General features: G+C 69.9%; 45 protein-coding genes, 1 pseudogene and 1 riboswitch (1 of these 47 running past the window's edge). Of the genes and pseudogenes, 21 read left to right on the top strand and 25 right to left on the bottom strand.

The window, feature by feature from the left end; all coding sequences use genetic code 11:
- The 7 genes from ABZ671_RS23910 to ABZ671_RS23880 all read right to left on the bottom strand — a co-directional run.
- Positions 1-1,391 carry the 5' portion of an FGGY family carbohydrate kinase gene (locus tag ABZ671_RS23910; protein WP_357861953.1) on the bottom strand. 112 nt of this gene lie to the left of the window's left edge, so 1,391 of the gene's 1,503 nt are visible here — the first part of the coding sequence; it begins with the start codon at positions 1,389-1,391; the stop codon falls past the left edge of the window.
- Positions 1,388-2,392 (bottom strand): LacI family DNA-binding transcriptional regulator, encoded by a 1,005-nt coding sequence (locus ABZ671_RS23905; protein ID WP_357861951.1) that lies wholly within the window; start codon positions 2,390-2,392, stop codon positions 1,388-1,390. The genes ABZ671_RS23910 and ABZ671_RS23905 overlap by 4 nt, the downstream gene beginning before the upstream one ends.
- 97 nt (positions 2,393-2,489) lie before the next feature.
- The gene (locus ABZ671_RS23900; RefSeq protein WP_357861949.1) at positions 2,490-3,410 is read right to left on the bottom strand and encodes a dihydrodipicolinate synthase family protein; all 921 of its coding nucleotides are present in this window, start codon (positions 3,408-3,410) and stop codon (positions 2,490-2,492) included.
- On the bottom strand, positions 3,404-4,237 hold the full coding sequence (locus tag ABZ671_RS23895; RefSeq protein WP_357861947.1) for an SDR family oxidoreductase: 834 nt from the start codon (positions 4,235-4,237) through the stop codon (positions 3,404-3,406). Before ABZ671_RS23895 ends, ABZ671_RS23900 begins: the two co-directional genes overlap by 7 nt.
- A gap of 27 nt (positions 4,238-4,264) precedes the next feature.
- Positions 4,265-5,137, bottom strand: coding sequence for a carbohydrate ABC transporter permease (locus ABZ671_RS23890; protein WP_357861945.1), 873 nt, complete (start codon positions 5,135-5,137; stop codon positions 4,265-4,267).
- A complete protein-coding gene (locus tag ABZ671_RS23885; protein ID WP_357861943.1) occupies positions 5,134-6,102 on the bottom strand; it encodes a sugar ABC transporter permease in 969 nt (322 codons plus the stop codon). The genes ABZ671_RS23890 and ABZ671_RS23885 overlap by 4 nt, the downstream gene beginning before the upstream one ends.
- A gap of 56 nt (positions 6,103-6,158) precedes the next feature.
- Positions 6,159-7,466 (bottom strand): extracellular solute-binding protein, encoded by a 1,308-nt coding sequence (locus tag ABZ671_RS23880; RefSeq protein WP_357861941.1) that lies wholly within the window; start codon positions 7,464-7,466, stop codon positions 6,159-6,161.
- 378 nt (positions 7,467-7,844) lie between these two features.
- On the opposite strand from ABZ671_RS23880, the gene ABZ671_RS23875 reads away from it, so the two are divergent.
- Positions 7,845-8,078, top strand: coding sequence for a hypothetical protein (locus tag ABZ671_RS23875; protein WP_357861939.1), 234 nt, complete (start codon positions 7,845-7,847; stop codon positions 8,076-8,078).
- A gap of 42 nt (positions 8,079-8,120) precedes the next feature.
- Here ABZ671_RS23875 and ABZ671_RS23870 read toward each other — a convergent pair whose 3' ends face one another.
- Positions 8,121-8,354: a transposase gene (locus tag ABZ671_RS23870; RefSeq protein ID WP_357861959.1), complete on the bottom strand. Its 234-nt coding sequence runs from the start codon at positions 8,352-8,354 to the stop codon at positions 8,121-8,123.
- 937 nt (positions 8,355-9,291) lie between these two features.
- Here ABZ671_RS23870 and tnpA point away from each other — a divergent pair.
- Entirely contained in the window at positions 9,292-9,723 is a 432-nt protein-coding gene (gene tnpA, locus ABZ671_RS23865) for an IS200/IS605 family transposase (RefSeq protein WP_357861937.1), read from the top strand.
- Between the two features lie 38 nt (positions 9,724-9,761).
- Here tnpA and ABZ671_RS23860 read toward each other — a convergent pair whose 3' ends face one another.
- The 4 genes from ABZ671_RS23860 to aceA all read right to left on the bottom strand — a co-directional run bounded on the left by ABZ671_RS23860 (position 9,762) and on the right by aceA (position 14,405).
- Positions 9,762-10,553, bottom strand: a complete 792-nt coding sequence (locus ABZ671_RS23860) for a cobalt transporter (protein WP_357861935.1) — start codon at positions 10,551-10,553, stop codon at positions 9,762-9,764.
- On the bottom strand, positions 10,550-11,257 hold the full coding sequence (locus tag ABZ671_RS23855; protein ID WP_357861933.1) for a hypothetical protein: 708 nt from the start codon (positions 11,255-11,257) through the stop codon (positions 10,550-10,552). Before ABZ671_RS23855 ends, ABZ671_RS23860 begins: the two co-directional genes overlap by 4 nt.
- Before the next feature lie 269 nt (positions 11,258-11,526).
- The gene (gene aceB / locus ABZ671_RS23850; RefSeq protein ID WP_357861930.1) at positions 11,527-13,137 is read right to left on the bottom strand and encodes a malate synthase A; all 1,611 of its coding nucleotides are present in this window, start codon (positions 13,135-13,137) and stop codon (positions 11,527-11,529) included.
- Positions 13,134-14,405, bottom strand: coding sequence for an isocitrate lyase (aceA, locus tag ABZ671_RS23845; protein ID WP_357861928.1), 1,272 nt, complete (start codon positions 14,403-14,405; stop codon positions 13,134-13,136). The genes aceB and aceA overlap by 4 nt, the downstream gene beginning before the upstream one ends.
- 226 nt (positions 14,406-14,631) lie before the next feature.
- On the opposite strand from aceA, the gene ABZ671_RS23840 reads away from it, so the two are divergent.
- Positions 14,632-16,026: a short-chain fatty acyl-CoA regulator family protein gene (locus ABZ671_RS23840; protein WP_357861926.1), complete on the top strand. Its 1,395-nt coding sequence runs from the start codon at positions 14,632-14,634 to the stop codon at positions 16,024-16,026.
- Positions 16,027-16,132: 106 nt separating this feature from the next.
- On the opposite strand, the gene ABZ671_RS23835 is transcribed toward ABZ671_RS23840, so the two are convergent.
- From ABZ671_RS23835 to ABZ671_RS23825, 3 genes are all read right to left on the bottom strand, one after another.
- Positions 16,133-17,110: a ribonucleotide-diphosphate reductase subunit beta gene (locus tag ABZ671_RS23835; protein WP_357861957.1), complete on the bottom strand. Its 978-nt coding sequence runs from the start codon at positions 17,108-17,110 to the stop codon at positions 16,133-16,135.
- A gap of 62 nt (positions 17,111-17,172) precedes the next feature.
- A complete protein-coding gene (locus ABZ671_RS23830) occupies positions 17,173-19,563 on the bottom strand; it encodes a ribonucleoside-diphosphate reductase subunit alpha (RefSeq protein WP_357861924.1) in 2,391 nt (796 codons plus the stop codon).
- 133 nt (positions 19,564-19,696) lie between these two features.
- A riboswitch (cobalamin riboswitch) is annotated at positions 19,697-19,908 on the bottom strand.
- Between the two features lie 104 nt (positions 19,909-20,012).
- Positions 20,013-20,498 carry a hypothetical protein gene (locus tag ABZ671_RS23825; RefSeq protein ID WP_357861922.1) on the bottom strand — a complete coding sequence of 162 codons (486 nt, stop codon included), beginning with the start codon at positions 20,496-20,498 and terminating at the stop codon, positions 20,013-20,015.
- A gap of 168 nt (positions 20,499-20,666) precedes the next feature.
- Here ABZ671_RS23825 and ABZ671_RS23820 point away from each other — a divergent pair, with 168 nt between their 5' ends.
- The 5 genes from ABZ671_RS23820 (at position 20,667) to ABZ671_RS23800 (ending at position 25,621) form a co-directional block, all read left to right on the top strand.
- A complete protein-coding gene (locus tag ABZ671_RS23820; protein ID WP_357861920.1) occupies positions 20,667-21,992 on the top strand; it encodes an IS4 family transposase in 1,326 nt (441 codons plus the stop codon).
- Positions 21,993-22,188: 196 nt separating this feature from the next.
- A complete protein-coding gene (locus ABZ671_RS23815; RefSeq protein ID WP_357861918.1) occupies positions 22,189-22,971 on the top strand; it encodes a glycosyltransferase family A protein in 783 nt (260 codons plus the stop codon).
- Entirely contained in the window at positions 22,968-23,681 is a 714-nt protein-coding gene (locus tag ABZ671_RS23810; protein ID WP_357861916.1) for a polysaccharide deacetylase family protein, read from the top strand. Before ABZ671_RS23815 ends, ABZ671_RS23810 begins: the two co-directional genes overlap by 4 nt.
- A gap of 151 nt (positions 23,682-23,832) precedes the next feature.
- A complete protein-coding gene (locus ABZ671_RS23805) occupies positions 23,833-24,354 on the top strand; it encodes a SigE family RNA polymerase sigma factor (RefSeq protein WP_357861914.1) in 522 nt (173 codons plus the stop codon).
- Complete coding sequence (locus ABZ671_RS23800) at positions 24,347-25,621, top strand: rod shape-determining protein MreC (protein WP_357861912.1); 1,275 nt, start codon at positions 24,347-24,349, stop codon at positions 25,619-25,621. Before ABZ671_RS23805 ends, ABZ671_RS23800 begins: the two co-directional genes overlap by 8 nt.
- A 69-nt stretch (positions 25,622-25,690) precedes the next feature.
- Here ABZ671_RS23800 and ABZ671_RS23795 read toward each other — a convergent pair whose 3' ends face one another.
- Together ABZ671_RS23795 and ABZ671_RS23790 are read right to left on the bottom strand one after the other, a co-directional pair.
- Entirely contained in the window at positions 25,691-26,251 is a 561-nt protein-coding gene (locus ABZ671_RS23795) for a hypothetical protein (protein WP_357861910.1), read from the bottom strand.
- Between the two features lie 267 nt (positions 26,252-26,518).
- Positions 26,519-26,635: pseudogene (locus ABZ671_RS23790) on the bottom strand (NAD(P)-dependent alcohol dehydrogenase); the annotation flags it as partial.
- A 298-nt stretch (positions 26,636-26,933) separates the two neighbouring features.
- Here ABZ671_RS23790 and ABZ671_RS23785 point away from each other — a divergent pair.
- The 8 genes from ABZ671_RS23785 (at position 26,934) to fxsT (ending at position 37,568) form a co-directional block, all read left to right on the top strand.
- A complete protein-coding gene (locus ABZ671_RS23785) occupies positions 26,934-27,431 on the top strand; it encodes a YcxB family protein (protein ID WP_357861908.1) in 498 nt (165 codons plus the stop codon).
- 60 nt (positions 27,432-27,491) lie between these two features.
- Positions 27,492-28,394 carry a DUF4231 domain-containing protein gene (locus tag ABZ671_RS23780; protein ID WP_357861906.1) on the top strand — a complete coding sequence of 301 codons (903 nt, stop codon included), beginning with the start codon at positions 27,492-27,494 and terminating at the stop codon, positions 28,392-28,394.
- A gap of 90 nt (positions 28,395-28,484) precedes the next feature.
- The gene (locus tag ABZ671_RS23775) at positions 28,485-28,658 is read left to right on the top strand and encodes an FXSXX-COOH protein (RefSeq protein WP_357861904.1); all 174 of its coding nucleotides are present in this window, start codon (positions 28,485-28,487) and stop codon (positions 28,656-28,658) included.
- Positions 28,630-30,963 (top strand): FxsB family cyclophane-forming radical SAM/SPASM peptide maturase, encoded by a 2,334-nt coding sequence (locus tag ABZ671_RS23770; protein ID WP_357861902.1) that lies wholly within the window; start codon positions 28,630-28,632, stop codon positions 30,961-30,963. The genes ABZ671_RS23775 and ABZ671_RS23770 overlap by 29 nt, the downstream gene beginning before the upstream one ends.
- Positions 30,960-31,754 carry an AAC(3) family N-acetyltransferase gene (locus tag ABZ671_RS23765; RefSeq protein ID WP_357861900.1) on the top strand — a complete coding sequence of 265 codons (795 nt, stop codon included), beginning with the start codon at positions 30,960-30,962 and terminating at the stop codon, positions 31,752-31,754. Before ABZ671_RS23770 ends, ABZ671_RS23765 begins: the two co-directional genes overlap by 4 nt.
- A gap of 75 nt (positions 31,755-31,829) precedes the next feature.
- Entirely contained in the window at positions 31,830-32,510 is a 681-nt protein-coding gene (locus tag ABZ671_RS23760) for a TIR-like protein FxsC (RefSeq protein ID WP_357861898.1), read from the top strand.
- Positions 32,497-33,663 (top strand): TIR-like protein FxsC, encoded by a 1,167-nt coding sequence (locus tag ABZ671_RS23755; RefSeq protein WP_357861896.1) that lies wholly within the window; start codon positions 32,497-32,499, stop codon positions 33,661-33,663. The genes ABZ671_RS23760 and ABZ671_RS23755 overlap by 14 nt, the downstream gene beginning before the upstream one ends.
- Entirely contained in the window at positions 33,660-37,568 is a 3,909-nt protein-coding gene (fxsT, locus tag ABZ671_RS23750) for an FxSxx-COOH system tetratricopeptide repeat protein (RefSeq protein WP_357861894.1), read from the top strand. The genes ABZ671_RS23755 and fxsT overlap by 4 nt, the downstream gene beginning before the upstream one ends.
- Here the strand turns inward: fxsT and ABZ671_RS23745 are convergent.
- Together ABZ671_RS23745 and ABZ671_RS23740 are read right to left on the bottom strand one after the other, a co-directional pair.
- Positions 37,562-38,512 (bottom strand): alpha/beta hydrolase, encoded by a 951-nt coding sequence (locus ABZ671_RS23745; RefSeq protein WP_357861892.1) that lies wholly within the window; start codon positions 38,510-38,512, stop codon positions 37,562-37,564. The genes fxsT and ABZ671_RS23745 overlap by 7 nt on opposite strands.
- A gap of 410 nt (positions 38,513-38,922) precedes the next feature.
- Positions 38,923-40,152, bottom strand: coding sequence for a cysteine desulfurase-like protein (locus ABZ671_RS23740; RefSeq protein WP_357861890.1), 1,230 nt, complete (start codon positions 40,150-40,152; stop codon positions 38,923-38,925).
- A 210-nt stretch (positions 40,153-40,362) separates the two neighbouring features.
- Between ABZ671_RS23740 and ABZ671_RS23735 the strand changes: the two genes are divergently transcribed.
- Complete coding sequence (locus ABZ671_RS23735) at positions 40,363-40,947, top strand: XRE family transcriptional regulator (protein WP_357861887.1); 585 nt, start codon at positions 40,363-40,365, stop codon at positions 40,945-40,947.
- Positions 40,948-41,203: 256 nt separating this feature from the next.
- Positions 41,204-44,182 carry an MXAN_6230/SCO0854 family RING domain-containing protein gene (locus ABZ671_RS23730; protein ID WP_357861885.1) on the top strand — a complete coding sequence of 993 codons (2,979 nt, stop codon included), beginning with the start codon at positions 41,204-41,206 and terminating at the stop codon, positions 44,180-44,182.
- A 314-nt stretch (positions 44,183-44,496) separates the two neighbouring features.
- On the opposite strand, the gene ABZ671_RS23725 is transcribed toward ABZ671_RS23730, so the two are convergent.
- The 4 genes from ABZ671_RS23725 to ABZ671_RS23710 all read right to left on the bottom strand — a co-directional run bounded on the left by ABZ671_RS23725 (position 44,497) and on the right by ABZ671_RS23710 (position 47,984).
- Positions 44,497-45,885 carry a DEAD/DEAH box helicase gene (locus tag ABZ671_RS23725; protein WP_357861883.1) on the bottom strand — a complete coding sequence of 463 codons (1,389 nt, stop codon included), beginning with the start codon at positions 45,883-45,885 and terminating at the stop codon, positions 44,497-44,499.
- Between the two features lie 204 nt (positions 45,886-46,089).
- A complete protein-coding gene (locus ABZ671_RS23720) occupies positions 46,090-46,308 on the bottom strand; it encodes a hypothetical protein (protein WP_357861881.1) in 219 nt (72 codons plus the stop codon).
- A 126-nt stretch (positions 46,309-46,434) separates the two neighbouring features.
- A complete protein-coding gene (locus tag ABZ671_RS23715) occupies positions 46,435-47,655 on the bottom strand; it encodes a DUF6596 domain-containing protein (protein ID WP_357861879.1) in 1,221 nt (406 codons plus the stop codon).
- On the bottom strand, positions 47,652-47,984 hold the full coding sequence (locus ABZ671_RS23710) for a YciI family protein (RefSeq protein ID WP_357861877.1): 333 nt from the start codon (positions 47,982-47,984) through the stop codon (positions 47,652-47,654). Before ABZ671_RS23710 ends, ABZ671_RS23715 begins: the two co-directional genes overlap by 4 nt.
- Positions 47,985-48,175: 191 nt before the next feature.
- Between ABZ671_RS23710 and ABZ671_RS23705 the strand changes: the two genes are divergently transcribed.
- Positions 48,176-48,943, top strand: a complete 768-nt coding sequence (locus ABZ671_RS23705; RefSeq protein WP_357861875.1) for a class I SAM-dependent methyltransferase — start codon at positions 48,176-48,178, stop codon at positions 48,941-48,943.
- A gap of 154 nt (positions 48,944-49,097) precedes the next feature.
- Here the strand turns inward: ABZ671_RS23705 and ABZ671_RS23700 are convergent, their stop codons facing one another.
- The gene (locus tag ABZ671_RS23700; RefSeq protein WP_357861873.1) at positions 49,098-49,922 is read right to left on the bottom strand and encodes a serine protease; all 825 of its coding nucleotides are present in this window, start codon (positions 49,920-49,922) and stop codon (positions 49,098-49,100) included.
- Positions 49,923-50,224: 302 nt separating this feature from the next.
- Here ABZ671_RS23700 and ABZ671_RS23695 point away from each other — a divergent pair, with 302 nt between their 5' ends.
- Positions 50,225-50,911 carry a hemerythrin domain-containing protein gene (locus tag ABZ671_RS23695; RefSeq protein ID WP_357861872.1) on the top strand — a complete coding sequence of 229 codons (687 nt, stop codon included), beginning with the start codon at positions 50,225-50,227 and terminating at the stop codon, positions 50,909-50,911.
- Between the two features lie 43 nt (positions 50,912-50,954).
- On the opposite strand, the gene ABZ671_RS23690 is transcribed toward ABZ671_RS23695, so the two are convergent.
- Positions 50,955-54,296, bottom strand: a complete 3,342-nt coding sequence (locus ABZ671_RS23690; RefSeq protein ID WP_357861870.1) for a BTAD domain-containing putative transcriptional regulator — start codon at positions 54,294-54,296, stop codon at positions 50,955-50,957.
- Positions 54,297-54,469: 173 nt separating this feature from the next.
- Here ABZ671_RS23690 and ABZ671_RS23685 point away from each other — a divergent pair, with 173 nt between their 5' ends.
- Positions 54,470-57,604 carry a hypothetical protein gene (locus tag ABZ671_RS23685; protein WP_357861868.1) on the top strand — a complete coding sequence of 1,045 codons (3,135 nt, stop codon included), beginning with the start codon at positions 54,470-54,472 and terminating at the stop codon, positions 57,602-57,604.
- The last annotated feature ends 67 nt before the right edge of the window (positions 57,605-57,671 follow it).

The following is a 57,671-nucleotide window of genomic DNA, read 5'->3' as shown; positions in this document are numbered from 1 at the left end:
GCGTCCGGCTCGACGACGGTTTCGACGGGATTCCAGTCTTCGATGCGGGGAGGCGTACCGTCCGCCGCGACCGCTCCTGCGGCGAGGAACGCGGCACCGTAGCTGGCGCCGATCGTGATGCGGGGCACCTCCTGGACGAGGCCCGTCACATCCGACACCACCCGCAGCCACAGCGAGCCCTGGGTTCCGCCGCCCACCGCGACGATGCGACGGATGTCGGCGCCGGCGGCTCGCATCGTCTCCACGTTGTGACGCACACCCAGCGCGGTCGCCTCGAGCGCGGCCCGGTACAGGTCGCCACGACCGTGCGTGACGGTCAATCCCGCGATGACGCCTCGCGCCTCCGGGTCAAGGATCGGCGTGCGTTCACCCGCGAAATACGGGAGCATCAACAGGCCGCGGGCGCCCGGGCCCGATTCCTCGGCCTCGGCGAGGAGCGTCGGGTAGTCGGCATCCGACAGCTGCTTCAGCCAGGCCGTCAACGCACCCGACGTCGCAAGGCCTCCGGCGAGGTTGCGCGTACCCGGGAACGCGCCGACGGTCGTCCACATCGAGGGCGTACGCAAGGTCGCGGTGCCGGTGGCAACGAGGAACATCGTCGTGCCGTACATCAGCATGAGGTCGCCCGGTCGGTGCGCCCCGACGCTCACCGCCTCGGTCCAGGCGTCGATCGTGCCGGTGATCACGGGTGTGCCCTCGGGGATGCCCGTGGCGCTGGCCGCGTCGGCGGTCACCGTCCCGGCGACCTCGTTGGCCCACCTCAGCGGCGGGGCCTCGATTCCCGGCGCGTACCGCTGCCACCACGGTTCGTGCCAACGCTCGGACTCGACGTCGTACAGCGGAGAGACCTGGCTCGCCGACTGGTGGTCGAGCAGGTACGACCCGGTGAGCTGAAAGGCGAGCCAGCTCGCGGGCATGAACAGCCGCCGAGCGCGGCGGTATGTCTCGGGCTCCTCGTCGGCGATCCACGCGATCTTCGGCCCGCCGGCCTGGGTGGTCAGCGCGGATCCTCCGATGCGGGTGATCTCGTCGGCACCGAGCTCGCGGGTGATCCGTGCGATCTGGGCCGTCGCACGGGTGTCGACGCCGTAGAGGATGGCCGGTCGTACCGGCTCGCCCTGCTCGTCGACGAGCAGCACACACGGACCCATGCCGCTCACACCCACGCCCACCACGGAGACGTCGTGCGCAGACGCCTCTGCGAGGAGCCGGCGGCTGAGCTCGACGAACTCCGCCCACCAGACATGCGCGTCCATCTCGACCCATCCGCTGCGTGGACGTTCGACGTCGTGCGCGACGGTGGCCGACGCGATGATCCGCCCACGCTCGTCGACGAGGACGCCCTTGCTGCTCGATGTGCCGATGTCGACGCCGATGGTGCATCGAGTCACGAGGCCACCTCCGTCGCGTCGCGCCCGAGCCGCGCGGGCTGCAGCTCGCCGCGCAGCACCACCGTACGGGCGGGATCGGTGTTCCCCTCGATGCGTTCCAGGAGCATGCGCGCCGCCGTGACGCCCATCTGCCGCGCCGGCAGCCGAACGACGGTGACGACCTCGGGAGTGAGCGTGGTGAACGGTAGCGAACCGACGACGGCGACGCCGACGTCGGGAGGCGTCAGGCCGCGTTCGGTGAGTACCTGCAGCGCTCCGACACCGAGGAGGTTGTTCGCCGCGACGACGGCGTCGGGCCGCAGCTGCGGGCCGTCGAGCAGCTCAGCGGCAGCCTCTCGCCCACCCTCGACTCGAAAGCTGGAATGACGCAGCAGCCCGGTGAGATCGACATCGACGCGAGCGGTCATGGCGTCACGCCACCCTTTCGCGCGCTCGACTGCGGTCTCGACGTTGTCGGGACCGGTCATGCAGGCGATGCGGCGGTAGCCGGCATCGAGAAGCGCCTCCGTCGCGATGCGGCCCGCTGCCCGGTTGTCCATCACCACGCTGTCCACGTCGTAGCCCGAGCGACGGTCGACCGCAACGACCGGTCGACCATCGGCGAGAACGTCGTCGAGATCGGTGTGGTCCGATGCGGCCGCGATGATGACCCCGGCCATGCTTCCGGCTATCGCGATGCGCAGGTAGGAATTCTCCTTCTCCTGACGGGCGTCGGAGTTGCACAGCACGACCGAGTACCCGACCTCCTGCGCGACGTCCTCCACTCCGCGTGCCATCTCCGTGAAGTAGGGGTTCTCGATGTCCGGGATGATCAGCGCGATCACCTCCGTGCTCTGCTTACGCAGGGTGCGCGCGGCCCGGTTGGGTGTGAACCGAAGCTTGCGAGCCGCCTCGCGAACCGCCTGCGCCTTCTCTTCCGAGACGGCGGCTCCGTTGAAGACACGTGAGACGGTCGCCGGCGAGACGCCGGCAAGACTCGCGACCTCATAGATGGTGGCCATTGATGCCTCTCTGCCCGAAGTGCACCGGGACGGATGGTGAACGTGCACAGCTGTGTGCCGCGCTCGAGGTTCTGCTCTCGCACCCCCCGTCGAGCGATCAGATCGACGTATCCTCCGTCGACGTGCTGTGCACGTTCTCCCGCAGTCTGTCCCACACGACGTCCAGTCGGCGTCGGGCGTGGTCGTCCAGCCCCGGGAGCGGCCGTCGGCAGGTGCCCAGCGGGATCGACCGCTTGCCTGCGAGGTACTTCGCGGCCGCGAACACCCCCTCCTCGACGAGCGCCTGGACGGTGTCGTTGATCCGGGTCTGCACGGTGCGCGCCCCGTCGACGTCACCTCGAGCGTGGCGCGCCCTCAGCGACCGGAAAAGCTCGATCTGCAGTCCGATCGTCGTCCCGATCGCCCCCCTCGCGCCGATGCAGAGGGCCGGCAGGTACAGCTCGTCGAAGCCGTTGATGAGGCTCAGGTGGGGATATCGCTGAATCAGCCGTTCCGCGCCGTAGAGGTTGTGCGACGTGTGCTTGATCCCCACCACTTGGGACAGCTCCAGCACCCCTTCAAATCCACCGTCCGAGATGTCGCGGCCAGTGAACTGCGGGATGTTGTAGAGGATGAACGGCAGGTCAACCGCATCGATGACGGCGCGGAAGTGGGCGACGACCTCCGCCGTCGAATACTTGTAGTACAGCGGCGGGATCATCGAGATCGCCGCTGCGCCAGCCTCGCGTGCGGCCTCCGCGAGCGAGATCGCCTCCCGCGTCGACATCGCACCCACATGCGCGTACACCGGGACCCGTTCGCCCGCCGCCTCCACGGCCGACCGGGTGAGTGCGATCCGCTCATCGGTGCTGAGCAGGAGGCCTTCGCCGGACGAGCCGGCGACGTATATGCCCTCGACTCCTCGCGAGATATCGCCGTCCACCATCAGCGAAAACGCGTCGAGATCGAGAGTCTCGTCGACCCGGATCGGCGTCGGCGCGGCGACGATCAGACGGTCGCCGATGGTGCTGGTCACCATGCGGTCCACCCCCCGTCCACGACGAGGTTCGCCCCGGTCATGTACCGCGACGCAGCGGAGGCGAGGAAGATGAGGGCGCCGTTGTACTCGTCGGCCTCCGCCATTCTGCCGATCGGCATGCGCGCCGTGTAGTTCGCCTGGAACTTCGCGTCCTGCGTGTCGCGGCGTACACCGGATGGTGTGAGGGTGTTTACCCGGATGCCTGTCTTGCCCCAATAGGTGGCGCAGTAGCGCGTCAGGTTGTAGAGCCCCGACTTCGCGGCGGAGTAGGCCACCGGCTTGATGAACGGGATGCCGGTGTCCTCCGCCTTGTACGCGTAGATGTCCTGGACGGGGGAGACCATCCCGTAGATCGAACCGATGTTGATGATTGATCCCTCGAGCCCCGCCTCGCGCATGCGTCGGCCGGCCGCCTGCGTCACCAAGAAGGTACCGACGAGGTTGGTGTCGACGACCTCACGGAACACCTCGGCGGGGAACTGCTCGAACGGCCCGGACACCTCCGGCGGGGCGCTGGGCTGGGTGTCGAGACCAGCGTTGTTCACGAGGATCGTCGGGACACCCCACGCCTGCGTGATCCGATCGAAGCCCGCCTCCACGCTGGCCTGATCGGTGATGTCCATCGTGACCGCCATCAGCCGATCGGCGTCGACGGTAACTCCGAGCTTCGCCGCCGGGTCGACCACCTCGCTGCGCGAGGTCACCGCCACGCGGGCGCCGCGTGCGTGCAGCGCCTTGACGAACTCGGCACCGATCTGGCCGAAACCACCTGTCACGACGGCGATGTGGTCGTGCACCGAGAACAGCGGATCGAACCCTTCCGACATGGTCGGTACTCCTTCGGTTGCGGCTTGTCAGCCCTTGACGGAACCTGCTGTCAGGCCGGACACGATGCCGCGCTGGGCCCACAGGAAGAAGATGATCGCCGGGAGCGCAAACAGCAGCGCACACAGCATGACGACATTCATCGGCGTGTAGAACTGCCCGAGGAATGAGGCAAGCCCCACGGGGGCGGGCCACAAATCCGAATCCGAAATGAACGTGTTGGCGAACATGAATTCGTTCCAGCCGTCGAAGAACGCGATGACGGCAGCGGCGGCGATACTCGGGCGGATCAGCGGCAGCACGATCGTGAACAGCATGCGCAGGCGCGAGCACCCGTCGATTCGCGCCGATTCCTCGATCTCGTAGGGGATTTTGTCGATGCCGCTCTTGATGATGAACATGCTCACCGGCATCACGAATGCGGTGTCCGCGAGCACGAGCCCCCAGTGGCTGTTCAGCAGGCCGGCGCCCGCGAAGATCGCGTACAGAGGCACGATGATGAGTGCCTCTGGCAGCATCTGGGTGCTGAAGAAGATGAACCCGGCAATGCCTCGCCCGCGGAAGCGGTAGCGGCTGAGCGCGTATGCCGCCATCGTCGCGAGCACGAGACTGAGGACCGTCGTTCCCGCGGCAATCACAAAGGAGTTGCAGAGCCAGCGCAGGATCGGGACCTCCGAGAGGAAGGTGCCCCACTGGCCGATGTTCGCGAACTCCGGGACCAGAGGCTGACCGTCGCGGTAGAGGGACTGCTCGGTCCCCAGCGACGTGCCGAGCATCCAGTAGACGGGGAAGCCGGTGAAGACGACCAGTAGCGTGATGAGGATCGCTTTGCCGAGGCTGCCCATCCGGGCGAGGGCTCCACGCCGACGCAGCGGCTTCATCGAGGTGAGAGAGGTGGTCATCGCTGGCTCTCCTGACGCTCCTGGATCTGCTCGATGACGAAGTAGACGACCGTCACGAGCAGCGAGAGGACGAGACCGAGCGCGCCGATCGCGGCCGCGCGGCCGAGATTCTGGTCCTGGAAGGCGGTGCGGTAAACGTTGACGACGAGGGTGTTGGTCTTGTCGAGCGGCCCACCGCCCGTGATCAGGAAGATGATCTCGAATCGGCGGATCGACCAGATCGTCATCAGCAGCGTGATGACACGAATCGTCGGCATGATGTGCGGGAGGGTGACGGCACGGAACGACTGCAGGGGCGAGGCGCCGTCGACCCAGGTGGCCTCGCGCAGCTCGTGCGGCACGCTCTGCAGTGCGCTCAGCATGACGAGCAGGACCAGCGGTGTGAGCTTCCAGACCGTGGCGAGGGTCACCGAGAAGAGCCCGTATCGCGGGTCGACAAGCCAGCCGTGCTGGCCAAATCCGAGCGCCGTCGTGGTGCCGTTGAGGACGCCCTGCTCATTGTTGTAGATCCAGACGAAGATCAGGGCGGCCGCGACGGTGGGCACGGCCCACGGGACGGTGGCGATGGCGCGGACCAGGCCGCGCCCGCGGAACGACTTGTTCAGCAACAGCGCCGCGGCGGTGCCGATGCCGACGGCGAAGACGACCGTGAAGAGCGTGTACAGCAGGGTCGTGCCGACCGAGGCCCAGAACTTGTCGCTGGCGAGCAGGTAGTCGTAGTTGTCCAGACCGACGGACCGGCCGCCGTCGGGATTTACCAGCTTGGTCGCGGTGAAGGACAGCAGGACTCCGCGGATCAGCGGATAGACGGTGAAGATCGCCAGGTACGCGATCGCCGGGAAGAGGAAGAGATATGCGCCGTTACGCTCGATGAAGGGTGAGAGCTTTCCTCTGCCGCGCCGCCGATTCACGGACCGCGCGCTGCGCTGCGGTGTCTGCGCCCTCTCGGCCGTGTTCGTGGCCATCGTGGTCCTTTCCGTTGAGCGGGGGTGGGCGGCGCAACCACCCACCCCCGCGCACATCAGCTGAGCTCTGCCTTGAGCGCCTTCTGCACGCCGGCAAGCTTCGCCGCAACGTCACCGCCGTTGACACGCAGGTCCTCGACAGCCGTCAGGAACTCACGCCAGATAACCTTGCTCTCGGTCTCGAAACCCTCGACGAGAGTCGAGCGAGAGGTCTTCGCGGCCTCCAGGAACTGAGTGGCCCACGGGTTCGCCTTGAGGAACTCGGGGTCAGGCTCGACATCGGTGGCCATCGCCGAGGCACCCAGACCGGCGCGGAGGGCGGTCTGTCCCTTCTCACCGAGAACCCAGCGAACGAAGTCCTTCGCAGCCTCCTTGTTCTTGCTCGCCGCGTTGACGGCGAGGATCAGCTGCGAGTTGGAGCCCGCGTTCGCCATGGGCAGTGGCGCGGCACCCAGGTTCTGACCGTTGATCACGTTCTTGGGATTGCTCGTGAGGGTGGTCGCGACGCCAGAGTTCTCGAACAGCATGCCGACCTGACCTTGACCGAACTTCGCGCGGAAGGTCGACGCGTCGTCGCCGATCGGCGCGACGCCGGACTTGAAGGTCTCCAGGAAGGCCTCGACCGCCTTGACGTTCGCGGGGGCGTCGATCGTGAGCTCCTTGCCGTCGCTCAGTTCGCCGCCGAAGCCGTAGATCCAGTTCGCCATTTCGAGCGTCCAGCCGTCGATTTCGGCGGTCTGGTGGCGTCCGGCCCAGCCGGCGATGCCGCGCTGCTCCTTGATGGTCTTCGCGGTGGCGAGGAACTCGTCGAACGTCGTGGGGACCTTCAGGCCGAGCTCGGTGAAGAGGTCCTTGTTGTAGATGACCGTGTTGTAGGTCGGTCGCTCCCAGTTGAACCCGAACTGCTTGTCTTGGAAGAAGCCCGCCTTGTTGGTGCCGTTCAGCGAGTCGCCCAACTCCTTCGCGATGTCATCGAGCGGCTCGAGCACCCCGGCGTCGGCGAGCGACGCGAACTGGCTGTCCTGCAGCACCATCACGTCCGGGCCGCCGCGGGCGCCCAGCTCGGTGCTGAGCTTGTCGGCGTAGTTCGCGAACGGGATCTCGATCTTCGTCAGCGAGACATTGCCGTCGGGGCCGGTGTAGCCCTTCACCGCGTCCCAGAGGATCGGTCCCTTGCCGTCCTCGAGGAACTGCCAGTTGGAGAAGGTCAGTTCGCCGCCGGCGCTCTTGCCGGACGAGTTACCTCCGCCCGCGGTGCTGCATGCGCTCAGCGCAAGCACGGCGGCGGCCGCGACGCTCATGACCTGCACGCCGCGTCGTGTCACGCCCGCTCGTGGTGATGCCATGCCCCTGAACAACTTCATGGTGTACTCCTTTGTCACACGCCACGCGTGGCTGGTGCTGTGGCGCAGATATCGGTTACGCGGAGTGGTCTATGAAATCGATTTCACGGCACGGTACCCAGGCTCCGTGATCTTGTCAACAGCAGGCGATGCTGCACATGCATGAGAGCGACCAGCGATAAGGCGCGAATCCGGCCAGAAGATCAGACCAGGGCAGCAAGCGGGCGCGGGTATCGACGATCCCATGAATTCCTACGCTCCGTGATCGACGTAGAGTGGTCACGTGCTGACGACCGGGGCGCCACCCGACTGGGCGTCGGTGGAGATCGCAGTCCCGCGCCCGTCAGATCGGCTGCCGGGGATCAGCATGGCCGGGTTCGCCAACGTGTCCCCGCACTCGTGGACATCACCATGGTCGCGCATCCCGCCGTCACCCTGATCGTCGACCTGAGCGAGGGCGAAGGCCTCGGCTACGACACCCAGGGCTGGCACCAACACGACATGTCGTCGTGCTTCTGCCCGGCGATCTTCGGGCAACTGGCTCAAGCCGCAGTGGATGAACGCCGGCACGAAGCTGGAATGTCGTCCCGGCCGGGCCGGCAAGTCAACTGCCAGTCAGCTTCTCGGCCCTGAAGGGCCGAGCTTGCAGATCATGGTCGGTGCTGGGTGCATCGGTCACGCCGCGTTTGGCAGGCTGACGGCTGCCCAGTCCGCGGCACCGCGTGCGGCGATGTTGCGGGCTGCGTTGACGTCGGCGTGTTCAGCGAAGCCGCACGACGTGCATCGGAAGGTGGCTTGGTTGGGGCGGTTGGCCTTGGCGATGTGTCCGCAGGCGCAGCAGCCCTGCGAGGTGTACGCCGGGTCGACGTGGACGACCGCCACCCCGGCCCGGCCCGCCTTGTAGGCGATGAACTGGCCAAGCTGGTGGAATGCCCAGGTGTGCAGGGTGACCCGCTGGGGCCGTCGGAGCGTACCCGGTCGCGGATGCCCGTGAGGTTTTCCAGGGCGATCCCGCGGCCGGTGCGTTCGGCCTCGGTCACGATCTGCTTGGCGATGCGATGGTTGGTGTCGGCCGCGAACCGGGCTTCCTTACGCCGGCGGGCCTTCAACAGCCGCTTGGCGGACTTGGTGCCGATGCGCTGGAGCTTGGCCCGCAACCGCTGGTTACGATGCCGCACCCGGTTCAAAGCCTTGCCCGAGTGTCGGGTGTCGTCGTTGGTCGTGGCGATGTTCGCGATGCCCAAGTCGACGCCGAGGAACCCGTCCGGCTCTTTCACCTCGACGTCGGGGATGTCGCAGGTGGCGTACAGGTACCACTTGCCGTCACGGCACACCAGGTCCGACTCGCCCTTGCGGTGGACGGCCAGGATGGCGTACTGCGCGTCGGAACAGCGGAACGGGATGCGTCCCGACCGTCCCCGAACAGTCCAGATCGACACCGTGCGGCCGGCGATCTGCCACGACAGGCAGCGGTCGTCGAACGGCTGCGCGGCGTCACACCGAAACAGGATCGGCTTCGACTCGACCTTACGACGGCGCGCTGATCCGGACTTGCCCAGGTTGCCGGCGCTGATGTTGGCTTTCAGGGTCGCGTACGCGCCGGCGACCTTACGGGCCACGTGGATCGCCGGCTGCGCCGACAGGCCCATCTCTTTCAGCTGCCCGTAGGTGAGCCGCTGCAACGCCTGCTTCCCGAACACGCGCAACCGGTACGCCTCGCCCGAGGCAAGGTTCGCGGCCTCGTTGCACAGGGCCAGCGTGTCCCGCAACGCCGCCTCCTGGGCGGCATCCGGGAACAGGCGCACCTGCACAACCACCTTCACGTCCACAGTCTACCATCTGGTCTATGTCACCACGATGGACCCCGGACCCCAATGTTCGCCGAGGACGCAGCGTCGTCTACAACCTTCACGCGCATCTGGTCTTTGTCACCAAATACCGCCGGGACGTACTCAACGACGCGATGCTCACCCGCTGCGAGCAGGTCATGGCCGACGTGTGCGCCGGCATGAGCGCGGAGCTGGCCGAGTTCAACGGCGAAGACGACCACGTGCACCTGCTCGTGCGCTACCCGCCGAAGCTGGCCATCTCCACGCTCGTCAGCTCACTCAAAGGCGTGTCCGCCCACTACCTGCGTAAAGAATTCACCGGGCGGATCAACCGGCACATCATGCACGGCCACCTGTGGTCACCGTCGTACTTCGCCGCCTCCTGTGGCGGGGCACCACTGGAGATCGTCAAGCAGTACATCGCCAACCAGAAACGTCCAGGCCCGTGACGCGATTCCTCCCGGCCCTAAACGGCCGGGATTCCTCGCTAAACCTTGTTGACGAGTTGGATCACGGCGACCACGACGAGACCGGCGCCGAACAGAGTGATGCCGCCAGCCGCGAGGACGGGGGCTACGCGGCTGGCCAGCCGCAGCACGGTACGCGACTGCGCGCCGCGGACGACCAGGGAGCTGCCGGCGACCGCGAGGAGGCCGACGCCGAAGAGCACGACGGCCATCCCGAGGCCGAACGTCAGGACGAGCAGTAGGGCAAATCCGGCGCGGCCGAGAAACAGCCCGGTCGCCAGCACGAGGAAGGCGGCCGGAGAGGGGGTGAGCCCGCCGGACATGCCGAGCAGGAGCAGTCCGGGACGCCTGCCGTGGTCGTGCTCGTGCTCATGGCCGTGGCCGTGGCCGTGATGGTGGCCGTGGCTGTGGCCGTGATGGTGGCTGTGGCTGTGGCCGAGCAGGTGCCGGCGCACCATCCACAGGCCGGTGGCCAGGACGATCACGCCGGCGCCGAGCTGCAGCCAACTCGTGAGTTCCTGCATCCGGACGACGTCGGACAGGGACAGGAACGTCCATGCCACGCCGATCACCAGCACGGAGACCGTGTGCATGACGGCCACCGAGCCGCCCAGCCAGGCGGCGTCGCGGATCCGGCCGCGCGAGCCGACGAGGTACGCGGCGGCCAGGCTCTTGCCGTGCCCGGGCGCCACCGCGTGTCCGGCGCCCGCGAGAAAGGCGAGGGCGAACGCCAGCGGCGGCACACCCGGCGAGTGGATGAGATCCTCTAGCCGGTCCGACAGGGACGCGAGGTAGGCGGTGACGTCGTTCATGCCACGGTCCTCCGGCGACGCGACCGCCGCCACATGATCAGCATCGCGACCAGCAGTGCACCGCCGGTGACGGCGGCGATCTGGGCGGCGGCGCTGCGGCCGAGGCTGCTGCTGCCCGCCGCCGGCGTGCCGGCGAGGACCCAGTCGTGGGAGTCCTCGCCCGAGCCGTACACCGCGCGCTGGCCGTGCGGACCGGTGGCCAGAGCACGGTACGCGGGGTGGAGATCAGTCAGCATCCGGACCGCGACCGTGACCATGCCGACCGACCCTGGGCACGTGTAGTCGACGGTCGCGCCGATCCGGGCTAGGGACTTCGGCGGCTCGACGGCGCCGAGGCACGATCGCTCGCGGTCGGTGACCGTGATCTGCTTGAGCAGGTAGGCCGCGAACTCCTCGGATGAGCCGATCACGGCGGCGTCCGTGTGCCGATAGTCGATCGCGCCGTCCGCCAGGACGCGGTCTTGCGGCAGCAGGCCGAGCGAAACCCCGAGCAGGGTCAGGTCGTCGGGGCCGCCGACGTGCCACCGCACGCGCACGACCTCGGGTCGCTGCTGGTCGCGTGCGATGGTCACGGTCTGCGGATCGCCGAACGGATGCGCCGCCGCCGGGGCGGGTGCGGCCGTGATCGAGCCGGTGACGGCGCAGGCCGCCAGCGCGACAGCTCGCGCCGCGTCGCGCCGACGCCGAAGTCCGAATGATGACAAGGAAAGGCTCCAGATCCTGCCGTGACGGGAGTCGGCCTCACCTTGTCGACTGTTGGGAAACGCGCAGGTCCGAGGCAGTGTGTGGCGCGGAACGGTGACGTGAACAGTCAGTTGATCAGTCTCGAGGGCGGCAGCGTCGGTGCCACCGGCACGAGGTCGGCGTCCGAGTGCGCCAGGATTGCCGTGGGAGTGTCCGCGACCGCGCACACCGACCGGGCCGGGAAGGTCCTGGCCGATCTTCCCGGCCCCGGTGAGGCGCCCGTTCCTCGTCAGCCGACCGACCCTGCCGGCCTTCGGTTCGGGCCGAGGTGCCGGGCGTACGCGCCGGTGGTGAAGAACGCGGGCAGGTCCTCGCCGAGCGCGGTGTCCTCGACGATCCGCGCGGCCTGCTCGGCGCGGTCACGGTGGCCGCCCACGCGGCCCGCCACCAGGGCGGCCAACTCCTCGGCGAGGATGGATCGAACCAGGTCGTCGGTGACGCAGCCGCCGCCGGCCAGGGGAGTGCGGTGGTGCAGCCACTGCCAGACCTGGCAGCGGGCGATCTCGGCGGTCGCCGCGTCCTCCATCAGGTTCGACAGGGCGACCGCGCCGACGCCGCCGAGCCAGGCGTCGATGTAGCGCAGCGCGACCGCGATGTTGGACCGCAGCCCCGTGGTGGTGACCTGGCCCGGGGTCTTGTCGACGGCGAGCAGGTCGGCGGCGGTGACGCTGACGTCGTCCCGGAGCCGGTCGAGCTGGTGTGGGTGCTCGCTCAGCACGGCGTCGAACTCCTCCCGGCAGGTTTCGACGAGACCCGGGTGGGCGACCCAGGAGCCGTCGAACCCGTCGCCGGCCTCCCGCCGCTTGTCCGCCCGCACCCGACCGAGGGCCACCTCGTTGACCTCGGGCTCCCGGCTGGGGATGAACGCGGCCATCCCGCCGATCGCGTGCGCGCCGCGCCGGTGGCAGGTCGCCACCAGCAGCTCGGTGTACGCGCGCATGAACGGCACCGACATGGTGACCTCGGACCGGTCCGGCAGGACGAAGTCCGGCCACTGCCCGAAGTTCTTGATCACGCTGAAGATGTAGTCCCACCGTCCGGCGTTCAGTCCCGCCGAGTGCTCGCGCAGCTCGTACAGGATCTCCTCCATCTCGAAGGCGGCGGTGATCGTCTCGATCAGCGTGGTGGCCCGGATGGTGCCCTGCGGCAGGCCGAGGTACCGCTGGGCGAAGACGAAGATGTCATTCCACAGCCGCGCCTCGCGGTGACTTTCGAGCTTGGCCAGATAGAAGTACGGTCCGGCGCCGGCGTCGAGCTGCCGCCGGGCGCAGTGGAACAGGTAGAGCCCGAAGTCGACCAGGCTGGCGGAGATCGGCCGACCGTCGACCGCGATGCCCTTCTCCACGAGGTGCCAGCCGCGCGGCCGGACCACGATCGTGGCCAGCTCGTCGCCGAGGGCGTACCGCTTGCCGCGTGGGTCGGTGAAGTCGATCCGCCGATCCAGCGCGTCGATCAGGTTGAGCTGACCGGCGATGACATTGTGCCAGGTGGGAGCGGTGGCGTCCTCGAAGTCGGCGAGCCACACCTTCGCCCCCGAGTTGAGGGCGTTGACCGTCATCCTGCGGTCGGTCGGTCCGGTGATCTCCACCCGCCGGTCGACCAGGCCGGGGGCCGGCGGCGCGACCCGCCAGGTGAGGTCGGCGCGGATCGCGGCGGTCTCCGGGAGGAAGTCGGGCAGTTGACCGGTGGCGTACCGGTCGCGGCGGGCCCGGCGGGTGTCCAGCAGGGCGACCCGGCGAGCGGCGAATTCGCTGTCCAGCGCGACCAGGAAGTCCAGCGCCTCGGCGGTGAGGACTTCGTCGAATCGTTCGGCCAGCGGGCCGATGACCTCGTACCTCACGCGAACTGCTCCTGCTCGGTCGAGCCGCGCAGCGCGGTGGTCTCCGCGGCCGGGTTGAGCACGGTGCTGATCAGGTCGAAGTAGCCGGTGCCCACCTCGCGCTGGTGCTTGACGGCGGTGTAGCCGTTCGCCTCGGCGGCGAACTCCCGCTCCTGCAGCGCCACGTAGGCGGACATTCCGTCGGTGGCGTACCCACGGGCCAGGTCGAACATCGAGTAGTTGAGGGCGTGGAAGCCGGCCAGCGTGATGAACTGGAACTTGTAGCCCATGTGGCCGAGCTCCCGCTGGAACTTGGCGACGGTCGCGTCGTCGAGGTGCTTACGCCAGTTGAACGACGGCGAACAGTTGTAGGCGAGCAGCTGGTCCGGGTACTGGTCCTTGATCGCCTCGGCGAACCGACGGGCGACCTCCAGGTCCGGGGTGGAGGTCTCCATCCAGAGCAGATCGGCGTGCGAGGCGTAGGCCAGGCCGCGGGCGATGCACGGCTCGATGCCGCTGCGTACCCGGTAGAAGCCCTCGGCGGTCCGCTCGCCGGTGACGAACGGACGGTCCCGCTCGTCCACGTCGGTGGTGAGCAGGGTGGCGGCCTGCGCGTCGGTGCGGGCGATGACCACCGAGGGCACGCCGGCGACGTCGGCGGCGAGCCGCGCCGCCTCGAGGGTACGGATGTGCTGGCCGGTGGGGACGAGTACCTTCCCGCCGAGGTGGCCGCACTTCTTCTCGGCGGCGAGCTGGTCCTCCCAGTGCACCCCGGCGGCGCCGGCCGCGATCATCGCGGTCATCAGCTCGTAGGCGTTGAGTGGGCCGCCGAACCCGGCCTCGGCGTCGGCGACGATCGGCGCCAGCCAGCCGATTCCCTCGGTGTCACCCTCGGCGGTGCTGATCTGGGCGGCGCGCAGCAGGGCGTTGTTGATCCGGCGCACCACCGCGGGCACCGAGTTGGCGGGGTAGAGGCTCTGGTCGGGGTAGGTGTGTCCGGCGAGGTTGGCGTCGGCGGCCACCTGCCAGCCGGAGAGGTAGATCGCCTTCAGGCCGGCGCGGACCATCTGCACGGCCTGGTTGCCGGTGAGCGCGCCCAGGGCGTGGATGTAGTCCTCGCTGTGCAGCAGCTGCCACAGCCGGTCGGCGCCGTGCCGGGCCAGCGTGTGTTCCTCCTGGATCGCCCCGCGTAGGCGCACCACGTCCTCGGCCCGGTAGCTGCGCCGCACTCCCTGCCAGCGTGGACTGGTCTCCCACTCGGTACGCAACTGCTCAGCGGCGTTCTGCATGGTCTGGTCCCCTCGAATGTCGGTGACGCCGGCATTTCGGACGTGCCCGTGGCGGCGTCGACTCGATGCCGGTCCGGCGTGCTGCCAACGGTCACACGGCGTCGGCGGCAGGTCGAGGGACGGAAAAGGCCAAGTTCTGAGAATTTCCCGCCCCTTTTTGCGAAGTTGCGAACCGCTATATTTTCTTTCTGCAAATAGTGCCGGACCAGCGAAGACCAGCAGGGAGGTGAGGGCGATCGCCAAGATCTTCGCGGGTGCCCGACTGCGCCGGATGCGCGAAGACCGCGCTCTCAGCCAGTCGCACCTGGCCCGCCTGCTGAACATCTCGCCCAGCTATCTCAACCAGATCGAACACGACTCCCGGCCGCTGACCGTCCCGGTGCTCATGCGCATCACCGAGGTGTTCGGCGTCGACTCGGCCGTCTTCGCCCCGCGGGACACCCCGAGGCTGGTCGCCGGGTTGCGCGAGGCGCTCCCCGGGCGGGCGGGCATCGCCGATCTCACCGAACTCGCCACCCGGCTGCCCGACGTCGCCGAGGCTGTCATCGACCTGCACCGCCGGTACCGGCAAACAGACGAGCAACTCGCCGAACTGCTCGGCGATCGCGAGACGATCGGCCGCAGCCCGCACGACCAGGTGACCGAGTTCTTCTACCGACGGCAGAACTACGTACCGGATCTGGACGAGGCGGCGGAGCGGCTGGCCGTGGCCATCGGATTCCGCCGAGGCGAGGTCCGCGCCGCGCTACAGGACCGGCTCGCCCATCGGCACGGCATTCTCGTCCGCCGCGACGACGCCGCCCTGCTCGGCGACGAACTGCACCGCTATCGCCCGCAGACCCGCACCCTGCACCTGTCGGCGTCGCTGCGAGCCGGGCAGGAGGCCATGCGGATGGCGGCGCAAATCGCGCTACTGGAGTTCGCCGACCTGATCGACGAGATCGTGGAGGAGGAACGGTACGACGAAACCCAGACCCAGATCCTCACCCGGGTCGGGTTGGCGAACTACTTCGCCGCCGCGCTGCTCCTGCCGTACGAGCAGTTCCTGACCGCGGCGGAGCAGCGCCGGTACGACATCGACCTGCTCACCCAGCACTTCGCGATGGGCTGGGAGACGGTGTGTCACCGGCTCAGTACGCTGCAACGCCCCCGCGCGCGTGGGGTGCCGTTCTCGTTCGTCCGGGTCGACCGGGCCGGCAACATGTCCAAACGCCAGTCCGCCACCGGCTTCCCGTTCTCCCACACCGGCGGCACCTGCCCGCTGTGGAACGTCTACGAGGCGTTCAGCTCACCCGGCCGGGTCGTCGTGCAGGTCGCCGCCATGCCCGACGGGCAACGCTACCTGTGGACCGCCCGCACCATCACCCGCCACCACGGCGGCTACAACCAGCCCGGCAAGGTTTACGCGATCGGCCTGGGCTGCGAGACCCGCCACGCCAACCGGTTGGTCTACTCCGCCGGGATGGACCTGCACGCGGCCGACGCCGCCACCCCGATCGGCCCCGGCTGCAAGACCTGCGAGCGGATGACCTGCCCGCAGCGGGCCGCCGCGCCGATCAGCCGCCAACTCGACCTGGACGAGAACCGGAGCACCTTCATCCCGTACCCGTTGAAGGGCTGAGCCGAGCCCGGCGCCGGGCGGGACGCGCCGCGATCGTGGGCGGCTCCGACGGGGTGGCGGTACGGCCGGAGACCTCGATCTCCGGCCGTCCACCCCCGACCGTCGGTCAGAAGTCGTCGTCGAAGGTGACCCTCCCGGTCACCCCGACCTGGTACGCCGACACCCGCCGCTCGAAGAAGTTCGACAGTTCCTGCACGTCCTGCAGCTCCATGAACGCGAACGGGTTCGCCGAACCGTAGCGGGGTGCGATGCCGAGGTGGACGAGCCGGCGATCGGCCACGTGCTGCAGGTATTCGCGCATGTCGGCCAGCGACAGCCCGGATACGCCCTGCTCGAGGAGGTCCTCGGCGAACTGGACCTCGCATTCGACCGCCTCGGCGAGCATCTCGGTGACCTGCCGTTCCAGTTCGGCGTCGAACAGGTCCGGCTCCTCCCGCCGGACGGTGTCCACCACATCGAACGCGAACGCCATGTGCATCGATTCGTCGCGGAACACCCAGTTGGTGCCGGAGGCGAGCCCGTTGAGCAGACCCCGCGAACGCAGGAAGTAGACGTAGGCGAAGGCGCCGTAGAAGAACAACCCCTCGATGCATGTGGCGAAGCAGATGAGGTTGAGCAGGAACGCCCGACGGTCGTCCCGGGTCCTCAGCTCGCGCAGTTCAAAGATTGAGTCGATCCAGCGGAAGCAGAACTCTGCCTTGCGCCGGATGGAGGGAATGTTCTCGATGGCGGCGAACGCGGCGAACCGTTCCTCCTCGTCGGGTACGTAGGTGTCGAGCAGGTTCAGGTAGAACTGGACGTGCACCGCCTCCTCGAACAGCTGCCGGGACAGGTAGAGCCGGCCCTCCGGGGAGTTGACGTGCTGGTAGAGGTTGAGCACCAGGTTGTTGGCGACAATGGTGTCGCCGGTGGCGAAGAAGGCGACCAGCCGGGACACCAGGTGCCGTTCGGCCGGGGTGAGCCGGGCCAGGTCGGCCAGGTCGGCGTGCAGGTCCACCTCCTCGACGGTCCAGGTGTTCTTGATGGCGTCTTTGAAGCGGTCGAAGAAGTGCGGGTAGCGCATCGGTCGCAGGGTCAGGTCCATGCCGGGGTCGAGCAGCAGGTGCCGTTCGCCGGTGCTGGCGGCGCGGGAATTGGGGATCGTGGTCACTGGCAGGCCTCGCAGCTTTCGGGGTTTTCCAGGGAGCAGGCCAATGCCTCGTCGTCGCTCACCGCGACGATCGGCGTGCTTGCCGGGGAGACGGCGACGGTGGCCTGCTGGATGCGGGTCGCGGGACGCGAGCGCAGGTAGTAGGTGGTCTTCAGCCCGGACTTCCAGGCATACAGGTACATCGACGACAGCTTGCCGATGGTCGGCGCGCTCAGGAACAGGTTCAGCGACTGCGACTGGTCGATGTACGGCGCGCGGGCGGCGGCCAGGTCAATCAATGCCCGCTGCGGTAGTTCCCACGCGGTGCGGAACAACTCGCGCACGTCGGCGGGCAGTCCGGTAATGCCCTGCACCGATCCGTCGGCGCGTTTGATCTGCTCCCGGATCGCCGGCGTCCACAGCCCGCGCGTCTTCAGCTCACGTACCAGGTAGGTGTTGATCTGGAGGAACTCGCCGGACATGGTTTCGCGCTTGAACAGGTTCGACACCTGCGGCTCGATGCACTCGTAGCAGCCGGCGATCGAGGCGATGGTGGCGGTCGGGGCGATGGCGACCAGCAGCGAGTTGCGCAGCCCGTGGGCGGCGATCCGCGTCCGCAGCGCGGTCCACCGCTGCACCTGGGTCGGTTCGGCACCCCACAGGTCCGGGTGTAGCTGGCCCTGCGCGGCCCGGGTGTCGGCGTACGCGGGATGCGGGCCGAACCGCTCGGCGAGGCCGGCGGAGGTCTCCAACGCGGTCAGGAAGACCTCCTCCTGCACCCGAGTCGACAGCTCGCGAGCCTCCACCGAGTCGAACGGCAGTCGCAGGGTGAAGAACGCGTCCTGCAGGCCCATCAGGCCGAGCCCGACCGGCCGCCAGCGGGGGTTCGACGCCGCCGCCTGCTCGGCCGGGTAGTAGTTGATGTCGATCACCCGGTCGAGGAACACCACCGCGGTACGCACGGTCGCCCGCAGCTTCTCCCAGTCGACCCCGTCGGGGGTGACGTGGGCGCCGAGGTTGACCGAGCCGAGGTTGCAGACCGCGGTCTCGGCGTCGTTGTTGACCTCGAGGATCTCGGTGCACAGGTTCGACAGGTGGATGGTGTTGCCCGGCGTCCCGGTCTGGTTGGACAGCCGGTTCGACGGATCCTTGAAGGTCATCCACCCATTGCCGGTCTGCGCCAGGGTGCGCATCATCCGCCCGTACAGGTCCCGGGCCTTGACCGTCTTGACGGCCTTCTTCTCCGCGGCCCGGTACGCCTCGTCGAACTCCTCGCCGTACAGGTCGGGGAGCTGCGGCGCGTCGGACGGGTCGATCAGCGACCAGTCGCCGTCCGCCTCGACCCGGCGCATGAACTCGTCCGGGATCCAGTTGGCCAGGTTCAGGTTGTGCGTCCGCCGGGAATCCTCGCCGGTATTGTCCCGCAGCTCCAGGAACTCCTCGATGTCCGGATGCCACGGCTCCAGGTAGACACACGCCGCGCCCTTGCGCCGGCCGCCCTGGTTGACCGCCGCCACCCCGGCGTCCAGCGTCTTCAGGAACGGGACGATGCCGTTGGACCGGCCGTTCGTGCCCCGGATCAGCGCGCCCCGGCCGCGGACCCGCGACCAGGCGATGCCGATGCCGCCGGAGAACTTCGACAGCCTCGCCACCTGGTGGTACCGCTCGTAGATCGAGTCCAGCTCGTCGCGGGGCGAGTCGACCAGGAAGCACGACGACATCTGGGTGTGCCGGGTGCCCGAGTTGAACAGCGTCGGCGAACTCGGCAGGTACGCCAGCGACGACATCAACCGGTAGAAGCCGATCACTTCGCCCGGCGTCTCGGACAACCCGCAGGCCACCCGCAGCAGCCAGTACTGCGGCGTCTCCACCACCAACCGCGAATCGGGATGCCGCAGCAGGTAACGGTCCGCGACGGTACGCAGCCCGAAGTACTCGAACCGCAGATCACCGACCGGGTCCACCGCGTCGTCGAGCTTGCGGGCGTTACGGGCCACGAACGCGGCGGTCTCGTCGCCGATCAGCCCGAGACCGTGGGCGTACCGGATGGACTGGCTGAAGCTCGCCACGCCCTGCCCGCGAACCTCCTTGTCCACGTACGCGGCCAGTAACCGCGCCGCCAGCCTGGAGTACTGCGGCTCCTCACCGATCAACTCCGCCGCTGTCTGAATCGACAGCTTGTCCAGTTCGGCGGTGGTCGCCCCGTCGTAGAGGCCACTGATCGTTTTCGTGGCGACCTGCAGCGGGTCCACCTCGTCCAGGTCGGCCACCCACCGCTCGACCGCCCTGACAATCTTGTTGACGTCCACCGGCTCGGTGTCGCCGTTGCGTTTGCGGACCCGCATCGCATGCCAGCGCTGCTCCGGCACCGTCTGATCGGCCGCAGCCTGCTCCTGCTTCGCCGTCACGTCCCCTCCTCACGCCTGTCGACGAGGTCGACGGACGCGCAGGAGAACGCCACTGTTCGCCTGGATGGCGTGCCTGCCGTGGCCGGCGGGCTGATGGCGTCAGCCGTCCCGCGCGGCCTCCGACCGCCGCACGCGGCGCGTGCGGCGCGCTGGCAGGTCTTCGGACTCGCGGGCGCGACCGGTTACGGTCGCCTACTGGCCGTCGCTTCCCAGACCTCACGGTCCAGTGCTTGGTGACGGCTGTCGTTCCCACTCACCGCTGCGGGGCAGTCCCGGACTCGCACCGGGTTCCCTCTTGCCTCGACCACCCACCCGGGCGGTCGAACCAGCTGCGTGAGACACCATATATGGCGCCACCGGCGATGGGGTAATACAAGATGTCGTGTCAGCGTGTCGACTTCGTCTCATCGTCGCGGGGCAGCCGGCCCCCGTCGTTGACCATCCGCTAGTCAGGGTGAAAGGAACCCGGTGATCGAAAAGAGGCGATCAGCGGGGTCGACGACGGCGGCCAGCACCGCGCCGGGCACGAGGGCCGGGTCGTCGGCCCGGATCGTGTCCGCCTCGAACGTGGCGAACCCGGGCCCACTGATCCGCAGGTGGAGTTCCAGCCCCGGGTCCTCTCCGTCCAGATGGTTCGCCACCGCGGGAATCTCCGCCGTCGCGGCGACACCGGCGGCGGACAGCCGACGCGCGTCACGGCGCGAGCGGGTGACCAGCCGCCAGCCGAAGACGCCGAAACCGACACCGACGATCGTCACCAGTACGTCACCGGCGAGTAGGCCCCAGAAGTCCGTGGGCGACTGCACTGGGTCTCGCGTCAGCGCGGCGGCGAGCAGGACCGGCCCGGGCAGGCAGATTGCCAGGAACGCCAGTCGGCAGAGCAGCGCGCCGATCGGACCGATGCGCGCTTCCGCCTCCCGGGGGGTTTTCAACACCTCGCACCCTACTAGTGCCAACGCCGTTCAGTTAGGCGGTTCGGTGACCTGTCAAGGCGTGTCGAGGGATGCAAAGCAGCGGAGCTCCGGTAGAGAGGGTTGTCACTCCAAGACACCCCGAAACCAGGAGCTCCGCTGTCCGGACAGATTGCCATAACGCGTACGACGATGGTGGCGGCGGGCCGGTTCGCGCCGGGCCATCTGGGCGAGTTGACCCAGCTGGTGCCGTTCGAGATGGTTGATGACGCACTCCGACGTACCGGTGCGGTGCAGTCGCGGGTTCGGTTGCTGCCCTCACGGGTGGTGGTCTACCTGCTGCTGGCCGGCTGCTTGTTCGCCGAGTTGGGCTACGGGCAGGTCTGGCATCGGCTGACCGCTGGTCTGCATGGCCTGGCCGTGGCTGCGCCGACGGCCAGCGCGCTGCGTCAGGCCCGGCAACGGCTCGGGGTGGCGCCTCTGCGGGCGTTGTTCGACCTGCTGCGTGGCCCGGCCGCGACGACTGCGGCCGGGGCGGTGTCCTGGCGCGGGCTGCTGGTCTGCGCTGTGGACGGCACGCTGATGAGCGTGGCCGACAGCGCCGCGAACCTCACCACCTTCGTCAAGCAGCGCTGCAACCACGGCGCGGGCGGTTACCCCACCGTCCGGGTCCTGGCCCTGGTGGCCTGCGGGACCCGCAGCGTCATCGACGCGGTCTTCGGCCCGGCCAGCACTGGCGAGACCGGGTACGCGGCACGGTTGGCGGGGAGTCTCCGGCCGGGGATGTTGCTGCTGGCCGACCGAAACTTCGCCGCCGCGGATCTGCTGGCCCGACTGGCTGCCGGCGGCGCGGACCTGCTGGTGCGATGCAAGTCCGGCCGGCGGCTACCGGTGCGGGCCCGCTACCGCGACGGCTCCTACCTGTCCCAACTCGGCAGCCTGCCTGTCCGCGTCGTCGAGGCCGAGATCAGCATCGTCACCAGCGCCGGCGCTCGGACCGGCACCTACCGTCTGGTCACCACCCTGCTCGACCACCGCCGCTACCCGGCCGGCGAGCTGATCACCCTCTACCACCAGCGGTGGGAGATCGAGACCGTCTACCTGGAACTGAAATCCACCATCCTCGGCGGGCGGGTGCTACGCGCCCGTACCCCGACCGGGATCGACCAGGAGATCTACGCCCTGCTGGTCACCTATCAGGTGCTCCGCACCGCCATGGTCGACGCCACCGACAGCGTCCCCGGACTCGACCCCGACCGGGCCAGCTTCACCATCGCCCTACACACCGCCCGCGACCAGGTCATCCAGGCCGCCAGCATCATCGCCGACACGATCATCGACCTCGTCGGCGCGATCGGACGAAGGATCCTGACCGCACTCATGCCCGACCGACGCGTACGCACCAAGCCCCGCATCGTCAAACGTGCCATCTCCAAGTACAACGCCCGCGGCCCGGACATCGACCGCACCACCTACAAAGCCACCATCGAGATCAACATCCTCGACACCGGCCCTTGACGACCGACCGAACCGCCTAACTGAACGGCGTTGCTACTAGTGCAGCGCACCAGCGCCGTCCGCGTAGCTTGGCGAGCAGGGTAAGGCGGCTGGAGTGCCAGGGGTAAGCCTGAGGGGCCTTGGGGGATAGCCCCCGGTTGAAGTCGGGGGATTTCCGGATCGTCTCAGCGACCCCGTCGCCCCAATAATCATCCACATGCCAGAGAGGCCCAGGTTCACCGTCGTCATCCCGTGCTTCAACGAGGCCGGCTATCTCACCGACGCTCTCCTCTCCCTGCAGAAGCAGGACTTCGACGGAGTGTGCGAGGTCATCGTCGTTGACAACAACTGCACGGACGAGACCGCGGACATCGCTCGCGACCTCGGCGCGCGAGTGGTGGCCGAGCCGACGCCCGGGGTGTGCGACGCCCGCCAGCGAGGCACAGAGGCGGCGCGCGGTGAGATCATCGTCTCCACCGACGCCGATACGGTCCACAGCCGTGATTGGCTCAGCCGCATCGACGCGCGGTTCCGCAGCGATGGCCGCGTCGTCGCGGTCGTCGGCCCTTGCCGGTACGACGACGGCCCAAGGTGGGGCCCGATCTACAGCCGGATGTTGTTCGGGGCCGTCAACGGCGTCTACCGACTGACCGGCCGCGCCGTTTACGCGAGCGCGACAAACATCGCTTTCCGCCGCGAGGCCTGGACGGGCTACGACACCAGCCTGACCCAGGGCGGCGACGAACTCGACCAACTGCGCCGGCTACGGCAGAAGGGCCGGGTCGTCTACGACCATGACAACCCGACCCGCACGTCAGGTCGGAGGCTCAGCCGCGGGATCGCGTACAACGTGTTCGTGACCCTGCCTGTGCACTACCTGCTGACCTATGCCGTGAACCGGATCGCGAAGCGGCGTGTGCTGGGATCGGCGCCGGCGTTCCGCGACCACGCGGGGTCGTTCGAGGTAGCCGTGGCGGCCGGCCGTCAGGAGGCGCGGTGACCGTCCTGATCGGGCTGTTGCTGCTGGCCATCGGTGCGGCGTACTGGCTGCTGATGTCGCCGTTCGCCCCGTCTTCGCGCGACTACCCCTACCGCGGCGCGTCCACCGAACGACGGGTGGCGTTGACGTTTGACGACGGCCCGAACGAGCCGTACACCTCACAGATCCTCGATATCCTGGCAGCACGAGGCATCCGGGCGACCTTCTTCTATGTCGGACAGTGCGTCGAGCGTCACCCCGGGGTCGCCCTACGCGCGATCGACGCCGGTCATGTCCTGGGCAACCATTCACTGAGCCATCGGTTCGGCACATACCTGCGGCCGCGAGCGTACGAGCGGGAGGTGGAGCAGACCCAGCACATCCTGGCGCGGGTCACCGGCCGCACCCCAGCGCTGGCCCGCACACCGTGGCTGTGGCGCCAGCCGGCCCTGCTGCGGATGTTGCGCCGAAGCGGCCTGCACCCGGTTGCCGGCGAGTTCGGCCATGCGCTGGAGGTGTTCCAGCCGTCCGGCGTACGGATGGCCCGTCGCGCCATCGCCAAGACGCGCCCTGGCTCGATTCTCATCTTTCACGACGGGTTCGACGGCCGGGGTGGCAACCGCGCCGAGACGGTCGTAGCGGTGCGGGAGACGATCGATGGGCTGCTGGCCCGAGGCTACCGGTTCGTGACGGTGGACGAGCTGCTCGGCGTGTCGGCGTACCAGGCGTAGACCTTCCGAGAGGCTCCTTCTGCGCATCGCCGTCACGGCGGGCGGGTCGAGATGGTCGATCGTCAAAAAGTTCCGGGGTCACGGCAACGTTTGCTGGGGTCGAGAGCGTAAGTAGTGGCCGTGAGATTGAGACCGAGGGTGCGGGTGGCTGATGCACGATCGCGAGGATAAGGAGGTGACAGCCTTTGTGCGGGCACGTTACGGATCACTGCTCCGGACGGCCTTCCTGCTGTGCGGAGACCGAGGGAAAGCAGAGGACCTGGTCCAGACGACGTTGGCCAAGACGGTTGTGGCGTGGCCTCGACTGCAACGCTCAGAAGGCGTCGATCACTACGTCCGGCGCATTCTAGTCAACACCTTCGTGTCCTGGAGGCGGCGCCGATCCTGGTGGGAACAGCCCTTGGGTCGGCTGGTGGACAGTCAGGCGCGCGACGAGTACGTGGGGGTGGAACAGCGGGACTTGCTCCGCCGGGCGTTGGACGGGCTGCCAGCACGGCAGCGTGCCGCCGTCGTACTGCGCTTCTACGAGGACCTGTCCGAGCAGGACACGGCGCACGTGATGGGCTGTTCGGTTGGCACGGTCAAGAGTCTTTCATCAAGGGGTCTGCAGACTCTGCGTAAGCAGTGGGTTGAGGCCGACGCTGTTGCCGATCAAGAGGTGCGCTATGCATAACACGACCGAGTTGCGTGACGGCCTGGCGGATCTGGCCGAGTCGGTGATACCGGCCGAGGGCTATGAAGGCAAGGTCATGCGGCGGGCAGACCGGCGTCGCGGGCGGCAGCGTATCGCCGCCGGAGCCGCGGCCGCAATGTGCTTGGCGGTGCTGGTGACGATGTTTCGGGTTGTCGGCTTCGGGTCCACACCGCAACTCGCTGCCTTGCCCCCGGATGGCCCGTTTCTGGGCTGGTCCCCGGTGGGAGACGTGGACGCTGGCCTGGTACGTGAGGCCACCAGCGTCTGGGACCGTACCAACTCGGCAGGCCCGCACACTGATGTTCGGGCCCTTGTCGCGACGCGCCATCCACGCCTGCGCTCGACGGTGGTCGTTCTACAGGGATACGACAAACAGGGCGACCCGCGGTTGGCGTTCTTCACCGGCGATTCCGGTGCGGCGGACGCCTTGCGGATGCGGGTTGATCGGCCGGCGCCCGACCCGGTGAAGACTCAGGTGATAAGTCTGGTCAGTCCTCGGTTGTCCGGAGCCGCCGGCGTGGTTAGTAATGACATCTTTGGCACCATTGCCATTGCCATCGCCATGCCGGGCGTGACAGCGGTGCGGCTGTCGAGCACCGCGATCGATCATGACATGATACAAGAACCGGACGGACCTACCAGCCGCCTTGTTGTAAAAGAATTGCCGATCGCTGCGACCGCGCAGACGACGACGATCGCGGGGTTCATCAAGCCGAAGCGACCGTTCGCCAGCGCCACGAAGGTGTTCGAGGTACCTGGTGAGGACGGTGTGGACGGCGACGCGCGGGCCGTACCCGCTGAGGTAGTCGGCAGGACCGGCCAACAGGTAATCGTGGCGTTCCCGAAGGATCAGGGAGTCCGGCAGGGGCAACTAGCCGTCGTCGCCGAAGGCTTGGTCGGACGCGTAACGGCAGTCGATGACGTCCGCGGCGAAGCCACTATCGACCTCATTACCAGCACCGGATTCGCCGGCCAGGTGTACACGAACATCAGTAATGTTCCGGGTTCCGTACGCGGCACCGGCGGAAAGCTAGTCATGGAAAGCATTCCCGCAGACGGTGACGTTTACCAGACCAACCGTGTCTTGATGCCGGATCCGTCCCAACACAGCAATGAGGTTGGCGCTGTCACGATCGGGCGAGCGTCCGCGGACAAGGCAGCAGGCGCGACCACGGTGGAGCTTACGCCAACGGCCGACCTTGCCAACCTGACTAGATTGTCGATCATGACGCCATCCGCCCCCTGACGGCGGCCCGCCGACGGCAAGGATGCGCGGAGGCGACTCGCCTCCGCGCATCCTCAACAGGTCTGCAGGTCAGTAGTGGACCGAGCCGCTGCCGGAAGCCCTTGCGACGTCAGCGGGGGCGTTATTCGTAGAGTAATAGATGAAGTGCATAGTTTTGTTCGTCGGAACGTTCGACCAGCACCAGGTACGCATTACGCCGTCAGTGGGAACGGTGATAGTCCCGCCCGCTGAAAGGTCAACCTTAAACTCATGATGCTTCCCCTGGGGGTAATCCCACGTGGCTTTGATGTCCTTGCAGAAACTCGTCCGCGCGGATTGGAAGTCTCGTCCGGGCCAGTTATGCACTCCACTAAATGTGTAGGAGTACGGAATTGTGTCCACCGCGAAAGGAGTCACTCCCGTCGTGACCGTGGGGCCGTCCTGAGTGTAGTGGTCGATCGGGCCCTGAAGCTTGGGCATCTCCCCGGTAACCGTCATGGTCACGTTCGGCGGCAGCGACGCCCACACGGCAGCATTGTTCGCCTCGATCTCGGCGGCACTAACCGTCGGTTTCACCTGCTCGCCGCCGGCCGCTTCGGTCTTAGGTGCCGCTTGAGCCGGAGCAGCCAATAGCAGCAATCCTGTAGTCACGGCACCGACGATTCCAAGAGACCGCTTCACCAACGAATGTGACACTCTGTCATCCTCCCGTGCGATTTGGGTGATGGCTCGATCTTGCAAGAATCGAGCCATCACCACAAGAGCGATGACGGTCTATCCTGGTGCGGCTTCTCACCAGCATTGGGTCAACGCGCCCGGCTGACACGTGGTATATCGCCAGGAGGCACAACAACGCCACAGCCCGTCAGGCAGTGACGTCTCTGCGCGAGCGGGCGCTTCCTGCTCTGTGGCACGTCAGACGGGCGTGAGGCGGCCGGCCTCGGCGTGGGCGCGGAGGGTGTCGAGGTGTTGCCGGCTGGGCGCTGCCGTGAGGGTGGCGATGCGGTGTCGGACGAAGGATGCCAACAGCCGCCCCGCGCGTGGATCGCCACGCATGGCATGCCAGTCGTACGCGTTCAGCGCCGCTCGCCTTCATCTCGCCTTCCCCTGAGTGTGCGGCGTACACCTTACGAAAGCAGCGTAGGTGTGCGCCGTACACCCGCCAAGGTGGTCAGGGTTCAATCGCCGCTGACAGGCGAGGACGAGTTGACATCCCTCGTCACGGGTCCTCGGTGCCGGTGCAGGAGTTGGCAGCCACCTGGCGCGGGCAGCGACCGGTCCCTGGAGGCCGTCTTGTGGCCGCTGTCCGGGCGGACGGGGCTATCGTGCTGGCGTGCACATCCGTTTTGACGTCCCAGCCGATCCCGCCTACCCAGGCCGCGTGGCCGCTGCGCTCAGCAGCGTTCGGCTACGCAAGTACGGTTATATCGGCGCGGTGCTGGCTGCGGTCGGGGTGATCGGTTTCGCCGTCTCGCGGGGGTCCGCGCGGGGCGACCAGATCTCGTCGCTGTGGCTGGCGATGGTCGTGGGTGGCCTGCTGTCGATGCTGTATCCGCCGTGGGTGCGGTGGCGCGCCCGGCGCCGCTCCAGTCGCTACGCTGTCGAGGGCGCCTACGACATCACCGACGACAACATCATGATGCGCAGCGGCTCGGAGTCCGGCGGTATCGCCTGGGACGGGGTCGCCCAGGTCAGGGACACCCCTGAATTCTGGATCGTGTACGTCGGCCGGATGCCGGCGACCGTGATCCCACGCCGCTTGATGGCCGCCGAGGACGCCGAGACGTTGCGAGCCTATATGGCCAGACGGGGGCTGCTCCAGCGCCGGTGAACCCATCTGCCGAGGTATAGTCACCGCCGGCCATGCCCCCCGGTTGGCTACCATTCGGCTGTGGTGGACTTCGATGCGTTGGCCTGCGTGTCCTCCGTGTGGCAGCGGCAGAGCGTCTGGTCGGGGGCGGCCCGGAACGCGAAGCGTCGGATCACCCTGGCCCGTGGGGCCGTGGCTGCGCTCACCGTCACCGCGGCTGTCGCCGGCACCGCAGCCGCGCGGCTGGCCGGGGCCGCGCCGCTTGCCGGCCGGGCACTGGCGCTCGTCGCAGCCGTCGCGTTGCTGCTGGTCCCGCTGGCGACCCGGCGGGCGTCCCGCGAGGCCGTGCGGATCTGGACCCGGCTGCGCTCCGTCTCCGAGGCGTTGAAGGCGGAGGTCTATCAGTACCTCGCAGGGACCGGCCCCTTCACCGGCACCGACCGGGACGCTGTTCTGCTCCGTCGGTTCAACCGTCTCATGGACGACGCCGGCGACCTGCTCGCGGTCACGCTCGACGTCGCGCCGGCTGACCGGCCGCTGCCGCTGGTCACGGACCCGGCCACCTATCTTGCGGAACGGGTACGCCGTGAGGTCGACGACTACTATCTGCCGGCGGCGCATCGGGCGGGCCGCGCTGCGGCGCGGATCGGGTACGCCGTGACCACGCTGACCGTGGTCGCCGCCCTGCTGTTGGCGGTGGTCGGGGTGTTCGGCGACGGTCTGGGCCTGACCGCCTGGGTGGGTGTGGCGGCGTCGGTGACCACGGCGCTGATCGGCTACGCCACCGCCCAGCGGTACGAGCAGCAGCAGATCGAGTACGCCCGAACCGCCGACCAGTTGACCCGGCTGCGGCTCACCCGGGAACGCGGACTCGGCTGGACCGACGACGACGCCTTCGTGGCCGAGGCCGAGCGGATCATCTCGCTGTCCAATGAGGGATGGATGGCGAAGATGATTGAGGAAGATGGCGTAGTGCGGCAGTGACATCACCCGTTGTTGCATATAGGATCGCCAATAATGACGACTATCAGTGAATGGGTATTCGTCCGTCCTCGACGCAATGGGGGAGCCGACGTGGATAGCACCGTAAGCCAGCCCGATCTGATCCCGGCGCCGCTGAGCGACATTCGGGATACGCCGCTCGGCCGGATCTCGCTCGACCGGGCCCGCACCGTGGCCCGTGTCGACGACCGCAGGGCGGAGCAGCCGGCGCGGGTCGATGTCGCATCCTTCGGCTCAGCAATCTGATCCCACCGCGCCGCACTTCGCGCCGGCGACGCCGGTCACCCCGCTGAGCCAGTTCGTTCTCAAGCTGACCAGCCGCTGTGACCTCGCGTGCGACCACTGCTACGTCTACGAGCATCCGGACCAGTCGTGGCAACGCCAGCCGCGGGTGATGGCGCCAACCACGGTGGAAGCCGCCGCACTGCGCATCGCCGAGCACGCTGCCGCGCACCGGCTGGCCCTGGTCCGGGTGATCCTGCACGGCGGCGAGCCCCTGCTCGCCGGTGCCGACCGGCTCGACGCGACCGCCGGCACCCTGCGCCGGGTCATTGGGCCGGTCACCCGGTTGGACCTGCGGATGCAGTCCAACGGCGTGCTGCTCACCCAGGCGATCTGCGACGTGTTGGTCGCCCACGACGTCAAGGTGGGGATCTCTCTCGACGGCGGTCGGGCAGCCAACGACCGGCACCGCCGCTACGCCAACGGTGCGAGCAGTCACGACCGGGTGCTGCGGGCCCTGTCGTTGCTGCGTCGCCCGGCCAACCGCGCCAGCTACGCAGGCATTCTCTGCACGGTTGACCTCGCCAACGACCCGATCCAGGTCTACGAGGCGTTGCTCGCCGAGGAGCCGCCGCGAATCGACTTCCTGCTGCCGCACGCCAACTGGGACCGGCCGCCACACCGCCCGGACGGAGCCGCCACGCCGTACGCGGACTGGCTGCTGGCCATCTATCGGCGCTGGTCCGCGGACGGGCGTCCGGTGCCGATCCGGCTGCTGGAGTCCCTGCTCGCCACCGCCGCAGGCGGCGCCACCGGTACGGAAGCGGTCGGGCTGGGCCCGGCCGACCTGGTCGTCATCGAGACCGACGGCACCTTCGAGCAGGTGGACTCCCTCAAGTCCGCCTTTCACGGGGCCGCGGCCACCGGCCTCGACATCTTTCGGCACCGGGTCGACGACGCAGCGGTCCATCCGGGCATCGCGGTACGCCAGTCCGGCCTGGCCGGTCTCTGCGCCACCTGCCAGGCCTGTCCGGTGGTCCGGCGATGCGGCGGCGGCCTCTTCCCCCACCGATACCAGTCGGGTAGCGGCTTCGACAACCCGTCGGTCTACTGCACTGACCTGGCGGAACTCGTCCGATCCACGGCGGCACCACACCGGCAGGTGCCGGCCCGGCGGGCCGACGTGCTGAGTCCGGCCGTCCTCGACGACCTCGGCGCCGGGCAGGGCAGCGCGGAGTCGCTCCGGCAGCTGGCTTCCGTCCACGCCGGCGTCGTCCGCGCTCTCGTCGTCGCGCTCAGTCCGGCGGCGGCCGGCGACCCGCTGGCGGCGGACGGGTGGGATCTCCTCGTCGAGCTCGACCTCGCCGCGCCCGGCGCGGTCCGCGCCGTGCTCGGTCACCCGTTCGTCCGTCACTGGGCGCAGCGGTGCCGAGCCGGAGCGGCCGACGAGCTGCCTCACCTCGCCTCGATCGCGGCCGCCGCCGCGGTCCACGCCGGAGCCGATGCCGAACTCGCCGTCCCTGTCCGCGACGGCGCGATCCACCTGCCCACCCTCGGTGCGATCGCCGTCAGCGCGGCCGGCGATCAGGCTCGGTTGTCCATTTCGGATGGAGCCTTCGAGGTGCAGGTGGCTGGCCGACGCGTCCGGGTCCGGCCTGACCTGCCGGAGAAGCCCGACGGGTGGCAGCCGGTGTGGCAGGCCTGCCCCGCCGGTCGGCCCGTCCTGCTGGAGGACACCGACCCCTACCGCGACTGCTACGACCTGCCGGTGGAGTCCCGGCTCGGCGCGGCCGTCGCCGCCCGATGGCGTGCCCAGGTGGAGGAGGCGGTCAGCTGGATCGACACCGAGGCCGCCGGCTATGCCGGCGGAATCCACACGCTGCTGCGCGCCGTGGTTCCGCTTCGCCCCGACCCGACCGGTCGGTCCCGCAGCGCCGCCGCCCGCTGCGCGTTCGGTGCGGTCGCCATCGCGCCGGTGGCCGACGCCGAGGCGCTCGCGGTCCTGCTCGTCCACGAGGTGCAGCACCTCAAGCTGGACGCGGTGCTCGACGTCTGTGATCTGTTCGACCGCGCGGATCCCCGTACGGTGCGGGTGCCATGGCGGGCGGACCCCCGGCCTGTGGAGGGCGCGCTGCATGGCGTGTATGCGCACCTGGCGGTCGCCGACCTGTGGCGCCGACGCTCCGCCCCGGCTGCGGCCGGGCACTTCCGTCGCTACCGTGACTGGACCGCAGGGGCAGCCGAGGAGCTGCTCGGGCTCGGCGTCCTGACCGAGGACGGGCAGCGGTTCGTCCAGCGGATCCGGGCAACGATGGACGGCTGGCCGTGATCGTTGCGGACCGGGTCACCCTCGCGGCGCAGCTACGGGCGCTTGGGCTGCCCGCCGGTGCGACCGTGCTGGCGCACTGCGCACTGTCCCGGATCCGACCGGATCCCGCCGGGCCGGCCACCCTGCTGGCGGCGCTGCGGGACACCCTGGGCGAGGCCGGCACCGTCGTCGTACCGACCTCGACCCCGGGCAACTCCATCACGTCGCGTGCCTTCCGGGCGGTGACGGCAGGGATGTCCTCGGCGCAGGTGGCCGCCGCGGAGGCGGCGATCCCAGCCTTCGATCCCGCACACAGCCCCGTCGAGGGGGTGGGTGCGTTCGCCGAACACGTGCGGCGCTGCGCGGGTGCCCGACGGAGCCGCCATCCGCACTCCTCCTTCGCGGCACTTGGCCGGGACGCGGCGGCGCTGACCGCCGTCCATGACCTGGACTGCCACCTCGGCGAACGGTCCCCGCTGGGCGCACTGTACGCCGGCGACGCACTGGTGCTGCTGCTCGGCGTCGGCTGGTCCGTCTGCACCGCGTTCCACCTCGCCGAGTACCGGCTGCACCGCCCCGCCGCACAGCGGGCGTACCGGTGCTACATCCGGGACGACGAAGGCCGGCGGGTACGGCGGGACTTTCGAGCCCCGCACCTCGAGGATGGCGACTTCGCCCTGGTCGGCCAGGCGGTCGAGGCGTCCGGGACGGCGCGCGCCGGCCGCGTGGGGGCGGCCGACTGCCGGCTGGTGCGGTTGCGGGTGGCCGTCGACATCGCCCGCGCGTGGATGGATGAGCATCGGCGGACGTGAAGGGGGGCGGCGGCAGGTTGGCAAAGGTCGATACTCTGGTCGATCTGGGTCGGCTGCGCCGGGCGGGAGCGGTAGGTGGCGGAGGAACAGTTCTGGGAGGACGAGAGCGCTCCCGTGTTCTTCCTCAGCTATGCCCGCACCCGCAACCGGATCGCCGCGCCACCCCGGGACACCAACCAGAAGGTCTTCCAGCTCTTCGTCGACCTCTCCGACCACGTCGTCGAACTGCTCGGCCTGGGTCCCGGACGGACCGCCGGGTTCATGGACCGGATGCTCGACGGGGGACAGCTGTGGACCGAGGACCTCGCGTACGCCGCAGGCCACTGCCAGGTGTTCATCCCGTTGATCTCGCCGCAGTTCCTGCGCAGCGAGTGGTGCGCCCGGGAGTGGGACACGTTCACCCGGCGGCGGACAGCGACCCGTCCCGGTGCCGAACCGTCGGCGGGGGAGACCCCGCTGATTCCGGTCAACTGGTCGGTGGTGGACCGTCGCGACGTGCCCGAGGTGGTGTCGCGGCGGCAGATGTTCATCCCCACCCGACTACCCTCGGACATCGCTCCGCAGTACCACGACGAGGGCATCTACGGTCTGCTGAGCCTCGGCCGCAACGGCAAGGACGCCTACGACGCGGTGGTCTGGCGGCTGGCGCAACGCGTCGCCCGGGCGTACCGGACACACTGGGTCGAGGCGCAGGTCCCCACCGACATGCGTCAGTTGCGCGACAGCTTCGAGGAGGGCGGTCATGAACTGGTCTGACACCCCCTCGGCGTACGTCGCCACCCGGCGGGAAACCTACTTCTTCCTCAGCTACGCCCACTCCGTGCCGCTGTCGGATGCCGCCCGGCCAGACACCGACTACTGGGTCAGCCGCTTCTTCCAGGACCTCTGCACCTCCGTCCGGGGCCGTGCCACCCGGGTCGCGGAGCTGGAGGCCGGCTTCTTCGACGGCCAGGTCAACCCGGGCACCGACCTCAAGCAGACGCTCACCGACGCGTTGAGCGTCGCCCACGTCTTTGTCCCGCTCTACTCGCCGAACTACTTCCGCAACGCCTGGGCCCTCGGCGAACGCGCCTCGTTCCTCAGCCGGCTGGCCCGGCTCGCCGCCGCGCGGGTCGAGCGGCATGTGCTGCCGGTGCTCTGGATGCCTCTGCCGTCCTGGGGTGACCATCCGGAGGCCAACCGGGCGCTGGAGCTGGTCCGCGACGCCGACGAGCGGGCCGACTACGCTGAGAACGGACTGCGGGCGCTGTGCAAGCTGAGCACCTACCGCCGGCAGTACGACAACATCCTCGCGGAGCTGGCCGAACGGATTGTCACAGTGACCGAGACCGAGCCGCTCGCCCGGTCGAGGGCGGCAACCCTGACCGGCAGCCCGATCGTCGAGAGTGGGGGACCCGCCCTGGTGGTGACCGCGCTCAGCGCGGGTTCCGCCCGCTGGCGCCCGTACGGCGACCAGCACGAGCTGGCGGTCACCGACTACGTCGCCGCCACCGCCGAGCGACTGGGCCTGCCGACCCGGGTCGTCGAGCTGGCCGAAGCCCGCAGCCGCGCGCCGGGCAGCCCGGTGATCGTGTTGGTGGACGCGGGTGTCGGCGCCCCCACCGCCCGTACCGCGCTCGACGGCCTTCCGCAGTGGGTGGTCCCGCTCGTCATCGCCGCCGACCACGCGCGCGGCGAGCCGACACCCGAGGCGATCGCCGGTACGTTGCAGGACGCCGGGTTTTCCCGGGTGCTGCCGGTGCGAACGGTCGAGGAGTTCGAGCGCAGCGCGCCGTTGCTGGTGACCGAGGCGCGCAAACAGTTTCTCCGGCACGGTCCGGTCGATCCGCCGGCCGGCCCGCACAGCCCGAGACCGCGCCTGGGGCCGGCCACGGTTTCCGACGTACGGCGAGGGAAGGAAGAACGATGACGTCTCCCCGCGACGGCCAGGTCGTCACCTTCTACTCCTACAAGGGCGGCACCGGTCGCACCATGGCACTGGCCAACACCGCGTGGATCCTCGCCGCGAACGGCCACCGGGTGCTCGTCGCCGACTGGGACCTGGAATCCCCGGGCCTGCACCGGTTCTTCGCGCCGTTCCTCGATCCGGAGCAGGTCGCCTCCACCGGCGGCGTGATGGACCTGATCCTCGAGTACGAGTGGGAGAACGCCCGCCGGCGCGGTGAGAACGGCGACAGCCGTCCCGGCGACTGGCACCGCGAGTACGCCCGGGTGCACAGGTACGCCTTCTCGGTGGGCTGGGACTTTCCCGGCGGCGGTGGCCTGGACCTGCTCCTTGCCGGCCGGCACAACCCCGACTATGCCACCAGCGTCACCGGCCTGAACTGGGACAACTTCTACAACCGCCTCGGCGGGGCGCAGTTCTTCGACGCGTTGCGCGAGGACATGAAGCGGCACTACGACTACACGCTGATCGACAGCCGTACCGGGATCAGCGATGTCGCCGAGATCTGCACCATCCACCTGCCGGACACCCTCGTCGACTGTTTCACCCTCAGCGACCAGGGCATCGAGGGCGCCGCCATGGTGGCCGCCCGGGTGCGCGGCTACGAGGGACGACGTGCCCGGCGGGTGCTGCCCGTGCCGATGCGGGTGGACGAAGGGGAGAAGAGCAAGACCGACGCCGGCCGGGCACTGGCCATGCAACGGTTCGCCGGGCTGCCCAGCGGCATGGTCGACATTGAACGGCAGGACTACTGGCTCACCGTCGAGGTGCCGTACCGGGCGTACTACGCGTACGAGGAGACCCTGGCGACCTTCGGTGACGTGCCGGGCAGTCGTGGCCTGCTGTCGGCGTACGAGGCGCTGACCCGGCACATCACGAACGGGCAGGTCACTGCCCTGCCCCGCATGGACGACGGGCTGCGGCGGCAGACCGTCCAGCGTTTCGAGCGCAAGCCCGTGATCGTCGACGAGCTGATGGTGCTCCGGTACGTGCCCGAGGACCAGGCCTGGGTGGAATGGGTCCAGGCCGTGCTCACCGCGGTCGACCTGCGGGTGATGGCCGCGCCGCTGGGCACCTCGGCGGCGGTGCCACCCGGCACGGCCTCCCGGGAACTGCACCTGGTCTCCCGGGCGTACCTGGCGGCCCGGCGGCGCGACGGAACGAGCGGGCGGCAGGGCAGCTCACCCGCGCTCGCCCTGCACCTCGACGACACCACGCCGTCGGTGGACACGCCGCCGGGCAGTTGGGCCACCGTGTACGAGCGTGGCGCGGCGGCTGCCGCCGAACAGCTGTGGGAGCTCGTCGGCCGGGTGGTGGACGGTCGGAGCCGCACGGTGCCGGTGCACCGTTACCCGGCCGCCGAGCCGATGGTGTTCTACGCGCCGGCGCGTAACGTCCGCTTCACCGGGCGAGAGCGGCTGCTGCTAACGCTGCGGGAGAAGCTGAAGACGGCGGCGCGCGAGCGGGTGCCGGTGGCCCTGCGGGGCGGTGCCGGCATTGGCAAGACCCAGCTCGCCGCCGAGTACGCGTACCGCTTCCGTGGCGCGTACGACATCGTCTGGTGGGTTGACGCCGACCCGCCGCAGTTCGTCGACGTCCGCTTCGCCGACCTTGGGCGGCGGCTCGGTCTGCCGGAGCAACCGAGCGTGCCGGAGAATACCCAGGCGGTGCGAGACTGGCTCGCGCGCGGCGGCGGGCGGGCGGAGGATGAGCCCCCGCTGCGCTGGCTGGTCGTCTTCGACAACGTGGACCAGTACGGGCCCGTCAAGGACTATCTGCCCCACGGCGACGGGCACGTGCTGGTCACCACCCGGAACCCGGACTGGGGTGACCTCGCCCGGGCTGTCGACGTGGAGGCCTTCGAGCGGGCCGAGAGCGTCTCCCACCTGCTGGAGCGGACCCGACAGCGCGGCATGACGGTCGCCGAGGCCGATCAGGTCGCCAAGGCGGTGGAGGACGTGCCGATCCTGGTCGCCCTGGCCGGCGCCTGGCTGGCCGACAGTCCGGAGTCCGTCACCAGCTACCTGGCCGGGCTGGAGCGCACCGGCCCCGAGCGCGACGTCTGGAAACAGTCTCTGCAACGGCTGCGGCAGCAGTCGCCGGGCGCGTACCGGCTGCTTCAACTGGCTTCGGTGTTCGCCCCGGACATCGCGCTCGGGCTTCTCTACGGCGACCAGGTGGCGAAGGTCATCGCGCCGTACGACCCGGTGGTGGCCGCGCAGGTCACCGACCGGGTGTCGGAGCGCGACATCGCTGCGGCGCTGGTACAGCGGATCAACCGGCTCGCGTTGGTCAAGGTGGATCTGCACGCTCAGCGGTTGCAGGTGCACCGTCTCCTCCAGGCGGCCCTGCGCGCCGGAATGTCCGAGAGCGAGCTAGCCGAGATCAAACACGACGGTCACCGGGTTCTCGCCGGCGCTCGTCCGTCCGGCGAGGTGGACGACCCGGACCCGGCCCAGCGCTTCCGGAACATCTGGCCGCACCTTGACGGTTCGGACGCTGTCTCCTGCTCCGACGACACGGTGCGTCAACTGGTCATCGACCGGGTCCGGTACATCTACCTCAGCGGCGGCTACGAGCAGGGCGAGCAGTACGCGCGGGAGGCGGACAAGATCTGGTCCTCGGTGCTCGAGGGGCTCTCCCCGGACACCGCCGTGCACCGAGCACTACTGGTGCAGCTGCTGCATCTGCGGTTCAACTGGGCGAACCTGTTGCGCGCCCTGGGCCGCTTCGAGGCGGCGCGTCGCCTCGATGAGAAGACTCTGCGCCAACAGGAGGAGCTGATCGGCGAAAATCATCCGTACACGTTGATGACCGCCGGAGGGTACGCGGCGGATCTGCGCGCGCTCGGCCGCTACCGTGAGGCGCTGGAGCGGGACCTGCGGACGTACGCGGCGTCCGTGGAGGTGTTCGGCGAGGACGACCGGCGGACCCTGACCGCCGCCAACAACCTGGCCGCCTCGTACCGCTTGATGGGTCAGTTTGACAAGGCGCTCGACGGCGACGAGGCCACCTACCAGCGGTTGCGCGTCGTCCTCGGTCCCCACCACCTACGCACCCTCCTGACGGCCAACAATCTCGCCCGGGACCTGCGCGAGACCGGTGACTACGCCGGCTCGGTCGCGCTGCTGGAGGACGTTGTCGAGGGGTACCGCCGCCTCTTCGGCAAGCAGTCCCGCAGCGTCCTCCCCGTGCAGGCCAACCTCGCGGTGTCGCTGCGCAGCCTCGGGCGGATCGCCGAGGCGGCCCGGCTGCTCGACGAGGCCCACGAACGGCTACGGGCCACGGTCGGTCCGACCAACCCGGAGACCCTGTTCAGCTGGCTGAGCCGTACCGCGAATCTGATGTTGCAGGGGCGAGGGGACGAGGCCCGGGTCGAACTGGCCGCAGCCGAGCGAATGTTCGTCCAGGTGTTCGGTCCCGAACACCCGTACACGCTGGTCTGCCGGATCAACATGGGTGTGGCGTGGTGGGACGGCGGTGAGACCGACGCGGCTCGACAGCTCACCACGGCCAGCGTCGCCGTCCTGCGCTCGGCCGTCGGAGACCGGCACCCGTTCACTTTGGGCGCCGCGAACAACGCCGCGGTCTTCACCGCCCTCGGCGGGGACCCCACCGAGGGGCGGGAGCAGCTACGGGCGGTCGTCGACCAGCTCGCCGCGGTGTTCGGCACGGACCACCCGGACACGCTGCGCAGCATGGGCAACCTGGAGATCGCCACCCACGCGGCATCCGGGGGGAGAGTCAGCATCGGCCGGATGCGCATCGCCGACCGGCTGGCCGACCGGATCGGGCAGGAGCACCCGAGCGTGGTCCTGCTACGGGACGGACGCTACGTGCGCCGCGTCCTTGACCCGCACCCCTACTGACCGGGTCGGGCGCCGATGAGCACATCCCCGCTCACCGGCGCCTCCTCCTCGGTGAGCCAACGCAGGATGCGGGGCAACTGCTGCATGGCGTCAAAGTGCGCGGCGCCGGGCTGCACCTCGATTTCTGCGCCGAGGATCCGCGTGGCGAGCCACTGGCCGTGGCTTGCTGGGGCGAAGGTGTCCTCGGCGCCGTGCCAGAGGCGAACTGGCGTCATCCGGGTGTCAATCGCGCCCAGGTCGAACTTCCAGCTGCGGCGCAGCGCCAGCACATCGTCGATCCATCCGTACGGTCCGGCGCGCAGCGCCTCCTGATAGGTGTCGAAGATGATCTGCCGCAACGCCGCGTCGTTGATCGCCCGGCGGTCGGGGGGACCCATCTGCGCCATGAGATCGCGGAGCAGGAACCGGGGGTCCTCGGTGGTCCGGGCCGCCCGTCGGCGGATCTCCTCGACGAGGGCTTCCGTGTCGGGGCGGCCGCCGCCGAACCCCCGTACGTTGTCGCTGTTCATGCCGTCGAACCAGTCCCGCTCCATGGCGTCGGACGGGGCGAGGCTGACCAGCACGGCCACCCGGGTCACCCGACTGCGGAGCCGTTCGTCGGCCGCGCAGGCGAGGGCGTGCGGGCCTCCGCCGGAGCGGCCGACCACGGCGAACCGCTCCAGCTCCAGTTGATCCGCGATCGCCTCGACATCCCGGGCGGCGTCGGCCACATCCCGGCCTTCGAACCGGTCGGAGTCACCGTATCCCGGGCGGTCGTAGGCGATGAGTCGGATACCCATCCGGTAGAGCACGATGCCCCGAGGTTTCGGCCCCCGGCGGCTACCGGGTGTGCCATGCATGAGAACGACGGGGAACCCGTCGGGAGCACCGGTCACCTCGTACGCCACCCGCTTGTTGTCCGCACGGTGGGCGAATCGGACCCCTGGCTCGCCGTCTCGGGTCACTCCATCCCGCCTTCCAACGCTCTAACCAGCCAATACGCGTAATCCGTATCGAGTGAAGGCTATTCATTCGGTGACTCCACTCAGCTTTCGAGCCTAACTGTCCGGGCTCCGGCGACGCTATGGAGAGTCCACACAACCGCCCGGATCTGTCGGAAACGACACCTCCGGGTCGGCAGAGGTGGAACTTCCGGCGAGGCGAGTTGACCGCGAGGCCCGGGAACGGTTGACGGCGACCCGGCACTGCAAACCACAGGTGACGCCGGCCTGGCTGTCGAACCGCCGCGTCGTCAGAGAGGCGAACCAGGCCCGCCGGACGACGCGTTGACTGCACGGGCCAGCCGCGCTCCAGCGGGTTGGTCGGCCCCGCCAGGCGATCGCCAACGGTGCACCCCCGCATGATCAGTGCCCGGTCATTGGCCGAGGAAGGCGGCCAGACCGTCGAGGACGCGCGCGATGTCGGTGTCGTCGCTGTAGGGGGCCAGGCCGAGCCGAAGCGCGTGCTCGTCGTCCAGGCCGAGCCGGCGGAACGGCTCGTATGCGTAGAAGGATCCGGCGGGGGCGAGCACGTCACGGCTCAGGAGGAACTGGTACGCGTCCCAGGTCTTCCGGCCGGGCAGGGTGGCCAGCAGGGTAGGGGTGCGGTCGGCGGCACGGGAGTGGACCACGACATCGGCGCCCAGTGCCGCGAGTCCGTCTTCGAGTACACGGCGAAGGCGCATCTCGTGCTCGTCGATGGCATGCAGGGAGGCCCGCAGCCGCTCCCGCCGCGAGGAATTGCCGTCCGTGGTTTCGGCGGCCGAGGGGGTGATCCCGGCGAGGAAGTCGACGGCGGCGGTGGCACCGGCGAGGATCTCGTAGGGCAGGGTGCCGAGTTCGAAGCGTTCGGGGACGGCGTTGGTGGAGGGGAGCAGCTTGTCCGGATGCAGGGTCTCGAGTAGCTCGGGGGAGGCGGCCAGGACGCCGCAGTGCGGGCCGAGGAACTTGTACGGGGAGCAGACGAACAGGTCCGCGCCGAGGGCGGGGACGTCGACGAACTGGTGCGCGGTGTAGTGCACGCCGTCGACGTACACCAGCGCGCCGACGGTGTGTGCCGCGTCGGCGATCGCCCGTACGGCGGGCTTGGTGCCGAGCAGGTTCGACGCCGCGGTGACGGCGACCAGCCGCGTCCGCTCGGTGATGGCGGCCTCGACGGAGGCGGGTTCGATGTCGGCGGTGGTGGGATCGATGTCGATCCACCGCACGACCGCGCCGGCGTTCTCGGCGGCGATCACCCAGGGCCGGACGTTGGCGTCGTGGTCGAGTCGGGTCACGACGACTTCGTCACCCGGGCGCCACTGTTTGGCGATCATCCGGGAGAAGTCGAAGGTCAATTGCGTGGCGCTGCGACCGTGGACGATCCCGCGGGCGGGAACGCCGAGCAGGTCGGCGTAGGCCTGCCGGAACGCGGTGACCGCGGCGTCGGCGTTGGCCTCCGACACCGCGCCCGTGCCGCGGTTGGACAGCGGGCTGGTGATCGTGGCGGCGATCGCGTCAGCGACCGGCTGCGGCGTCTGCGTGCCGCCCGGACCGTCGAAGTGCGCGATGCCCGAGGCCAGGGACGGAAACTGTGCCCTCAGCGCAGCGACGTCGAAGTCGGTCATTGTCGGTCTCCTGAGGGTCGGGCCGCATCGTGGCGGTCGGGCTAGCGCCGAAAGCCTGAAGGGTGATCGGCTGCTGCACCCCGTCCGCTGCACCCCTTCTCGTCGGTGCATGCAATATAATGCAGATCATCATCGTGGGCAATGCGCGGCATGCCGCAGCCGGCCTCCGATGCACGAGTCACGCCCGCCAGACTGAGTGCGGAGGTGTCGATGGAGGCCAAGGCCGGCTGGAGCGACCCGTTCATCGAACGGGTCGGCCAGGAGGTGCGCCGGCGCCGCCAGGAGGCCGGCATGACGATGCAGCAGCTGGCCGACGCCTCCGGGGTGAGCGTGCGAATGCTCAGCCACATCGAGCACGGCGAGGCCAACCCCAGCCTGGTCACCGTCGCCAAGATCGCCCACGCCCTCGGCACCGATTTCGCGTCCCTGGCCCGCGAGACCCGGCCCGGTTCACTGGTCGTCAACGCCCCTGGCACCGCGACCGGCATCTGGTCCTCGGCGGCCGGAAGTCACGCGGTGCTGTCCACCGCGAGCACAGTGCGCCCCTCGGCGGCCTTATGGCACTGGACTCTCGTCTCCGGGGACTCTTACCAGGCCGAGCCGGATCCGCCGGGCAGCGAGGAGCTGTTTTTGGTCATCAGCGGAGTCCTCACCCTGGTCGTCGACGGCCACGACGACACGGTTCTCGACCCGGGCGCGTCAGCGCGGCTCGCCACCGACCGGGGATACGGCTACCGGAACGACGGCAGCGAACCTGTCAGCTTCGTCCGCGTCACCCACGTCACCGCTCACTAACGTCACGGCGTTCTGCTTCAGGTGGGGATGGCGGTGAGGGTGACCAGACCACCGAGGTGGTCCATCCGTTCCTGGAATCCGCGCGGCGGGATCCACGGCGAGCATCAGGTGCCCGGAAAATTGGGATGTGATGGCTGCGGGGCGGCACGTAAGATCTTCCCCGCGGTGGGCGGCTCCCCGCGGTGCTTCCTTCTCACTTCCTTGACAACTAGCGTCGCGACTCTCCGCCCACCGCTTCGCACAGGAGGTCGCGAGCATGGATCCGCTGGCCGTGGTGCTTTTGCGTCGTACCGGCCGGGTCGCGGTGATGGGCGTGGGCGCCGCGCCTTCGGACGGCGCCGCATGGGTGGCCGCGATCGAGGCCGATCTGGCCGATCGTGGCTGGCTGCTGCGGGACGACCTGAGAAGGGCGGCGGCCCGGCTGCCGGTGGCGGTGCGGGTCCGGTGGGCCGACTGGCTGCTGGCGACCATTGACGAGCTGGTTGGCGCGGACCGTCCCATGCTTCCGCTCTACCGTTCGTTTCCCGACACCCCGCGCGATGTCGAGGCGGTCTACGTGCGGCGGCTGCTCACCCATCTGTTCGCCGTGCCCGGGGCGCCCTGCGTGCTGTGTGGCCGCGAGGACGGTGGTGCTCCGCTCGACCCGTGCGGTCACCCCGTCTGCTCGGCCTGTTTTCCGCCGGAGCAGGTCACCGGATGCCCCGTCTGCGGCCGCCGCCTGGCGGCGGACAACACGTACCTCACCATCGTCGAGCCCCCGTCTCCGATACGCCGCCCGCCGGCGCGAGCCGGCGCGCCGATCGAAGACGCCGACGAGCGGCCCGTTCGTGATGCGCCGCCGCTGCCGATGCGGCTTGCCGGGCTTGAGGCGGACCCGGTCGGCGCTGCGGTCCGGGTCAGGGACCAGCTTGTCGCCCGGCCCGCCGCGCTGAACGAGGCCGACCGGGCCGACCTCAAGGTGCTCGTTGAGGCCACCGCGCCGGGCCGGCTCGACTGGCTGCCCGAGGTGGTGCCCGCGCGGGAGACCCTCGCACTGGTCATCGCCGGGGCGTTGCACGCCGCGGCGCTCACCCCCGGCTACCGTGACCTGGTCGGCACCGCCCGGCAGCGGTGGTCGACGGCGACCGACGCGGCGCGGACCCTGTGGGCGTACTCCGGTGGGGATCCGGGGCTGGTCCTGCCGCGGCGGGACGACGAGTCCGCAGCTCCAGGCGCGACCTGGCGTCCGATCGACGAACCTGCCGTGACCGTGCCGGTCACCCGCGTGCGGGCCCTGCCCCGGCCGCTGCGGCGCGCGGTGCTCGCGCACCTGGACGCGTGCGGCGCCGCGATCGCGGCGGAGGATCTGCAGCGGCACCCGACCGTCTGGAAGCGCCTCGGCGAGCGGCTGCACCCGTACGAGAAGGTCACCGCGCACCCGGCGGCGGCCGTCGCCTTTGCCGCGCTGCGCGGCACCCGCACGGCCCGTGCCAGTGCCCTCGGCGCGGCCATGACGGCGGCCTGTGCCCGCGAGCCTCGACACCTCATGCTCACCGAACACTCCGACGGCACGGTCACGGTCCGCCTACGGACACACGCGTCCCTGGTGGAGGAGGCCCTGACCGGCGACGACGTGGCCGGGGCCGCCCGCCTGCTCACCGAACGGCCGGGCGAGCTGTGGCGCCGGCTCGACCACCTGCTACGAGCGGCCGGCGATGACCTGGCGGCACACGCGGCGATCGAGACGGCCGCGCGCCGGACTGCGGCCCGGGTGGCGCCCGGCGTGCTCGCCGCGGCGGCGGCCCAGCTGGCCGGTCGCGCCGACACGGTACGGGCGACGGCCGCCCAGCTGGCGGCGACCGCACGAGCGCGGGCGGCGGCACAGGCCCGCAAGTCCAAGCACACCCCCGCCATCTCGGCGCTCGCCGGCGGGCTGGGCGACGCTCTCCGTGCCGCCGCGCGGCGCCTGCGTGGCGACAGCTCGGCCTCCCTGCGGGAGGTGCTCCGCCCGGCGGGCGAGGTGACCGTACCCGATGAACCACCCGTAGTAGACAGTGTCGTCGAGGAGCCGGGGATCGTCGGTGGCCGGCCCGGCCCCGGGATGCCCCGGCGGGTCTTCTATCCCCGCGGCAGTGTCGTGACCACCTGGACCGAGCCGGAACGGCGCCCGCCGGTGCCAGCGGCCGCGATCACCACGGTACGCGAGCTGGTCGATACGGAGCTGACCGTCCGCGCTGCCCGGCTCGGCCGGTTCGACGTGGCCGTGCTCGACGCAGCCCTGGCCGAGGTGCCCGCGCCGATGCGGGAGCGGGCCGCCTCGGCGCAACTCGCCGGGTGGCCACGGGGCAGCGTGCGGGCCCTGCCCGACGCCGAGGTGCTGCGGCTTTTCCTGCACTGGGAGGAACCGAACGCCACACGGGTCGACCTTGACCTGTCCTGCGTGTTCTTCGACCAGGATTGGCAGCGGGTCGGGCACTGCGACTTCACCCAGCTGCGTTTCGCCGACGACGGCGCGATCCACTCCGGTGACCTCACCTCCGCCCCGGCCCCGCTCGGGGCCACCGAGTTCCTCGACCTGCACCTGGCCCGTCTCGTCGAGTGCGGCGTCCACTACGCCGCGCCGATCGTCCTCAGCTTCAACGCCGTGCCGTTCGAGGCCCTCACCGAGGCGATCGCCGGCATCATGCTGCCCCTCAGACGAGGGGAGCGATTCGACGGGGCACGGGTGGCGCAGCGGTTCGACCTGCACGGCAACGCCCGGATGCTGCTACCGATGGTCGTGGACCTGCACGCCCGGCGGCTGCTCTGGACCGACCTGACCCTCACCGGCCGCAGCTACGGCCACAGCGTCGGCCGGCACGGTGACCAGCTCGCCCGGGCAGCCGCCGACCAGTGGGAGCACTTCCTCGGCGGCCACCGCGCCACGGTCCTCGACCTGCTGGCCTGGCACGCGGCCGGACGCGCCGACCGGATCCTGGTCGGCCACGCGGACCGCACCTACACCGAAGTGCCCGCCGACGTGGCCGCCATCCGCGTCGCGGCGTCGGCGAACACCGGAGAGATCCGGGAACTACCCGACCTGACCGGCCGTCTGGTCCTGGCCGGCGCCATCGACCCCGAGGCCCTCGATCGGCTGGTTCCGTCACCCGGTCCGATCGCGCCGGGTTCGACGGTGGTGCCGGTGACCGGCACGTCCGGTGACCCGTGGACAGTGCTGCGCGCCGACGACCTGCTGGCCTGGTTGGGTGCCGGGTGAGGTGTAAGTACACGGCCATGGGCCGCCCGCTCGGCGTTCCGGCGCGTCTGGTTGGGCCAGGTGGCGAACGTCTTCGGCGCCGAGCACCAGCACCCCACCCGCCGGGTACATGCCGCACCGACAGCGTCGTCAGCCGCCCGCTGATCGGCTGAGCCCGCGCCGCCGGTTGCGGCGCGTGCCCTCGTCGGTGATCCCGGCCCGGGGCACCTACCCGAGGGCTGAAGGTGCTGACCAGCTACCGGGTACGCGGCCCGGGCACCGCCGAAGACGCGGAAGTCGCCGAGGTCTCGGTGCTCGGCTCCATGGGGTAGGGGTCAGCGCCCAGCGCGGCGAGCGCCCGGTCGGGCCCGGGAGGAGAAGGCCGCCGCACCGGATCGCGCCGGTGCGGACCGCGTCGAGGTGGTCGGCGTCGGCTTGCCGCCGCCGCGTCGGCCCCGGCCGCCGTGAGCGGGCTGCGCCTCGTGCCGCGGGCCGGCGGGCTGCGGCGCGGGCTGGGGGACCAGCATCCGTTCCCCCGGGGCGAGCTCGCGTAGCAGCGCGTCACCCGGGCGCAGCCGGGTCGTGGTCGCCGTGATACCCGCCTTACGGGTGAGTTCCCGCACCTCGGGCACCTGCCCGTCGGTCATCAGCGTGACGACGGTCCCGGCCGCGCCGGCCCGGGCGGTACGGCCCGAACGGTGCAGGTAGGCCTTGTGTTCCACCGGCGGGTCGGCGTGCACGACAAGAGCCACGTCGTCAACGTGGATGCCCCGGGCGGCGATGTCGGTGGCGACCAGCGTGCGCGCCTCCCCGTCGGAGAACGCCCGCAGGTTTCTGGTGCGCGCAGCCTGGGCCAGATTGCCGTGCAGCTCGACGGCGGTCACACCTGCCGCGACCAGCCGGCGAGTGAGGGTTTTCGCGCCCCGCTTGGTACGCGTGAACACCACGGTGCGGCCCGGCGCGGCGGTCAGCTCGACCAGCACGGCGAACCGGTCCTCGGCGTGGACGTGCAGGACGTGGTGCGCCATCGCGGCGACCGGCGACAGCGTCGAGTCGACGCTGTGCACGACCGGATCGGTGAGGAACCGCCGTACCAGGACGTCGACGCCGGCGTCCAGGGTGGCGGAGAACAGCAGACGCTGCCCGCCGCGCGGGGTCTGGTCCAGCAGCCGCCGTACGGTGGGCAGGAACCCGAGGTCGGCCATGTGGTCGGCCTCATCGAGCACGGTGATCTCGACGGCGTCCAAGTGCGCGTTGCCAGCCTCGATGTGGTCGGCGAGCCGGCCCGGGCAGGCCACCAGGACGTCAACTCCGGCGCGCAGCCCAGCGATCTGGGGTCGGGCGGCGACGCCACCGAAGATGGTCATCGCGCGCAGCGACAGGGCCTGCGCCAGTGGCGCCATCACGCTGTCGATCTGGGTGGCCAGCTCACGAGTGGGTACGAGGATCAGCGCCCGGGGGCGCCCGGCTCGCCGAGGCGTGGCGGTGGCGGCCAGACGGGTCAGCACCGCGAGTACGAAGGCATAGGTTTTACCCGAACCAGTGCGGCCCCGGCCGAGCACGTCCCGCCCGGCGAGCGCGTCGGGCAGCGTCGCGGCCTGAATGGGGAACGGCCGCTCTACCCCGCTTGCGGCCAGGACGCGGTTCAGCGCGTCGGGCACGCCGAGGTCGGCGAAGGTCAGGGAGTCGGACGAGGTGGTGTGGCGCGGGCGGCTTGCCGCCATGGATGCTCCGAACGTCGAAGGGACGTCCCGCCCGGCGCTGACCGTTTCGGCCGCGGCGCGTGGCGTGGGACATCGAACCCGGCCGCCGTGCTGGGCGGGCCGTGCTGTCAGTCTACTCGAACCCGCTGCCGGACCCTGCTGCCCGCTGACACGCGGTGACCGAGCATCGGATCCGGCCGGTCGGGCACTATGAGATCCGGCTGGTCAGGGCACGATGACCTGCCACCGGCTCTGGCCGTCCATCCATGCCCGGGCCAGGATCTCCGCTGACTGTCGGCCCGGGCACTCGTGGATCTTCGACCGGCCAGCGTCGCCGCCGGCTCGGGCCTCGACCTCCCATGACTCGCCGTCAGTGCGGATGTACACATCGCGACGCCCGCGCGCGGTGCGGTTGCCGTTCCACCAGTGGCGCTCAGTTTTCACCCTCCGACCGTATAGCACCAGATCCGAGGGGGGAACCTTGGCGATCTTGGTAAGCTGCGACCTCGACCAGATGACCGAGCATCTGCGGCGTGGTGACGGCTGGGGCGGTGACCGGGCTGGCGCGGTTCACGGGTCGGCCAGTTGGTCCCGGCGACGAATGAGGTACGCCGTCTCGGCGGTGTTACCGGCCAACTCGATGGCCCGGTCGTACGCCGCCCGTGACTGCGCGCTCCGGCCGAGACGGCGCAGCAGGTCGGCGCGGGTGGCGTGGTAGGCGTGGTAGCTCTCCAGCGGCAGGCCGTCCACCTCCGCCAGCGCGACCTGCGGGCCGTCGAGCTCGGCGACCGCGATCGCCCGGTTGAGCCGCACGATCGGGGAGGGGTCGAGGCGGGCCAACTGGTCGTAGAGCGCGACGATCTGCGACCAGTCGGTGTCACGGACGTCACGGGCGTCGGTGTGCACGGCGTTGATCGCGGCGAGGATCTGGTAGCGCCCGGGCGCACGGCCTGCGGCGAGGCGCGCGCGGACCAGGGCGTGGCCCTCGGCGATCAGCTCGCGGTCCCAGGCGCCGCGGTCCTGCTCGCCGAGGGTGACGAGTTCACCGTTGGCCGACACCCGCGCGGCCCGGCGGGCCTCTGTCAGCAGCATCAGCGCCAGCAGTCCGGCGGCCTCGCCGTCCGCTGGCAGAAGGGCACGGACCAGCCGGGTCAGCCGGATCGCCTCTGCGGTCAGGTCGCTGCGAACCGCGTCCTTCTGGGGGTTCGAGGACAGGTAGCCCTCGTTGAAGATCAGGTAGAGGACGGCGAGAACTCCGGTGACCCGCGCCGGAAGGTCCTCACGAAACGGCACGCCATAGGGAATTCTCGCCGCCTTGATCTTCGCCTTCGCGCGGGTGATCCGCCGGCCCATGGCGGTCTCCTCGACCAGGAACGCACGGGCGATCTCGGGCACGGTGAGCCCGCCGACCATCCGCAGGGTCAGCGCGACCCGCGCCTCCATGGCCAGAGCGGGGTGGCAGCAGGTGAAGACGAGGCGGAGCCGATCGTCGTCGATGGCGCCGAGCGGCTCGGGGGTGTCGAACAGCATCAGCGCCTCCCGGTGTTTCTCCTCGCGCCTCGCCTCGCGCCGGATCCGGTCGATGGCCTTGCGGTAGGCGGTGGTGGTCAGCCACGCGCCGGGACTCGGCGGGACGCCGTCGACCGGCCAGCGTTCGACGGCGGTCGCGAACGCCTCGGCGGCCATCTCCTCGGCGATGTCCAGGTCACCGAGGCGCCGGGCCAGGGTCGCGACCACCCGGGCCCACTCCGCGCGGTGAACCCGGGTGATCACCTCAGCGACGTCGGTCATTCGCCGAGGATGGGTCGAAGCTCGACCCTCCGGTTGCAGCTTTTCGACCCCAGGGCGGCGAGCCGCAGCGCCACGTCGAGGTGGGGAGCGTCGATGATCCAGAAACCGGCGACGAACTCCTTCGACTCCAGGTAGGGCCCGTCGGTGAACACCGGCTCCCCGTCCCGGCCGTCGACGACGGTGGCCGTGCTGGGTGACGCGAGGCCGCCGGCGAAGACCCAGTGGCCGTCGGCCCTGAGCTTGTCGTTGAAGACGTCGATCGCGGCCATCTCCTCCTCAGTGGCGAGGTCGGCCGCATCGAAAAGCACGGACATCAGGTACTGCGCCATCGGGATCATCTCCTGTTGTATGGCCGCCCCCTCGGGCCGCCTTTCACCTCTGCTACGAGCGCCGCCGCCCCGATCCGACACGCTCCGCCGAGACTCTTCGAGAATTTTCGTCGTCAGCTGCCCGTGATCGGGCGGCCTGGTCGCTCGGAAGGCCGAGTATCGACGGCGCGCATCGTGACACAATGCCCGGCATGTCTGGTCGCGCGCTGAGCTTCGGAGCGGTGGCGGAAGCGTACGAACGGTTTCGGCCGGGGTATCCCGTGGCGCTTCTCGACACGGTGATGACCTATGCGGGTCAGCCGGTTCGGACGGCCCTCGAGATTGGCGCCGGGACCGGCAAAGCGACCCGCGTGTTCGCCCAACGGGGGTTCACGGTCACCGCGAGCGAGCCTGACGCGGCCATGCTCGACGAGCTGCGTAAGCACGTGCCAGCAGACGTCATGACTGTGCAAGCCGCGTTCGAGGACCTGCGACCGGGTGAGGGCTACGGGCTGGTCTATGCGGCCGCGGCGTTGCACTGGACGGACCCGCACGGGCGCTGGTCGCGCATGGCCGCGCTCGTGGAGCCGGGTGGGGTGTTCGCCTCGTTCGGCGGGCCACTCCAGCTGGCTGACCCGGATGTTGAGGAAGCTGTGCGGGTGGCTCGGGCACCGTTCTTGGCCAGCGATGACGTTCCGTCTCCAGACGGGACGCCTCCCGGGCATGAGATGCAGTGGCCGGGTACGGAGCTCCAACGGTCTGAGTGGTTCGCCGATGTCCGGCAGTCCGTGATCGAGCGGCGCCTGATGGTGAGCGCCCGCGACTACGTCGGCCTTCTGTCGACCATCTCGGCCTATCTGGAATTGCCGGCCTCCGATCGAGAGCAGGTATACCGTCGGATCCTGCGGGTCCTGCCCGGGACCGTCGAGGTTGCCGCCGACATCACCGTCCATCTCGCGCGTCGACGCCGCGAGCTGTAGTGCGTGGATGACGCAGCCGCCCGGCGAAACCGAGATCACCTGCGGTTGGCGTACGCCTGCTCCCGGGCTTCCGCTGCGATGTGGTGGCCGCCGAGGCGCCTCGGGGAGAGGTGTCCTCGGCGGCCACGACGCCGGTCCGGTGTGGCCGGATCGGTTACGCGGGCTTGGTGAGCAGGCAGCCGCTGACGGTCAGGGTGATCTGGTTGCTGGCGTTGAGGCAGGTGGTGAACCAGTAGACCTCCTGCCCGTAGCTCTGTCCCTTGTAGGCGTGCTTGGTGCCGTTGGCGTCGACCTCACACGGGTTGTTGAGGGTGCACAACGCGCCGTTGTCGTTGCCGGTGTTGTTGATCCCGATGACCTGGCCGGTGGACACCTCCACGATGGGCGAGCCGGAGGTCCCATGGGTGGTGTTGCAGCCGGTGTTGTAGCGGATGGAGTCGCGCCAGGTCCACTGGTCTTCCTTCAGGGTGGCCACGAATCCGTTGATGCTGCAGCTCCAGGTCCGCTTCCAGTAGCCGGACGGGATGAACATGCTGCTGCCGTTGGCCGGGTGGGTGGTGGCGATGGTCAGCGCGGTGACGCCGTAGGTGCTCTTCAGGCTGGCGAAGGTCGTGGTGAGGCGGTAGAGCGAGACGTCGGTACCGGTCATCGTGGCGTAGAGCAGCATGTCGGCGCGGACGGTGCCGAGGGCGCTGCCGCTGGAGCTGAGCAGGGTGCCGGACCGCGTGCTGGTCTTGTTCTGCAGGACGACGCCGTTGGCGGGCATGCCGCCTTCGTAGCAGTGGCCGTTGGTCAGCATCATGGCCCGGTCGGTGTCGAGCGAGGTGGGGTAGCGGACCAGGGCGGCGGAGCAGTTGTTGAGGGCGATGGTGGCGGTGAGGCTGGGGGTGACCGCCGCAGCCGCGGGGGTGGCGGGGCCGCTGATGACGGCTGCGCCGAGGACGGTAGCGCCGAGGATGCTGGCGATACGCCTGAGCATGAGATCTCCTGGGGGTTGGTGAGTGTCTCGAGGTCGTGCAACGCCGGTGCGGGCGGGCCCCGTCCCGGCGGTCGGAGTGGTGGTGCTGGATACGACGGTGGCATCAGGAGACGGGCAGTCGTCGCCACTGAACGGGTCGACGCTGATCCCAGCGTGCCAACAATCGAAAGATTGATACCAAGCGATTAGTCGGGCGGTCAAGCTGGGGCACGCTGATGAGCCCGCCAAGTCGGCGTCAAGTGTGCGCCAGGCGCGGTGCCCGAGAGTCGAGAGACACGAGAACGAGCCGGCCGGAGGAGACCATGGCCACCACGACCCCCCAGCCCGAGCCGAACCTCATCGGCTTTCGGATCAACCACCGCACGATGCGGGCCGACACCCGGCGGCTGGCCGAGCTGCTCAGCCGCGTGGCCGCCGGCCAGATCGCGTACGACCGCCGCCGGGCGACGGCGTTGCGGACCTACCTGCGGCTGCTCTGTGACGGCATCCATCACCACCACAAGATGGAGGACGAGGTTCTCTGGCCGGTGCTGGAACGTTCGGCGGGCGCGGAGATCGACCTGCGGGAACTCAGCGACGACCACGCCGCGCTCGATCCGGTCCTGGACGAGGTGCGGGTAACGGCGGACGGTCTGGTCGCCGCGTTCGCCTCGGGCTCTTCAGGAGCGGGCCGGGTGCACACCGTCGCAGGGCAGCTCGCCGCGGCCCTGACTCAGCTGCGCGATGTCCTGGACGAACACATCGAGGAGGAGGAACGGCTGATCTTCCCGGTGATCCGGCGGTACGTCAGCGTGGCCGACTGGAACACCGTGGAGCGGGCGGTCCGCAAGGGCGGCGCGCTGCGCTTCGAACTGCCCAGGATCGAGCGGTACGCCCGCCCGGAGGAGCTGGACGAGCTGAGGAAGGTCGCCGGACCAGTGCTGCGGCTGATGCTCGTGGCGCTGCGACCGGGGTTCCGACGCCGGGAGGCGACGGTCTTCGGCGGGTGAGGGTCTTCGGTACAGGACGCCATCCGAGCGGCGGCGACCCGGCTCAGCGCACCGCCGCCGGCACGTACGCCGACTCGTCGCTCCACGGCACGGCGCCGACCCTGCGGGCCAGCCGGAGCCCGGCGTCGCGGTGCGCGGCGACGGCCGGGTCGCCCAGCGCGGCGGCGAGCTCGGCGAGGGTCTGGTCCACCGGGCCGAGCGAGATCGATCCGCACTCCAGCCCGGCGAAACGCCCGGCCCACGGCAGCAGCTCGCGGTAGCAGCGCCGCGCGGCCGAACGGTCGCCGAGCCGTGCCGCGACCTGCCCGCGCAGCGTCATCCAGTACAGCCACAGGTAGTCGGGGCGGATGGGGGTCTGGGGCCGCCAGAGCGCCCGGGCCGCATCACGGTCACCGGCGGAAAGCAGCGCGTGGGCCAGCACGTCGTGCGTGTCGTCCGGCACCCGGGCGTGCACCTGCCGGATCTCCTCGATCACCTCGTGCCCGCGCCCCACCGTGCTCAGCACGGTGAACCGGCCCATCAGCCCCATCGCCGCCGCGTTGGGACCGCCGACGCGGCTCATCCGATCGCTGACCTCCGCGTACCGGCGCGACGCCTCGTCCAGATCGCCGGCGAAGAGCGCCCGCAGGCCGGTGAACCACCCCATGACCGCGAGGATCAGGCCGAGCTGACCCGTGGTGGCCTCCTCGATCGCCCGGTCGACGTGGTGGCGTGCCCGATCGAAGTCGGCCTCGGCGAGCGCGGCCTGGTAGAGGATGTGGTGGGCCTCGCACTGGTACGCGGTCAGCCCCGCCGTCTCGGCGACCGCCAGCAGCTCCCGCCCGACGTCGGGCAGCTCGGCTCGGTACGCGGGAGCGACGGTGACGAAGTAACGGGCGTTGAGCGCGCGGCAGAGCACCGCCGGATCGTCCTGTCGGCGGGCCAGCGCGAGGGATTCCCGGGTGACCTCGTCGGCGCGCTGCAGATCGGCGCCCTCGATCTCGAACGCGAGAGTGCTCAGCAGCCGGGACCGCAGCGCCGGCCCGTCGTCGCCCACCCGGGACAGCTCCTGCTCCAGCAGCCGGACCAGTGGCTCGTCGACGGCGCGGTCCGGCCGGATGGTCCAGGTCACCGGGGCGTCGAAGCAGGTCAGCGCGGAGTGGACCGCCTGCGGGTCGCTGATCCCGGCGGCCAGCCGCACCGCTTCGGCGCGCGCGGCGCGGGCGGCCAGCACGTCACCGGCGAGTGCGCTCGCGGTGGCCAGGTGGCAGAGCAGGTCGAGACGGGTCCGGGCCGGGACGGCGGGGGCGAGGTCGGCCGCGCGCAGCGCGCCGGCCCAGTGCGCGGCAGCTTCCCGAGGCGCGCCGAGATCATCGGCCCGGCGGGCGGCGGCGGCCAGGTGGCCGACCGCGTCCTGCGCGGTGGCCGGGGTGAGGGCGGCGAGTGCGTGCCGCCCCAGCGCCGCCACGTCGTCGACGCGCTGCTCCCGCAGCACGGTGAGGATTCGGTGGTGCATCCGGGTGCGGCGCAGCAGTGGGACACTGTGATAGAGCGCGTCCCGCATCAGGGCGTGCGCGAAGCGGATCCGCCCCGGCTCGGGTTCGACGAGCAGACCCGCGGTCACCCCGGCCTCCAGGCCGTCGAGGACCGGCTCCTCGGGGCCGCCGTCGACGGCGATCAGGATGTCGACCTCGGCGTCCGACCCCAGGACGGCGGCGTGCCGCAGCACCGTCTGCGTGGCGGCCGGCAGCCGTGCCAGCCGCCGGGTCAGCACGTGACCCAGCGCGGCGGGGATGCCGTCGAGCGCCGACCCGGGACCTTCGGCCGCGATCAGCTTGGCCAGCTCGATCGTGAACAGTGGGTTGCCCGCCGAGCGTTCCCGGACGGTGCGCAGCAGCTCGGTGTCGGCGGTGTCGACGCCGTGGCGACGCAGCAGCTCGGTGACGGCCGCGTCGTCGAGGCCGCCGAGGTCCAGTTCCACCGCCGGCACGCCGGTGAGCGCGGCCCGGGCCACCACGACGTCGTCGGTCACCTCGTCGGGACGGAATGTCGCCACCACCAGGACGGGCGCCTCAGCGAGGGCAGCCGCGAGGTGACGCAGGATGCGCAGGGTCTCACCATCAGCCCGGTGGATGTCCTCGATCACGACGAGCAGCGGGCCGTGCCCGGCCAGCCGGGACAGGTAGGCGGCCAGCGCCTGGCGGAGGTGGAACTCGTCGTACTGCCCGCGGGTGCCGGCAGGCGTGGCGGCGCCGCTGTCCAGCAGCAGCCGCAGGCCGCGGGCCTCCGACTCGTCGAGCGGAAACCGTCCACGGGCGGCGGTGACCACCTCGTGCCACACCCAGGCCGGTGGTGCGCCCTCCACCTGCGGGCAGGTGCCGGTCGCGGTGGTCCAGCCGTCGGCGGTGAGGGACCCGGCGAGGTGGCGGGCCAGCGTCGACTTTCCGCCGCCCGCTTCGGCGCCGACCCAGCAGATGCCGAGGCCGGCTCCGGTGACGCGGTCGGCCGCCGCGCGCATCCGGGCCAGCTCGCCCGCGCGACCCAGCGGTGGCTGCGCCGCAGGCGGCCGATCGGGTACGGCAGCTGGCGGCTCGGCCTGCCCGACCACGGCCGCCGGCCGGGCGACCCGGGAGACGGGCGGCCCTAGGCGCGGGTCCTGTCGAAGCAGATCCGTCTCCAGGCTCCGCAGCTCGGGGCCGGGGTCGATGCCCACCTGTTCGATCAGCGCGGCGCGCACCGAGCGCAGCACGTCGAGGGCGTCGGCCTGCCGTCCGAGGCGGTACAGCGCTACCGCGAGCAGCATCGCGGCCTGCTCCCGCAGCGGATTGTCCCGGACGTGCGGATCGAGGTCGAGGATCACCTCATCGGCGCGGCCCAGGTCGAGCAGCAGCTTGGCGCGCTGTTCGACGGCGGTCAGCCGTAGCCGGCTTAGCCGTTCACTCTCCCGGTCCGCCCACAACTCTCCGACGAACTCGGCGTACGGCGTGACCCCGCCCCAACCGGCGAGGGCCTCGTCCAGACCGGCCACCGCCGCCTGCGGCTGCGTCTCGACGGCTCGCGTCGCCGTCCGCAGCGCCGCTTCGAACCGCCAGGCATCCACCTCCGGCGTCGGTAGCCGCAGGGCGTACCCCGGGGCCGCGGTGACGAGGATCCGGGCGGGACGGCGGGGAGGGCGATCCGGCTCCAACGCCCGGCGCAGGTTCGACACGTACACCTGCAGCGCGGCCTGGGCCCGCGGCGGCGGGTCTCCCGACCAGAGGTCCTCGATGAGCCGGTCGACCGACACCACATGACCGCCGGCGGCGACGAGCCGGGCCAGCACCGCGCGCTGTCGCGGCGCCCCGAGCTCGATCGGGGTGCCGTTCCGCGTTGCCCACACGGGGCCGAGCACACCGATCGTCGTCACGCCGCAACCGTAGTGAGCCAAGGCCGTCTTGGAGATCCGTTATCCGACAGCCGGCGACTCCCACCCCCACCACCAGCCCGCCAAGACGACGTTAAGGGCCCGCCAACTCCACCGCGGCCTCATGGAAACCGCACCTCGTCCCGTATCCGAGGGACGCCGAAGGAAGGACATCCATGAGACCCACGAAGGGCCTGAGCCACCCACGCCGGTGGCTCGCGGCCGTGACCGGCGCGAGCCTGGTCGTCGCGTTGGCCGGGCCGGCGGTCGCCGCCGACCCCGTCCCGTACGACGAGCAGGCCGTGCACCACACCCTGTTCGCGGCGGTCGTCCAAGTTCGTGACGGCGGCACCCGCGGCCTGCTGGACGCCGTGCTCGCCGCCGAGCTGAGCGACTGGCGCGGCGCGCACCCGGCGGCCGACAGCGCGGCGCTCAACGCCCACCTGAACACCGTCACCGCCCTCGTCGGGCAGGCCGTCCCGGCATCCGACGAGTCACCCCGGAAGCTGCACCTGCTGGGCGCGGCGATGGAGAAGCTCGCCGGCAGCGGCGAAGCAGTCGTCGGCGGCCCGGCGGTCAAGGGGTTGCTCCGCAGCACCACCGGCGAGGAGTTGGCCGGCATCGTGCCGCCGATCGAACAGGTCCGCAGCGGCACCCAGGAGTACCTGTGGGAGATGGTGTCCCGGGGCGCGCTCACCGAGGTGTGGGGCACGCTGCACGCCCGGGCCGCCACCGATCCGGCCCTCGTCGAGGTGTGGAACACGGCGGTCGGCACCCGGCTCGGCATACGCCTCGACACCCCGGCGGACGAACTCGCGCAGCTGCCCGACCTGAGCGGGAACCTCAACCTGTCGGCGATCACCGCGAAGCGCTACGACCGGGACGCCTATCGGGCGGAGATCCAGTCGCAGCTCGACGTGGCGCTCGCCGCGCTACGCGAGCGGACCGCGACCGCGGTGACCGACGTGGTCGCTCAGTCCGACCGGTTCCCGATCGACGGGCCGAACAAGCCGACCAGCGCGGACGAGGCGGCGGCCAAGGCGAAGGCGGAGGCCGACCGCACGCTCAACGAGAAGCTCGGCCAGGCCGTCACCGTCCTCGGCAAGCTCGCCGGGATGGTGGACAAGCAGTTCGGCAAGCAGATCGAGACAATCGCGAAGGCCGTGGTCGGGGTCATCTCGGCGATCACCACGTACACCACGGCGATCTCGGCGGCCGGCATCACCACGGCGGCACTGGCCATGTCGACCTTCACCCTGGTCGGCGGCCTGGTGGGCGCGGCGATGATCCTGCTTCCGCTGTTCACCTCCGGCGGCGGCGCTGACGAGACCACCAGCGCTGAGATCGCGGCCCTGCGCGTGCAGGTCAACCGGCTGGCCGTGGGAATGGACAGGCGGTTCGACCGGATCGAGAAGATGCTGGGCGCGATGTTCGACGCGTTGACCGCCCAACTGGACGCGCTGGCCCGGGACCTCGCCGAGGTACGCGCCCAGCTCACCGTGATCGCCGGCCAGTTGCTCGTGCTCGATCAGCGGGTGGACACCCTCGCGCTGGCCAGCCAGGCGGCCTTCGAGCAGATCGCCCAGCAGCCGCTGAAGGCCAGCGTCGACCGGTACGTGCACCGGGAGGCGCGCACCGGCACGAAGATCGACTCGTTTGCCACCTACTTCGACCAGGCCGACTCGCCGACGCGTACCTTCGCGGCCGACAGCGCCCGGCAGGCGCCGTACGTCGTCCCGACCGGCACGTCGCTCTCCGATCCGGTGGGCACGGTCGGCCTCTACCTGCCGGCCGGGTCGATCGACTACCTCGCCCAGTGGGCCGGCGCCCGGGGCATCGCGCTCACCCCCGCCCCCGGCGACCAGCCGGCCTCCGGGGTGGCCAACCCGTCGGCGTGGCTGCTCGGCGCTCGGGCGAACCTGATCCTGCAACTGCAGAACCCGCAGTACGCCGCCCAGGTCGCCGCGACCGAGACGGAGAGCACGATCGCCGCGGGCGACGCGGTCAACCGTCGGGTGCGGCAGTTCAGCGCGCCGGCCGCGAACGGTGCCACCAACGCCCTGTTCCAGCGGTTGATCGCCGACTACCAGGCGGCGATGGGCCAGTGGAAGTTCGCCCTCGACGAGGTCGGCCGGGCGGTGCGCTGGGCGGAGGGCGAACGCGACTACAACATGTGGGGGAGCGTCGACCAGGACATCCCGGCCGCCGGCCGGATCGCGGACAAACCCAACATCACGCTCTGCGAGGGGCCGACGAGCGCGACCCTCACCACCCCGAACCGGGTCAACCGCTCGGCGCTGCCGAACGTCTACCACCTGGCCAACTACGCGATGGCGCCGGCCTATCGGCCGCAGCTGCGCTCCTGCCTCGACGCGGAGTTCGTCAACGTCGAGGTGAACGACGGCCCGCGCCAGCAGCGGACCAACGGCGACCTGCGGCTGGTCGCCCGGCAGCAGGCGAAGTGGTTCGGCGGCGACTGGCAGGACGTGCGGACGGTGACCTGGAAGACGCACCTGACCGACATCTGCCTGTGGGACCAGCGAGCCAACCCGCCGAGCGGCTACTGCCGGGAACCCGACTACTACATCAACAGCAAGTGGAACTCGACGTACCGGGCGGCGCTGGACAGCAACGGCGTCGTGGTGGACAACGCTGCCGCGCTGGCGCTGGCGCGTACCAAGGCCCAGGCCATGCTGACCGGCAAGCAGCGCTACTTCTACCGGGCGGCGGCGCTCGGCACCGGCGTGGACCGGCCGCCGGCGGGCACCTGGTCGAGCTCGCAGCAGCTCTGGGACGCCGGCAAGAAGGTCTCCGACGCGGTACGGATGCTGCAGATCTTCTCGGACCTGGGCTGGTCGTCGGCGCTGGAGCGGGACGACGTGCTGCACGGCCAGCTCTTCGGCGTCCGGTCGTTGCCGGCGGACTACCGCCTGCCGCGCAGCCAGGACAGCTACAACACCGGCTCGCTGCACCTGTTCAACGCCTACCAGCGGGCGTTGGCGAACTATTCCAGCTGCAAGCAGCAGGTGGAGTGGGACCCGTGCCAGGGTGACGTTTCCGGGCTGAGCCCGCTGGTGCAACAGGAACGGTTCGGTGTCGGTTGCGCCGCGGCCCCGGCCGCGCAGGCGCCGGACGACCCGCTCGGCTCGTGCGTCATCCAGGCCGGGTCGACCGGCGTCGGCATCCTCGCCGACCGGTACGGCTACTGGTCGGGGCGGATCAAGGCCGGCGCCCACCAGGAGGGCCTGGCGGCAGTGAAGGGCGTCGTCGGGCTGCTACGGGCGACGAACATCGCCGTGCACGCGAGCTGACCGCGGCCGGGTCGGGGCCGCCTCCAGCCGCTGGCGCACCGCCGGGTCGGTGCCGGGGAACTCGAAC

It is taken from the genome of Micromonospora sp. NPDC006766 (assembly GCF_040636055.1).
Lineage (GTDB): Bacteria > Actinomycetota > Actinomycetes > Mycobacteriales > Micromonosporaceae > Micromonospora.
Note: the sequence above shows the minus strand (reverse complement) of the source record. Positions and strands in the feature narration are given on the sequence as shown.

Coding starts and splice junctions, on each gene's coding strand:
- ABZ671_RS23905 (WP_357861951.1), bottom strand. CDS start 2,392: ATGGCCACCATCTATGAGGTCGCGAGTCTTGCCGGCGTCTCGCCGGCG.
- ABZ671_RS23900 (WP_357861949.1), bottom strand. CDS start 3,410: ATGGTGACCAGCACCATCGGCGACCGTCTGATCGTCGCCGCGCCGACG.
- ABZ671_RS23895 (WP_357861947.1), bottom strand. CDS start 4,237: ATGTCGGAAGGGTTCGATCCGCTGTTCTCGGTGCACGACCACATCGCC.
- ABZ671_RS23890 (WP_357861945.1), bottom strand. CDS start 5,137: ATGACCACCTCTCTCACCTCGATGAAGCCGCTGCGTCGGCGTGGAGCC.
- ABZ671_RS23885 (WP_357861943.1), bottom strand. CDS start 6,102: ATGGCCACGAACACGGCCGAGAGGGCGCAGACACCGCAGCGCAGCGCG.
- ABZ671_RS23880 (WP_357861941.1), bottom strand. CDS start 7,466: ATGAAGTTGTTCAGGGGCATGGCATCACCACGAGCGGGCGTGACACGA.
- tnpA (WP_357861937.1), top strand. CDS start 9,292: ATGTCACCACGATGGACCCCGGACCCCAATGTTCGCCGAGGACGCAGC.
- ABZ671_RS23860 (WP_357861935.1), bottom strand. CDS start 10,553: ATGAACGACGTCACCGCCTACCTCGCGTCCCTGTCGGACCGGCTAGAG.
- aceA (WP_357861928.1), bottom strand. CDS start 14,405: ATGCAGAACGCCGCTGAGCAGTTGCGTACCGAGTGGGAGACCAGTCCA.
- ABZ671_RS23835 (WP_357861957.1), bottom strand. CDS start 17,110: ATGGACCTGACCCTGCGACCGATGCGCTACCCGCACTTCTTCGACCGC.
- ABZ671_RS23820 (WP_357861920.1), top strand. CDS start 20,667: ATGGTGGCGGCGGGCCGGTTCGCGCCGGGCCATCTGGGCGAGTTGACC.
- ABZ671_RS23815 (WP_357861918.1), top strand. CDS start 22,189: ATGCCAGAGAGGCCCAGGTTCACCGTCGTCATCCCGTGCTTCAACGAG.
- ABZ671_RS23805 (WP_357861914.1), top strand. CDS start 23,833: ATGCACGATCGCGAGGATAAGGAGGTGACAGCCTTTGTGCGGGCACGT.
- ABZ671_RS23800 (WP_357861912.1), top strand. CDS start 24,347: ATGCATAACACGACCGAGTTGCGTGACGGCCTGGCGGATCTGGCCGAG.
- ABZ671_RS23770 (WP_357861902.1), top strand. CDS start 28,630: ATGTCGCATCCTTCGGCTCAGCAATCTGATCCCACCGCGCCGCACTTC.
- ABZ671_RS23755 (WP_357861896.1), top strand. CDS start 32,497: ATGAACTGGTCTGACACCCCCTCGGCGTACGTCGCCACCCGGCGGGAA.
- fxsT (WP_357861894.1), top strand. CDS start 33,660: ATGACGTCTCCCCGCGACGGCCAGGTCGTCACCTTCTACTCCTACAAG.
- ABZ671_RS23740 (WP_357861890.1), bottom strand. CDS start 40,152: ATGACCGACTTCGACGTCGCTGCGCTGAGGGCACAGTTTCCGTCCCTG.
- ABZ671_RS23735 (WP_357861887.1), top strand. CDS start 40,363: ATGGAGGCCAAGGCCGGCTGGAGCGACCCGTTCATCGAACGGGTCGGC.
- ABZ671_RS23730 (WP_357861885.1), top strand. CDS start 41,204: ATGGATCCGCTGGCCGTGGTGCTTTTGCGTCGTACCGGCCGGGTCGCG.
- ABZ671_RS23725 (WP_357861883.1), bottom strand. CDS start 45,885: ATGGCGGCAAGCCGCCCGCGCCACACCACCTCGTCCGACTCCCTGACC.
- ABZ671_RS23715 (WP_357861879.1), bottom strand. CDS start 47,655: ATGACCGACGTCGCTGAGGTGATCACCCGGGTTCACCGCGCGGAGTGG.
- ABZ671_RS23710 (WP_357861877.1), bottom strand. CDS start 47,984: ATGGCGCAGTACCTGATGTCCGTGCTTTTCGATGCGGCCGACCTCGCC.
- ABZ671_RS23705 (WP_357861875.1), top strand. CDS start 48,176: ATGTCTGGTCGCGCGCTGAGCTTCGGAGCGGTGGCGGAAGCGTACGAA.
- ABZ671_RS23700 (WP_357861873.1), bottom strand. CDS start 49,922: ATGCTCAGGCGTATCGCCAGCATCCTCGGCGCTACCGTCCTCGGCGCA.
- ABZ671_RS23695 (WP_357861872.1), top strand. CDS start 50,225: ATGGCCACCACGACCCCCCAGCCCGAGCCGAACCTCATCGGCTTTCGG.
- ABZ671_RS23685 (WP_357861868.1), top strand. CDS start 54,470: ATGAGACCCACGAAGGGCCTGAGCCACCCACGCCGGTGGCTCGCGGCC.